This window comes from Acidisarcina sp. (assembly GCA_035539175.1).
In the GTDB taxonomy this organism is placed as follows: Bacteria; Acidobacteriota; Terriglobia; order Terriglobales; family Acidobacteriaceae; genus JANXZS01.
In genome coordinates this window covers 1-57,385 of the sequence record DATLIY010000013.1, presented here as the reverse complement: position 1 = coordinate 57,385, position 57,385 = coordinate 1, and the positions used below count along the sequence as shown (strand labels likewise).

The 57,385-nt window shown below is 57.5% G+C and carries 57 protein-coding genes (1 of these 57 cut by a window edge); 23 read left to right on the top strand and 34 right to left on the bottom strand.

Annotated features, from left to right (window positions below):
* Positions 1 to 604 carry the 5' portion of a CoA transferase subunit B gene (locus tag VM554_15785; GenBank protein ID HVJ09839.1) on the bottom strand. 101 nt of this gene lie to the left of the window's left edge, so 604 of the gene's 705 nt are visible here — the first part of the coding sequence; the start codon lies at positions 602 to 604; its stop codon lies off the left edge, out of view.
* 64 nt (positions 605 to 668) lie between these two features.
* On the opposite strand from VM554_15785, the gene VM554_15780 reads away from it, so the two are divergent.
* Complete coding sequence (locus VM554_15780; GenBank protein ID HVJ09838.1) at positions 669 to 965, top strand: hypothetical protein; 297 nt, start codon at positions 669 to 671, stop codon at positions 963 to 965.
* Positions 966 to 975: 10 nt separating this feature from the next.
* Positions 976 to 1,290, top strand: a complete 315-nt coding sequence (locus VM554_15775; GenBank protein HVJ09837.1) for a hypothetical protein — start codon at positions 976 to 978, stop codon at positions 1,288 to 1,290.
* Between the two features lie 56 nt (positions 1,291 to 1,346).
* Here VM554_15775 and VM554_15770 read toward each other — a convergent pair whose 3' ends face one another.
* Positions 1,347 to 2,042, bottom strand: coding sequence for a CoA transferase subunit A (locus VM554_15770; GenBank protein HVJ09836.1), 696 nt, complete (start codon positions 2,040 to 2,042; stop codon positions 1,347 to 1,349).
* Between the two features lie 205 nt (positions 2,043 to 2,247).
* On the opposite strand from VM554_15770, the gene mscL reads away from it, so the two are divergent.
* A complete protein-coding gene (gene mscL, locus VM554_15765; protein HVJ09835.1) occupies positions 2,248 to 2,643 on the top strand; it encodes a large conductance mechanosensitive channel protein MscL in 396 nt (131 codons plus the stop codon).
* A gap of 68 nt (positions 2,644 to 2,711) precedes the next feature.
* On the opposite strand, the gene VM554_15760 is transcribed toward mscL, so the two are convergent.
* Positions 2,712 to 4,064, bottom strand: coding sequence for an MFS transporter (locus tag VM554_15760; protein ID HVJ09834.1), 1,353 nt, complete (start codon positions 4,062 to 4,064; stop codon positions 2,712 to 2,714).
* Positions 4,065 to 4,162: 98 nt separating this feature from the next.
* On the opposite strand from VM554_15760, the gene VM554_15755 reads away from it, so the two are divergent.
* Positions 4,163 to 6,319: a M28 family metallopeptidase gene (locus VM554_15755; protein HVJ09833.1), complete on the top strand. Its 2,157-nt coding sequence runs from the start codon at positions 4,163 to 4,165 to the stop codon at positions 6,317 to 6,319.
* A 224-nt stretch (positions 6,320 to 6,543) separates the two neighbouring features.
* Here the strand turns inward: VM554_15755 and VM554_15750 are convergent, their stop codons facing one another.
* From VM554_15750 to VM554_15710, 9 genes are all read right to left on the bottom strand, one after another.
* Positions 6,544 to 8,088 (bottom strand): amino acid permease, encoded by a 1,545-nt coding sequence (locus tag VM554_15750; GenBank protein HVJ09832.1) that lies wholly within the window; start codon positions 8,086 to 8,088, stop codon positions 6,544 to 6,546.
* Between the two features lie 17 nt (positions 8,089 to 8,105).
* The gene (locus VM554_15745) at positions 8,106 to 9,686 is read right to left on the bottom strand and encodes an amino acid permease (protein HVJ09831.1); all 1,581 of its coding nucleotides are present in this window, start codon (positions 9,684 to 9,686) and stop codon (positions 8,106 to 8,108) included.
* Between the two features lie 12 nt (positions 9,687 to 9,698).
* Positions 9,699 to 10,343 carry a thiamine phosphate synthase gene (gene thiE, locus VM554_15740; GenBank protein ID HVJ09830.1) on the bottom strand — a complete coding sequence of 215 codons (645 nt, stop codon included), beginning with the start codon at positions 10,341 to 10,343 and terminating at the stop codon, positions 9,699 to 9,701.
* Positions 10,344 to 10,398: 55 nt separating this feature from the next.
* A complete protein-coding gene (locus VM554_15735) occupies positions 10,399 to 11,808 on the bottom strand; it encodes a chloride channel protein (GenBank protein ID HVJ09829.1) in 1,410 nt (469 codons plus the stop codon).
* A 124-nt stretch (positions 11,809 to 11,932) separates the two neighbouring features.
* Entirely contained in the window at positions 11,933 to 13,309 is a 1,377-nt protein-coding gene (gene accC, locus VM554_15730) for an acetyl-CoA carboxylase biotin carboxylase subunit (GenBank protein HVJ09828.1), read from the bottom strand.
* Positions 13,310 to 13,311: 2 nt separating this feature from the next.
* Positions 13,312 to 13,833: an acetyl-CoA carboxylase biotin carboxyl carrier protein gene (gene accB, locus VM554_15725; protein ID HVJ09827.1), complete on the bottom strand. Its 522-nt coding sequence runs from the start codon at positions 13,831 to 13,833 to the stop codon at positions 13,312 to 13,314.
* 62 nt (positions 13,834 to 13,895) lie between these two features.
* Positions 13,896 to 14,984, bottom strand: coding sequence for an aminopeptidase P family protein (locus VM554_15720; protein ID HVJ09826.1), 1,089 nt, complete (start codon positions 14,982 to 14,984; stop codon positions 13,896 to 13,898).
* Positions 14,985 to 15,064: 80 nt separating this feature from the next.
* On the bottom strand, positions 15,065 to 15,337 hold the full coding sequence (locus VM554_15715) for a helix-turn-helix domain-containing protein (protein HVJ09825.1): 273 nt from the start codon (positions 15,335 to 15,337) through the stop codon (positions 15,065 to 15,067).
* Between the two features lie 287 nt (positions 15,338 to 15,624).
* A complete protein-coding gene (locus VM554_15710) occupies positions 15,625 to 16,656 on the bottom strand; it encodes an ATP-dependent 6-phosphofructokinase (GenBank protein HVJ09824.1) in 1,032 nt (343 codons plus the stop codon).
* 307 nt (positions 16,657 to 16,963) lie between these two features.
* Between VM554_15710 and VM554_15705 the strand changes: the two genes are divergently transcribed.
* The gene (locus VM554_15705; protein HVJ09823.1) at positions 16,964 to 18,439 is read left to right on the top strand and encodes a glycoside hydrolase family 32 protein; all 1,476 of its coding nucleotides are present in this window, start codon (positions 16,964 to 16,966) and stop codon (positions 18,437 to 18,439) included.
* An 80-nt stretch (positions 18,440 to 18,519) separates the two neighbouring features.
* On the opposite strand, the gene VM554_15700 is transcribed toward VM554_15705, so the two are convergent.
* Entirely contained in the window at positions 18,520 to 20,310 is a 1,791-nt protein-coding gene (locus VM554_15700; GenBank protein HVJ09822.1) for a long-chain fatty acid--CoA ligase, read from the bottom strand.
* Positions 20,303 to 20,938 carry a TetR/AcrR family transcriptional regulator gene (locus VM554_15695; GenBank protein HVJ09821.1) on the bottom strand — a complete coding sequence of 212 codons (636 nt, stop codon included), beginning with the start codon at positions 20,936 to 20,938 and terminating at the stop codon, positions 20,303 to 20,305. The genes VM554_15700 and VM554_15695 overlap by 8 nt, the downstream gene beginning before the upstream one ends.
* A gap of 297 nt (positions 20,939 to 21,235) precedes the next feature.
* On the opposite strand from VM554_15695, the gene VM554_15690 reads away from it, so the two are divergent.
* The 8 genes from VM554_15690 (at position 21,236) to VM554_15655 (ending at position 29,002) form a co-directional block, all read left to right on the top strand.
* Positions 21,236 to 21,679 carry a hypothetical protein gene (locus tag VM554_15690; GenBank protein ID HVJ09820.1) on the top strand — a complete coding sequence of 148 codons (444 nt, stop codon included), beginning with the start codon at positions 21,236 to 21,238 and terminating at the stop codon, positions 21,677 to 21,679.
* Positions 21,679 to 22,740, top strand: coding sequence for an N-acetyl-gamma-glutamyl-phosphate reductase (gene argC / locus VM554_15685; protein HVJ09819.1), 1,062 nt, complete (start codon positions 21,679 to 21,681; stop codon positions 22,738 to 22,740). Before VM554_15690 ends, argC begins: the two co-directional genes overlap by 1 nt.
* Positions 22,737 to 23,519, top strand: a complete 783-nt coding sequence (gene argB, locus VM554_15680; protein ID HVJ09818.1) for an acetylglutamate kinase — start codon at positions 22,737 to 22,739, stop codon at positions 23,517 to 23,519. The genes argC and argB overlap by 4 nt, the downstream gene beginning before the upstream one ends.
* 8 nt (positions 23,520 to 23,527) lie before the next feature.
* A complete protein-coding gene (locus VM554_15675) occupies positions 23,528 to 24,790 on the top strand; it encodes an aspartate aminotransferase family protein (GenBank protein ID HVJ09817.1) in 1,263 nt (420 codons plus the stop codon).
* Positions 24,791 to 24,792: 2 nt separating this feature from the next.
* Complete coding sequence (gene argF / locus VM554_15670; GenBank protein HVJ09816.1) at positions 24,793 to 25,791, top strand: ornithine carbamoyltransferase; 999 nt, start codon at positions 24,793 to 24,795, stop codon at positions 25,789 to 25,791.
* A gap of 79 nt (positions 25,792 to 25,870) precedes the next feature.
* On the top strand, positions 25,871 to 27,085 hold the full coding sequence (locus VM554_15665) for an argininosuccinate synthase (protein HVJ09815.1): 1,215 nt from the start codon (positions 25,871 to 25,873) through the stop codon (positions 27,083 to 27,085).
* Positions 27,086 to 27,087: 2 nt separating this feature from the next.
* Positions 27,088 to 28,494 (top strand): argininosuccinate lyase, encoded by a 1,407-nt coding sequence (gene argH, locus VM554_15660; GenBank protein HVJ09814.1) that lies wholly within the window; start codon positions 27,088 to 27,090, stop codon positions 28,492 to 28,494.
* Entirely contained in the window at positions 28,481 to 29,002 is a 522-nt protein-coding gene (locus VM554_15655; protein HVJ09813.1) for an N-acetyltransferase, read from the top strand. Before argH ends, VM554_15655 begins: the two co-directional genes overlap by 14 nt.
* Here the strand turns inward: VM554_15655 and hypF are convergent.
* Genes hypF through VM554_15625 form a run of 6 tightly spaced genes read right to left on the bottom strand, consistent with a single transcriptional unit; the run spans position 28,999 to position 34,830 of the window.
* Positions 28,999 to 31,332 (bottom strand): carbamoyltransferase HypF, encoded by a 2,334-nt coding sequence (gene hypF / locus VM554_15650; protein ID HVJ09812.1) that lies wholly within the window; start codon positions 31,330 to 31,332, stop codon positions 28,999 to 29,001. The genes VM554_15655 and hypF overlap by 4 nt on opposite strands.
* A 1-nt stretch (position 31,333) precedes the next feature.
* Positions 31,334 to 32,020, bottom strand: coding sequence for a hydrogenase nickel incorporation protein HypB (gene hypB / locus VM554_15645; protein ID HVJ09811.1), 687 nt, complete (start codon positions 32,018 to 32,020; stop codon positions 31,334 to 31,336).
* Complete coding sequence (locus VM554_15640; protein ID HVJ09810.1) at positions 32,001 to 32,363, bottom strand: hydrogenase maturation nickel metallochaperone HypA; 363 nt, start codon at positions 32,361 to 32,363, stop codon at positions 32,001 to 32,003. Before VM554_15640 ends, hypB begins: the two co-directional genes overlap by 20 nt.
* 6 nt (positions 32,364 to 32,369) lie before the next feature.
* Positions 32,370 to 33,419, bottom strand: coding sequence for a hydrogenase expression/formation protein HypE (gene hypE, locus VM554_15635; GenBank protein ID HVJ09809.1), 1,050 nt, complete (start codon positions 33,417 to 33,419; stop codon positions 32,370 to 32,372).
* A complete protein-coding gene (hypD, locus tag VM554_15630; protein HVJ09808.1) occupies positions 33,419 to 34,537 on the bottom strand; it encodes a hydrogenase formation protein HypD in 1,119 nt (372 codons plus the stop codon). Before hypD ends, hypE begins: the two co-directional genes overlap by 1 nt.
* Positions 34,534 to 34,830, bottom strand: coding sequence for a HypC/HybG/HupF family hydrogenase formation chaperone (locus VM554_15625; protein ID HVJ09807.1), 297 nt, complete (start codon positions 34,828 to 34,830; stop codon positions 34,534 to 34,536). The genes hypD and VM554_15625 overlap by 4 nt, the downstream gene beginning before the upstream one ends.
* Before the next feature lie 323 nt (positions 34,831 to 35,153).
* Here VM554_15625 and VM554_15620 point away from each other — a divergent pair, with 323 nt between their 5' ends.
* The 7 genes from VM554_15620 to VM554_15590 all read left to right on the top strand — a co-directional run bounded on the left by VM554_15620 (position 35,154) and on the right by VM554_15590 (position 41,493).
* Complete coding sequence (locus tag VM554_15620; GenBank protein HVJ09806.1) at positions 35,154 to 35,897, top strand: hypothetical protein; 744 nt, start codon at positions 35,154 to 35,156, stop codon at positions 35,895 to 35,897.
* A gap of 322 nt (positions 35,898 to 36,219) precedes the next feature.
* Positions 36,220 to 36,714: an NAD(P)H-dependent oxidoreductase subunit E gene (locus VM554_15615; GenBank protein ID HVJ09805.1), complete on the top strand. Its 495-nt coding sequence runs from the start codon at positions 36,220 to 36,222 to the stop codon at positions 36,712 to 36,714.
* Positions 36,714 to 38,357 (top strand): NuoF family protein, encoded by a 1,644-nt coding sequence (locus VM554_15610; GenBank protein ID HVJ09804.1) that lies wholly within the window; start codon positions 36,714 to 36,716, stop codon positions 38,355 to 38,357. The genes VM554_15615 and VM554_15610 overlap by 1 nt, the downstream gene beginning before the upstream one ends.
* On the top strand, positions 38,354 to 39,067 hold the full coding sequence (hoxU, locus tag VM554_15605) for a bidirectional hydrogenase complex protein HoxU (GenBank protein HVJ09803.1): 714 nt from the start codon (positions 38,354 to 38,356) through the stop codon (positions 39,065 to 39,067). The genes VM554_15610 and hoxU overlap by 4 nt, the downstream gene beginning before the upstream one ends.
* Positions 39,064 to 39,597 (top strand): hypothetical protein, encoded by a 534-nt coding sequence (locus tag VM554_15600; GenBank protein HVJ09802.1) that lies wholly within the window; start codon positions 39,064 to 39,066, stop codon positions 39,595 to 39,597. The genes hoxU and VM554_15600 overlap by 4 nt, the downstream gene beginning before the upstream one ends.
* Positions 39,598 to 39,608: 11 nt before the next feature.
* On the top strand, positions 39,609 to 41,030 hold the full coding sequence (locus VM554_15595) for a Ni/Fe hydrogenase subunit alpha (protein ID HVJ09801.1): 1,422 nt from the start codon (positions 39,609 to 39,611) through the stop codon (positions 41,028 to 41,030).
* A gap of 1 nt (position 41,031) precedes the next feature.
* On the top strand, positions 41,032 to 41,493 hold the full coding sequence (locus VM554_15590; protein HVJ09800.1) for a hydrogenase maturation protease: 462 nt from the start codon (positions 41,032 to 41,034) through the stop codon (positions 41,491 to 41,493).
* A 168-nt stretch (positions 41,494 to 41,661) separates the two neighbouring features.
* On the opposite strand, the gene VM554_15585 is transcribed toward VM554_15590, so the two are convergent.
* The 3 genes from VM554_15585 to VM554_15575 form a co-directional block, all read right to left on the bottom strand.
* Entirely contained in the window at positions 41,662 to 42,678 is a 1,017-nt protein-coding gene (locus VM554_15585; protein HVJ09799.1) for a dihydroorotate dehydrogenase-like protein, read from the bottom strand.
* A complete protein-coding gene (gene nifJ, locus VM554_15580) occupies positions 42,678 to 46,307 on the bottom strand; it encodes a pyruvate:ferredoxin (flavodoxin) oxidoreductase (protein ID HVJ09798.1) in 3,630 nt (1,209 codons plus the stop codon). Before nifJ ends, VM554_15585 begins: the two co-directional genes overlap by 1 nt.
* A 316-nt stretch (positions 46,308 to 46,623) precedes the next feature.
* Positions 46,624 to 46,932: a hypothetical protein gene (locus VM554_15575; protein HVJ09797.1), complete on the bottom strand. Its 309-nt coding sequence runs from the start codon at positions 46,930 to 46,932 to the stop codon at positions 46,624 to 46,626.
* A gap of 273 nt (positions 46,933 to 47,205) precedes the next feature.
* On the opposite strand from VM554_15575, the gene VM554_15570 reads away from it, so the two are divergent.
* From VM554_15570 to VM554_15560, 3 genes are all read left to right on the top strand, one after another.
* A complete protein-coding gene (locus tag VM554_15570; protein HVJ09796.1) occupies positions 47,206 to 47,472 on the top strand; it encodes a FeoA family protein in 267 nt (88 codons plus the stop codon).
* Positions 47,472 to 49,355, top strand: a complete 1,884-nt coding sequence (gene feoB, locus VM554_15565; GenBank protein HVJ09795.1) for a ferrous iron transport protein B — start codon at positions 47,472 to 47,474, stop codon at positions 49,353 to 49,355. The genes VM554_15570 and feoB overlap by 1 nt, the downstream gene beginning before the upstream one ends.
* A 254-nt stretch (positions 49,356 to 49,609) precedes the next feature.
* A complete protein-coding gene (locus VM554_15560; GenBank protein ID HVJ09794.1) occupies positions 49,610 to 51,232 on the top strand; it encodes an ATP-binding cassette domain-containing protein in 1,623 nt (540 codons plus the stop codon).
* A gap of 453 nt (positions 51,233 to 51,685) precedes the next feature.
* Here VM554_15560 and VM554_15555 read toward each other — a convergent pair whose 3' ends face one another.
* The 11 genes from VM554_15555 to VM554_15505 form a co-directional block, all read right to left on the bottom strand.
* A complete protein-coding gene (locus VM554_15555; protein ID HVJ09793.1) occupies positions 51,686 to 52,018 on the bottom strand; it encodes a hypothetical protein in 333 nt (110 codons plus the stop codon).
* 57 nt (positions 52,019 to 52,075) lie between these two features.
* The gene (locus VM554_15550) at positions 52,076 to 52,315 is read right to left on the bottom strand and encodes a hypothetical protein (protein ID HVJ09792.1); all 240 of its coding nucleotides are present in this window, start codon (positions 52,313 to 52,315) and stop codon (positions 52,076 to 52,078) included.
* A 5-nt stretch (positions 52,316 to 52,320) separates the two neighbouring features.
* Entirely contained in the window at positions 52,321 to 52,551 is a 231-nt protein-coding gene (locus tag VM554_15545; protein ID HVJ09791.1) for a hypothetical protein, read from the bottom strand.
* A gap of 4 nt (positions 52,552 to 52,555) precedes the next feature.
* Positions 52,556 to 53,341, bottom strand: coding sequence for a hypothetical protein (locus VM554_15540; GenBank protein ID HVJ09790.1), 786 nt, complete (start codon positions 53,339 to 53,341; stop codon positions 52,556 to 52,558).
* Positions 53,342 to 53,343: 2 nt separating this feature from the next.
* Entirely contained in the window at positions 53,344 to 53,544 is a 201-nt protein-coding gene (locus tag VM554_15535; GenBank protein HVJ09789.1) for a hypothetical protein, read from the bottom strand.
* 123 nt (positions 53,545 to 53,667) lie between these two features.
* On the bottom strand, positions 53,668 to 55,479 hold the full coding sequence (locus VM554_15530) for an SGNH/GDSL hydrolase family protein (protein HVJ09788.1): 1,812 nt from the start codon (positions 55,477 to 55,479) through the stop codon (positions 53,668 to 53,670).
* A 27-nt stretch (positions 55,480 to 55,506) separates the two neighbouring features.
* Positions 55,507 to 55,851: a hypothetical protein gene (locus tag VM554_15525; protein HVJ09787.1), complete on the bottom strand. Its 345-nt coding sequence runs from the start codon at positions 55,849 to 55,851 to the stop codon at positions 55,507 to 55,509.
* Positions 55,852 to 56,088: 237 nt separating this feature from the next.
* A complete protein-coding gene (locus VM554_15520) occupies positions 56,089 to 56,358 on the bottom strand; it encodes a hypothetical protein (protein HVJ09786.1) in 270 nt (89 codons plus the stop codon).
* A 6-nt stretch (positions 56,359 to 56,364) separates the two neighbouring features.
* Positions 56,365 to 56,823, bottom strand: a complete 459-nt coding sequence (locus tag VM554_15515) for a hypothetical protein (protein HVJ09785.1) — start codon at positions 56,821 to 56,823, stop codon at positions 56,365 to 56,367.
* Entirely contained in the window at positions 56,823 to 57,167 is a 345-nt protein-coding gene (locus VM554_15510) for a hypothetical protein (GenBank protein ID HVJ09784.1), read from the bottom strand. The genes VM554_15515 and VM554_15510 overlap by 1 nt, the downstream gene beginning before the upstream one ends.
* A 4-nt stretch (positions 57,168 to 57,171) precedes the next feature.
* A partial coding sequence (locus VM554_15505) for a hypothetical protein (GenBank protein ID HVJ09783.1) occupies positions 57,172 to 57,385 on the bottom strand: 214 nt, incomplete at its 5' end.

Below are 57,385 nucleotides of genomic sequence, written 5' to 3'. Positions count from 1 at the left end.
CCAGGCCCTCTGGAGTCACCCGAATCCACGCCATCTCTGTGGCAATGGTATCGACGACCTTCAGCCCGGTGAGTGGCAGGCTGCACTTCTTCAGGATCTTGGGCTGCCCGTCTTTTGTCGTGTGCTCCATGGCGACAATCACCCGGCGGGCGCCTGCCACCAGATCCATGGCGCCGCCCATTCCCTTCACCATCTTGCCGGGGATCATCCAGTTCGCCAGATTGCCCTCCTCGTCTACCTCCATGGCTCCAAGGATGCTCAGGTCGATGTGGCCGCCGCGGATCATCGCGAAGGAATCTGCGCTGGAGAAGAATGAGGTACCCGCCAGTTCGGAGACGGTCTCCTTACCTGCATTGATCAGGTCAGGATCTTCTTCGCCTTCGAGCGGATACGGTCCCACACCCAGCATTCCGTTCTCCGATTGCAGAACCACTTCTATACCGGGCGGAACGTGGCAGGCGATCCTCGTTGGCATGCCGATACCGAGATTTACGTAGTAGCCATCCTGCAATTCGCGGGCGACTCTTTTGACGATGCGCTCGCGCTTCTCCGATTCCTGCTGTTTCTCTGCCTGGCGGTCTGCCGGGTTCGGTAAAGTAGTCATATGGTTGCTTCCGTTGGTTTCGTCACGGTTGCCGTCCTTCAGTGAATGGATTCCCGGTTCTACCATGCAATTCGCCGTCTTCCATCTGCGTTCGCGGTCATTGCTTCGTGGCACACTGCTGGTCCTGGTGAGCCTGCTGGCCGCATTCCTGCTCTCAGACTTTCCCCACAACCGCGCAACGCTCCTGCTTCTTCTGCCCGCCCTGATAGCCCTCTATGGCACGTGGGACACCACCCGCTGCCTGCGCCATCGATGGAGTCTCTACCACGGTGCGGTCCTGCTGCTGCTCTACGCGGACATGATGGCTCTCGCCATGATCCTGTTCTTCCTCTTCTACCCCTATGCAGGCTGGCTGCTTTAAGCTGGATGCCATGACCTTGAAGAAAAGCCGCGTTGCGCTGGGATTGGCCGTGCTCGTTGGCCTCGGCTCTGCTTCCCTGCTCCTCAACCTGCAGCATCAGCCCTGCGAACAACGTGCTCCCCTTACCGTAATGGCTACGCTGGGCGCCTTCGTAATCGCTTTCTGCTTACGGCAGTTTTCCGGTTCCCTCTCCAGTGGTTCGAGAAACATTCTTCTCGCGGCGTTGCTTCTCGCCGCTGCGTGTGTCTTCGCCGATGCCCGTTTCGTGCTCCAATACCGGGAAGTCTGCAATGCTCCTCTGCCCACGACGAACACTGTACCCTAGCGCTGGTGCCGTGACCCAGCATTGAGCATGCATGGAAGCTCAACGGGCCGCTGCGTCTAAGACTTTCGCACCACTCGGCGCTCGATGCGCTTCTCATATCCCGCTCCCTGCAGAATGCGGTGCACGTAAACTCCCGGCGTAATCACGTAATCCGGATCGATGGCTCCTGGCACCACAAGTTCCTCCACCTCGGCAATCGTCACCCGGGCCGCAGCCGCCATCATTGGATTGAAATTTCTCGCGGTCTTGCGGTAGACGAGATTGCCGGCCGTATCGCCCCGCCATGCTTTGACGAGAGCAAAGTCAGCAGTGAGGCCGCGCTCCAGCAGGTACATCCTGCCATCGAACTCACGCGTCTCCTTGCCCTCCGCCACCAGCGTCCCCACGCCGGCTGGAGTGTAAAAGCCGGGAATTCCCGCTCCCCCTGCACGAATGCGCTCTGCCAAAGTACCCTGCGGCATCAGGGTCAGCTTCAGTTCGCCGCGGATCACCTTCTCCTCCAGCAACTTGTTCTCGCCTACATAGCTGCCGGTGTGAGAGGCGATCATGCCCGCCTCCAGCATGCGCCCCATGCCAAAGCCATCGACGCCCATGTTGTTGCTGATGGTGTGGAGGCCGCCGATCCCTCTCCGCACCAGGGCATCGATCAGGTTCTCTGGAATGCCGCAGAGGCCGAAGCCGCCAATCATCAGCGTTGCACCCGCAGGGATGTCCGCCACCGCTTCCTCTGCTGTGCGGACTACCTTCCTCATCTTTCCCCTCCTGCCGCTCAAGGATTGACCCTGTTTTAGGCAGGATCAAGGCACGGCAGATCATAGTACTGCAAGCAACCCGGCATGGGCCAACCGAAGTTGATTTGAAAAACTGCCATCGTAAAGGTGCACGGTAGGTTACGATAGTTGGACTTTTAGATCGTTCGATCTAACTGTACATACCTTCGCTTGAGGAGCAGCCAAAGTGTTCAAAGGATTTCGCGACTTCCTTATGCGCGGCAACGTGATTGACCTGGCGGTTGCAGTCATTATCGGTGCCGCATTTACCGCGATCATTAACTCCTTCGTCGCGGATCTCATCAATCCATTGATTGCTGCAACTGTGGGCAAACCAGACTTCTCTTCTCTGGTCTTTAACCTCAACGGTGGCATCATCAAGTACGGCAATTTTCTGAATGCAGTTATTGCGTTTGTGCTGATGGCTGGAGTGGTTTACTTCATCATCATCCTGCCGTTCAATTCTCTGATGGCGAGACTGCGCCCGGCAGCCGCTGCAACCACCAAGACCTGCCCCGAATGCCAGAGCGACATTCCCATCACCGCGCGGCGCTGCAAGTTCTGTGGCGAGCCCGTGGCCTAGTTCCTACACACGAAGAAAGCAGAATTGGCTCTCCGATAGATGGAGAGCCAATTCTGTTTTGCGAGAGACTAATCGAGCTCTCTGAGCGGCGCCGAGGTCATGTAGTAGAGGATGTAGACGAGCATCGCCAGCCCGGACATCGCCGCAAGCACGTGTGTCGTTGGCAGATACTTCGAGAATGCACCGGCAATAAGTGCGCCGACAGGTGGCAGGCCAAGGTAACTGGTGGAGTAGATGCTCATCACTCTTCCACGCATTTCGCTCGAACTCAACTGCTGCATAGAGACGTTCACCGTCGATACCGTCAGGATGAGGCCGTATCCTTCGCACATTTGCAGAAACGCCGAAAGCACAAAGGAGTGCGAGTAGCAGAAGCCGATCACCGATGCCATCACGAATAATCCCGACGCCACGATTACCGCTCCCCGGTGGCGCAGTTTGCCGAAATACGCGATGGTCACCGCGGCAAAGAACGCACCCAGCCCGGAGCAGGCCATCAGAATGCCGAGTCCACGCGCGCTTGTATGCAGAATGTTGCGGGCGAAGAACGGAATGAACGTGAGGAACGGAACCACGAAGAAACTGACTGTTCCCACCAACCCGATAATCGCCCACATCTGCGCATTGGCGCGAACATACGCGAACCCTTCCTTCAGGCTCTGCCACATGGTCAAACCATCCCCCGGCTTCGTCTCCGGATAATGAATTCGAAACAGAGATGCCAGCACCGCGAGGAAGCTGACTCCGTTGAGAAAGAAGTTCCCCGCCACTCCAAAAAACGCCATAGCATAGCCGCCCAGCGTTGGCCCCACCACTCGCGACATATTGAATTGCGCGGAGTTCAAGGCCACGGCGTTTGGCAGATCGCTGGAACGTACCAATTGCGGAACCATGGCCTGGTAGCTGGGCGCGTTCAAGGACATCACCATGCCATTCAAAAACGCGATGACGATCAGGGAACGGATGGTGATGATCTTGAAGTACGCCAGCGCGGCCAGTAGAAACGCCAGAATCATCATGATCGTTTGCGTGCCTACCAGCAGATAGCGCTTATTCACGCGGTCCGCAATCACCCCTCCGAACAAGGTGAAAATGAGAAACGGAAACGAGGCGGCGAAACCCACCATGCCCAGCCAGAAACTGGATTCCGTGAGTTCAAGGATCAGCCAGCCCAGGGCCACGTTTTGCATCCACGTTCCGATGTTGGAGAGAAAGTTGCCGCTCCAGAAGATTCGGAAATCCGGATTACGCAGCGCACGGACAATGGGGGGCCAGCCGCCGAGGTCGTCTTCGCTCTGCAGGCGGGAAGACTCCGGCTTAAAAGGAACCTCCGGCTCGACGAACACCTCGGCAGGCGGGTTCTGGTCGACGGAAGGTTCCGTACTCCCCGGTCGCGGCGACTCTTCTAGGTTTTCCGCCAATGGCCTCTCGCTCCGCAACTCAGCTTGCACTGCTGATAGTTAGTGTAAGCTGAGAAATCAAGGCTCCCCTGTTGATCTCCTGAATGAGGACTGTGCCCTTGTCGATTCGTCCAATTCTGCCTGCTCTTTCCTGGATGCTATTTTGCCCTGCGGTTCTGCTCGGCCAGAACTCTGCTCCCCTCGCATCTTCCCCAACTCATGTGTTCGGCTATCGAAACTTCAGCGCACAGGCGAAGATCGATCAGGACTTTCTGAAGGTTCCGGACGCAAAGCTTGCCGGAGAACACCTTAAGACGCTGACGAGTACACCTCACATTGCTTCCTCCAAAGAGGACTACGCCACAGCGGAGTACGTTGCGTCCAAGTTCAAGGCTGCGGGGCTGGAAACAAGCATCGTCCCTTATCGCGTGTGGATGAACATGCCCGGCGAAATCCGCGTGGAAGCAACGGACAGCGATGGCAAGCTGCTCATGCAGGGGCCCATTCGCGAGCATGTGACGGCTGACCCCTTCCAGGATGATTCGCGCGTCTTAACCGCATTCAATGGCTCGTCCGCCTCCGGAGATATCACAGCGGAAGCCGTGTATGCCAACTATGGCCGTCCGGAGGACTTCAAGCGGCTGGAAGCGATGCACGTGGACGTCAAGGGCAAGATCGTCCTTGTTCGTTATGGAAACAATTTCCGTGGCGTCAAAGTATTTCTGGCGCAGCAGTATGGAGCCGCAGGCGTCATCCTCTATTCGGACCCCGCCGATGATGGCTATTTCCGCGGCGACAAGTATCCCAATGGCCCGTACCGACCCGATACCGCGGTGCAGCGCGGCTCCGTGCAATTCATGTTTGAGTATCCCGGCGACCCCACAACTCCCGGCATCGCCTCGGTCGTCGATCTGCCCGACACGAAACGCATCGCACCGGAGAGTTCCACAAGCCTGCCCAGGATTCCTGCAACACCCCTCTCCTACCACGACGCGGCTCCGATCCTTGAGCATCTCGGTGGACAGGCCGTTCCGCATGAGTGGCAAGGCGCTCTTCCCTTCGCGTACCACGTTGGCCCCGGCAAGGTGAAGGTTCACATGCTGGTGAAGCAGAACTATGCCTTCCGAACCATCTGGAACGTGATAGGGAGAATCAATGGCACCGACTTCCCCGATGAATGGGTCGTCGCAGGCAACCATCGCGATGCCTGGGTCTACGGTGCGGTCGATCCCAACAGCGGCACAGCAGCCATGCTGGAATCGGTCCATGGAGTGGGTGAACTGCTCAGGCAGGGTTGGAAGCCGAAGAGGACGATCCTCTTTGCCAGCTGGGATGCGGAGGAAGAGGGGCTCGTCGGCTCCACAGAATGGGCCGAAGAGCATGAGAAGGATCTGGAGCACGCGGTAGCCTACTTCAATACCGATGTGGGCGTTTCCGGGCCGGAGTTCTCCTCCTCCGCCGTTCCTTCCTTGAAGCAGTTTGTACGCGAGGTGACGAGAGAAGTGCCCAGCCCCAAGGGGGGCAGCGTATACGACGTGTGGAAGCAGACCGAGCAGGCCAACGAGATCAAACATGGGCAGGATATCGGTATGCGCTCCGCGGCGAACAGCTCCCATAGCGACGCGCCGGTGGGAGATCTTGGCAGCGGATCGGACTTCACGCCTTTCTTCCAACATGTGGGAGTTCCCTCCATCGACATCGGTTCGGAAGGCCCCTACGGCGTCTACCACTCCGTATTCGATAACTATGCATGGTTTGTAAAGAACGCGGATCCAACCTTTGTCTACGAACAGGAGATGGCTCGCGTATTCGGCCTTGAGATCCTCCACATGGCCGATTCCGACGTTCTCCCCTATGACTATGTGACCTATGCCAGCGAGATTGATTCCTACCTGGATGCCGCAAAGCGACGCGCCAGCGATAGCGGCCTGAAGGCCTTGGACTTTGCCCCGGCAACCACGGCTGCGCGGCGCTTTGCCACGGCGGCAGCAGCGGTAAAGGAGAGGCAGTTGTCCGGCACTGGTGATCTGACGGCGCTGAACGCGGCACTGCGGGCAACCGAGGGTGCTCTGCTGGCGCCGGAGGGGCTTCCCCACCGCCCGTGGTTCCGCCACACGATCTATGCGCCGGGAGAGTTCACGGGCTATTCCGCTGTGGTGATTCCCGGCGTCAACGAGGCCATCGATGCACAGGATGCAGAGCGTGCACAGACGCAGATCGCCACTTTAAGTGCTGCGCTGAACCGCGCCGCGGCTACCTTGGAAGCTGCGAAGTAAAATCTCGGCTATCATGGCCGCAGCACCACTGCGAGCTCTTCCGCTGTAAGAGGTGGAAATGATCTGGCTGATCGCTTACGCTCTTTCCCTCTTGGTGTTGCTTGCATTGTTGTTCCGGCACGCGTCGCGCAGGTGCATCCACAAAGCCTGTTTCAGTTGCTCGCAGTATGGGGAATGCTCACGGAACAGCAACCACGAGCCCGCTGGAGTGATGGACACTCGATCTAGCTATCCGCCCGTCCCGTTGTCATCGCCGAGGGGAGCTTCTGCACCTTACTGTGTCGCACGCTATACCCGAAGTAAATCAGCAGCCCGATCAAGAGCCAGATGATCAGAACGGCCCAGGTTAGCAACGGCAGCTTGACCATCAGGTAAAACGCGCTGAGCATCCCGCAAATGGGCACCAGTGGCACAAACGGCGTCTTGAATGGCCGCTTGAGATCAGGCTGGCGAACCCGCAGGATCCATACCCCGGCACACACAATGGTAAAGGCCAGCAGAGTACCAATGTTGACCAACTGGCTGAGCTTGTCGATCGGCAGGACTGCGGGCAGAAAAGCCACAATGGTCCCGACGATAATATTCGAAATCCACGGTGTGCGGAACTTCGGATGGATTGCACTCGCCCACTGCGGCAGCAGCCCATCGCGCGACATCGAGAAAAAGACGCGCGACTGCCCCAGCAGCATGACGAGCATCACGGTGCCCAGGCCAAAGACGGCTCCGATCTTCACCAGCAGACTGCCCCACTTCACACCGGTGACGTCGATTCCGAGCGCAACCGGATCGGCAACGTTCAGCTGCCGGAAGTTCACCAGGCCAGTCAACACCAGAGAAACCATGATGTATAGGATCGTGCAGACAACCAGCGATCCCAGGATGCCGATGGGCATATCCCGCTGCGGATTCTTCGCCTCCTGCGCGGCGGTGGAGACAGCGTCGAAGCCGATGTATGCGAAAAATACCGATGCGGCTCCGGCGGCTATGCCACCCAGTCCAAAGTGTTTTGGCCCTTCCGCTGGCGGAATGAAGGGATGCCAGTTCGCCTGGACCAGTTCGTGATGGTGCAGGAGGTAGGCAATTCCCAGGTAAAGAAAGATGGCTACGATTCCCAGCTTCACAATCACGATGGTAGAGTTCAGATTTGCTGATTCCTTGATACCGATCACCAGAATCGCTGTGATCGTCAGGATCGCCAGAAAGGCGACCAGGTTGAACAATCCCGTCGCATGCGGCAACGCAGCGGTATTGATCCCGGCGGGAAGCGTATTAAGTGGAGTCCACCTGTCGTTAAACTTCACCATCACATTGCCGTAGGTGGTGGTGAATTGCGGCGGCAGGTGAATATTGAGCTGCTCCAGCAGGCTCACCAGATAGCCAGACCAGCCGGATGCCACCGTGGCCGCTCCAAATGCGTATTCCAGCACCAGGTCCCAGCCGATGATCCATGCGACGAACTCGCCCAGCGTCGCGTAGCCATAGGTGTAGGCTGAACCGGCTATTGGAATAATCGAAGCAAACTCCGCATAGCAAAGGCCGGCGAATGCGCAGACGAAGCCGGCCAGCACAAAACTAAGCGCAACTGCCGGTCCGGCGTACTTCGCGGCAGCCTGTCCGGTAAGGACAAAGATACCCGCTCCGATAATTGCCCCAATGCCGAGTGTGATCAGGTTTAACGAGCTGAGAGATCGCCTGAGGGTGTGCTCCCCTTCTTCATTCGCTTCCTGAGTCAGGAGCGAGAGGGGTTTGGTAGCAAACAAATTAGGCATGGGCGAGATCTCTCCTCTTATAGTGCTGTTTCGTGCGGCAGTCCAGAACGCCGGCCCTTACGGGACCAAAAAATGAAGACCGGGATACCGAGTACAACGAGAATCAGCCCCGGCCAAGTGTATTGAGGTTTATAACGCAATAATACGACACAGATCCACACGGCCATACCCAGGTATGCCGCAGGCAGCACCGGATACCCGATGGCGCGATAGGGACGCGGCGCCAGCGGCTTGCGGATTCGCAGCATAAACAGGCTGCCAATGGTAAGGATGTAAAACAACAGCGCAGCGAAGATCGTGTAATCGAGCAACTGGCCATAGGAGCCGGAGAGGCACAGCAGGCTGGTCCACACGGCCTGCGCGATCAGGGATGCCACCGGCGTTTTGTACCGGGGATGCAGTCTGCCCGCGGCCTGGAAAAAGAGTCCGTCGCGGCTCATCGCGTAGTAGACGCGGGCGCCTGCCATCGTCATTCCATTGGCGCAACCGAAGGTCGAAATCAAAATCGCAGCGGCCATCAAGTACGCCCCGCTGGAGTGAAAGATCTGCTCCAGCACAGCGGTGCCCACGCGGTCCTGCGATGCGTACTGGATGCCCCGCGCAAAATTCGAGGCCCCCGCCGGATCCCCGTGCAGCGGCAGCACACAGAGATACACGAAGTTCGCCAGGATATAAATCAGCAGAACGATCCCGGTGCCCAGCCCAAGCGAGAGTGGCAGATTGCGCCTGGGGTTCAAGACTTCGCCCGCGGTAAAGGTCACGTTGTTCCACGCATCCGCAGAGAAGAGCGAACCCACCTGCACCACGGCAAGAATGGTGAAAAAGCCCACCATGGCGGTGGGACCGCCGATGCCCACCTGCACCGGATGCAAAGTGGCCAGCGATGCATTGTGCCAGAAGGCATGCCAGCCCACGCCGAAGTTCGCCGCAATCGCCGCCGGGTTGCGGCCCAGCAGAAAACCGAAGACGAGCAGACCCAGCAGTGCCGCGGTCTTCGTCGTGGTGAAGATGTTCTGCACCAGCGCGCCTGTCCTGACGCCGAAGATATTGACCCCGGCAAGCAGCAGCACGATCACAATGGCCGCAAGATTCGCCGTATTCAGACCGAGGTCCATGTTGCCTAACACCATCGGTCCGACGTGCCAGGCCGGAACGTGACCGATATGCCAGATCCAGTTTGTGGCGGAGACGGAGGGAAAGAAGATTCCCAGAAACTTTCCAAAGGCGACAGCCACGGCGGCGATGGTGCCGGTCTGAATGACCAGAAAGAGCGTCCATCCGTAGAGGAAGCCCCACATCGGCCCCAAAGCTTCACGCAGGTAAACATACTGTCCGCCGGCCCGGGGCATCATCGCAGCAAGTTCCCCATAGCTGAGCGCGCCGATGATCGTCATGACAGCCGTCACGATCCAGGCCGCAATGAACAGCGCAGGGGAATCGACGCCTCGTGCTATGTCCGCCGGGACAATGAAGATGCCCGAACCGATCATCGAACCCACGACAATCGCGGTGGCGCTGAACAGGCCGAGGCCCTGAACAAAATGTGGAGTGCCGGGAGCATCTGCACCGGCGGGTAGTGGTGGGCTGCTGGTCGTCACGTGCTCTCTGTTCTACCGGAAACGCGCAAGAAAGTCTCTAGCGACTTTCGCGGGAGACTCCCCTGACGGGCTTTGGAAGAGGCTGGAGATCACCGCAATGGAATCCGCCCCGGCCTCTTTGACCTGGCTGCAATTCTCGAGAGTGATTCCGCCGATCGCGACCAGCGGCCTTGAGGTGAGCGAACGCGCCAGGCGAATCCCTTCCAGACCGACAACCGGATCGGGGTTTTGTTTGGAGGCAGTTGGGAAGATCGGGCCAATGGCGATATAGTCCACTGGCGCCTCTGCGGCCATTCGCAGTTGCTCGGCATTATGCGTGGAAACGCCAACCACCCTTCCCTTGCCGACAATGCCCCGGGCAGCGTCTGGAGAAAGATCCTGCTGGCCGACATGGACGCCGTCAAATCCGCCAAGCACAGCCAGATCCGGTCGATCGTTCAGGATGAGTACACAGCGCCCCGCGGGCAGCAGGTGGCGAAGCATAGCCACGTCTTCGAGCACCTCGCGATCGCTGCCGGTCTTGTTCCTGTACTGCAGCAGGCTGACGCCCGCATCCAGCAGTTCGCCGGCCAGCCGGGTGACAAAACCGCTGCGATCCTCAAGCGGCAACAAACTGGCATCGAGGATGGGGTAAAGAGGAGAAATCGTGTATGCCATAGAAGACAATGCCAGGGCAGAATACCGAAACACAATGCCGGAGTCTTACGCAATTCTACGGTAATGCTTCTCCCTCGTCCGTATCGACGTTTCGCGGATGCTCGTGAGGGAGCTGAACCCCGTCCTGCAGCAGAAGTGCTTCGTAGATCGCGACTCCACGCCAGCGACGTGCAAGCGTGTAGGCGATCATGTTGGAGATCATCAAGGGCAGAATCAGTTCGTAAGCACCCGTCATCTCAAAGATGATCAGGACAGACGTCATGGGGGCGCGGACAATCCCCGCAAATACAGCTCCCATTCCCACCAGGGCGAATGCGCCAAGAGCTCCGGCGGGATGATGAAAGGCCGCGACGTCCAGATAGCCCACGGCTCCGCCCAGCATTCCGCCAATGAATAATGCCGGGGCAAAGATACCTCCGGCTCCGCCGCTGGAGTAGGAAAAAATCGTCGCCGCGACCTTCAGCACGCACAGAACCAGCAGAACCTTCACGGTCAGTGTCCCGTTCAGAGCGAAAGAAAGGGTTTCATATCCGCCCCCGGCAATCCCACCCTGCCGGAGCCAGAAAAACGCCAGCACAGCGAGCGCGCCGGTCGCTGCTCCACCCAGCGCTGGATGAGCCCATTTCGGCACGGTGTTCAGGCGCTTGAAAGCCGCTCGAAGCCCCAGCAGCGAATCCGTAAAAATCACCGAAATCAGAGCGGCGGCAAATCCCAGGACGACGTAAAAGAGCAAGGATTTGGCCGGAACCAACGGGTCCACGTGCCGGAGCGCAAAGACCGGATGCTTGCCAAGGACGGCGCGTTCGACCGCAGCAGCGATGGCCGCAGCGACGATCACCCCGGAGAGCATCGTCTGGTCAAGGTCTCCGATGATCTCTTCCAGCGTGAAGGTGACGGCAGCGATCGGCGCATTAAAGGCAGCCGCTATGCCAGCCGCCACACCGACGGCAGTCATCCTCCGCTGGTTCTTGATCGACAAGGAGAATACGCGCGCCAGCAGGCTGGAGATGCCTGCGCAGATCTGGACCGTAGGTCCTTCTCTGCCGAGAGAGCCGCCACTACCGATCTGCAGGATTCCCAGAAAGAACTTACCCACCGCGTCGCGCAGCGGAACACGGCCACCGTGCAGGGCGTAGGCTGCCTTCACCTGGGGTATACCGCTTCCGGCAGCACCGGGAACCAGATAGTAGAGCGCCAGTCCGGAAACCAGGCCTCCAAGTGCAGGCGTGATGATTCCCCAGAAGATCCAGCGATGCCCCGCAGCAGCGAGAGCGCGCCCCATCATCAGATGATCGGCCTTTTCGATTCCGACGTGGAAGCCAACCGCAGCCAGGCCGCAAAGAACGCCGCTCAGTATCGTGAGGAAAAGGAGTTGTGCCCGTTCCGTTGGAACTAGCCTGGCAAGCAGACCATACAACTTTTCGCGCAGAGCGAGTGCAAGCTGGCCAGGTTGAAACTTCTCCATGATCTATCCAATAGGGCCGGATGGGCGTCTCTGCCCGTGTTCCGGAACAGAGCGCCTGTGCTGGCCGAGGCTGTTTTGTCTCAAGGGCAGAACTCCCTGCAGCCTCGCTGGAGCCACTCCAGGACTATTTCCCGGCAGCGGCCTGGTTGCGCTCCTTCTCACGTTCGAAAAAGCGCTCCATGAACTTCGTGTCGAAGCGGCCTGCTTTGAAGTCCTCATCTTGAAGAATACGACGATGCAGCGGAATGGATGTGTGAATTCCCTCCACGACGAACATCTCGAGAGCGCGCGACATGCGGGCCATGGCCTCTGGCCGATCCTTGCCATAGGTAATGAGCTTGGCAATCAGCGAGTCGTAGTAGGGAGGCACAACGCCTTCCGCGTACTGCGCCGTATCCACACGGACCCCATTCCCCCCGGGAACGTTGTATGCCGTGATCTTGCCTGCTGAGGGAGTGAACTTCTCAGGGTGCTCTGCATTGATGCGGCACTCGATGGAGTGCCCGCGCATGACAATGGGATCAGGAATAATGCTGCTCAGCTTTTCGCCCGCGGCAATGCGCAACTGGGCCTTCACCAGGTCAATTCCCGTGATGAATTCCGTGACCGGATGCTCCACCTGGATGCGGGTGTTCATTTCGATGAAGTGGAGACTCCCCTCTTCATCCATCAGGAACTCGACCGTTCCGGCGTTCTGATAGCCAATGTTGGAGAGGCTGCGACGCAGCGTCTTTCCGATCTCTTCGCGCAGCTTGGGAGTAACCTGCAGCGACGGCGCTTCTTCGATCAGCTTCTGGTGACGGCGCTGGATCGAGCACTCGCGTTCCCCAAGCGACAACACATTGCCGTGCTCATCGGCCAGCACCTGGAACTCAATGTGGCGCGGCTGCTCGATGAACTTCTCCATGTAGAGGTCGCCGTTTCCGAAGGCATTCGCAGCTTCGGTATGGGCAGCCTGAAACAGCCCCGGCAGCTCTTCCTTGGAGCGAACGATGCGCATACCACGGCCACCGCCGCCTGCTGCGGCTTTCAGGATGACGGGATACCCCACCGTCCGCGCCCACTCCATCGCCTCGCCCTCGGACTGGATAATGCCGTCCGAACCGGGCAGGATTGGAACCTTGGCGCGCTTCATCGCCTGCCGCGCCTTGTCCTTCTCTCCCATCAGGCGGGTCACTTCCGGGGGCGGGCCGATGAACTTGATGTTCGACGCACGGCAGACTTCGGCGAAGTTTGCGTTTTCGCTCAGCAAGCCATAGCCAGGATGGATGGCGTCCACGTCGGCGATCTCCGCCGCGCTGATCACTGCGGGGACATTCAGATAGCTGTCCGACGCGCGCGCCGGGCCGATGCAGATTGCCTCATCCGCAAAGCGAACGTGCAGGGAGTTCCGGTCCGCCTCACTGTAGACGGCGACCGTGCGAATGCCCAGCTCTTTGCAGGCACAGATGACACGAAGCGCGATTTCGCCACGATTGGCGACGAGAACTTTCCGAAACATAGTTACCGTAGCCGCAATGCGAAGAGAGGTTGGCCATACTCGACCGGTTGTCCATTGGCCACAAGTCGTTTTACGATCTCGCCTGCCGCATCAGACTCAATTTCATTCATCAACTTCATAGCTTCCACAATGCAGAGAACCTGACCGTTCTCCACCTGATCTCCAGCTTTGACAAAAGCCTGCGCACCCGGAGAGGGGGATTCGTAGAAGGTGCCGACAATCGGCGACTTCACGATGTGAAGGCCCGCATTCTCGTCTACCGGAGCCGCGGCCGCCACTTCCGCCTGAGGTGCAGCAATTGCCGACGACTGCGCTGCAGCAACTACAGGCTGCACGATGGGGGCGGCTCCCTGCGCCGCATTCAGCAGCCGCGATAGCCCCGCCAGATCCGCCGCGGAGGTAGTCTCCTGGGCAAACTTGATACGCACCTTCAGATCGCCGCGATCCAGATCGAATTCGCCGATCTGATTGTCTTTCAGGAACTCGATGAGCTCCTTGAGTTCTTTCATATCTTCAGGATTCATTATGGAATCTCGTCCTTGCATCCCCTGCTGGTGTGCTGCTGCCATCGATTTCGAGGAGCAGTTCAAAGTTCAATCAACGCCTTGGTCGCAGGAGTTATTACCCGGCCAGCCCGGTCCGTCACGACCACCATATCCTCGATGCGAATGCCAAACTCTCCGGCGATATAAATGCCGGGTTCAATCGTAATCACCATTCCAGGCTTCAAGACCTGGGTTTGAGCAGCCGCCACACGCGGTGCCTCGTGAACTTCCATACCCACTCCATGCCCGGTCGAATGGGTGAAATACTGCGCCAGCCCCGCCTTGCGAAGCACGCTGCGGGCGGCTTCATCCACCTCGCCACAGGTCACGCCTGGGCGCACGGCCTGCACTGCGGCCTGTTGTGCTTCCAGCACAGAATCATACGCGAAGCGCTCGCGGTTCCCTGCTTTTCCCACGAAAACGGTACGCGTCATATCCGAGCAATAACCTTTGAGGATAACACCGAAGTCGAGCACCATGAAGCCGTTGCGGGGCAGCTTTGCCGACGTGGCGTGACCGTGCGGCAACGCGGAGCGCGGCCCGGAAGCGACGATGGTATCGAAAGACATTCCCTCGGCCCCGCTGCGGCGCGCCGCATACTCCAGCTCAGCGGCAATCACGGTTTCCGGCGTGCCTCTCGCAATCTTTGGCAGAAGCTCCTCAAAGAGCCTGCAACCGAGCGCGGCTGCTTCCTCCATGCGCTGCAACTCGCCACTGTCCTTCACCATGCGCAGATCTGCTACCAGCGGTGACGGGGAGGGTTGGAAAAAGCTCCGGCGCTGCCTGGCCGGGATGGCGCTGCGCATCGTCTCCAATGCGGCGACGGTTGTATTCGAAGGGTCAAAAGCGGCATGGGCAACACCGCTGGCAGCGAGAAAGGCGCAGGCCTCGCGCAGTGCGGAGTGCTCCGCGATGACGACTCGGGCTCCAAAGGTCTCCTGCTTCGCCTGAACCGTATAGCGGCCATCGGTAAACAACGCCGCACGGCCGGGAGAGATCGCCAGCGCCGCGTTCGACCCCGTAAAGCCACAGAGATAACGCACGTCCGGAAGATGGGAAACGAGCAGGGATTCCAGTCCTGCCGCAGCCATGCGACGGCGCAGGGTTCGCAGACGTTTTGTGTCATTCATCTTAAGTCCAGGTATATCAGGATCGGGAGGGAAAAGGGCAAAACTATGAGTCCGATTGTGACCGCGTCAGCGAAGCGGCTCTAGCGCCCCGCGGCCCGCACTGGTTTCTTTTGCCGCGGGCGGGCGGTCTCCTTCAGGTCGTGCGGAGCCAGCGATGCGGAAGATTGCTGATCCATCCAGTCATCGAGGCGGGACTTCTTGAAGCGCCAGCGATTCCCCAGTTTGAAGGCGGGAATGAATCCTTCCGAGGCGTACTTGTAAAGCGTATCGGAGCTGATGCCGAGGTAGTCCGATGCCTGGCGAATGTCCATGACCTCACGTACTTCTGCGATCTTCACGGCTGACGGTCTCATTCGGACTCTCCTAAGCAAGTCGTTTTTGGCAGGCGCAAAAATGCACACCAGCGCCCTTGTATATACCTTGTTTTACCCGTCGCTTTCAAGAAGTTCCTGTATGTTTCACGAAATATTCGGTTTTCCCAGGCTCTCTTCCGCCACTGTTCGGCCTTGTTGCACTCTATGGAAAAGGAACGTTTGGCAATAAGAGTAAAATTCGGTCGCCGCAGAAACGACCAGAGAAAGAACAAGGCCAGCGAAGAGCTGACCTTGTTCTTTATTATGATTAACTTAAGCCGCAATACTTAAACTGTCGGTTCAAGCCCCGAAAGAATCTCCAGGAAGTTATCGTCCACTGTACGGTTGCGGGAAACCGCTTCCGCGATGCTGATGCTCTTGATCTCTGTGCCCTTCAGGACGACCATGCGGCCAAACTCGCCCTTGTGGACGAGATCGATGGCGGCAAGGCCATACCGGGTGCCCAGCATACGGTCCGCAGCGGTAGGTGTTCCTCCGCGCTGGGTATGCCCGAGGACGACGGAGCGGGTCTCATAGCCGGTCTTTTCCTCAATCCGCTTAGCCAGCGTCTCGCCGATGCCAGTGAGAATAGCGTGCCCGAACGAATCCACCTTCGTGCCCTTGATGACCTGTCCCTCCGGCAGCTTGGCGCCTTCTGCCACGACGACGATGCCGTAGTGCTTCCCGTGGTCGTAGTTGTACTTGAGCAGGGCGCAGACGTGGTCCAGATCGATAGGCTTTTCCGGCACCAGGACGACATGCGCGTTGCCGGCAACGCCGGATGTCAGGGCAATCCAGCCTGCATCGCGACCCATGACCTCGCAGACGATGACGCGGTTGTGAGCATCGGCGGTGGTGTGCAGGCGATCAATGGCCTCTGTGGCAATCATCACCGCGGTATCGAAGCCAAAACAGGCATCCGTACCATTCAGATCGTTATCAATGGTCTTCGGCACGCCGACACCGGGGACCCCGGCTTCAACCAGAGCCTTGGTAACCGATTGGGTGTCGTCTCCGCCAAGGGCGATGAGGGCATCAATCTTGTTGGCCTTCAGCGTCTCCACGCACTTCTCGATACCACCCTCGATCTTGCGGACATTGGTGCGCGAGGAGTGGAGGATGGTTCCTCCGCGGGTGATAATGCCGTCGACCGTCTCCAGCGTCAGCGGAATCGATCTGTTTTCCAGAACTCCACGCCAACCCTCGAGGAAGCCGACGAACTCGTCGCCGTGGTGTTGAATGCCCTTTTTCACAGCGGCAGCGATCACCGCATTCAAGCCCGGGCAGTCTCCGCCGCCCGTTAACATGCCAATACGCATTGCAATTCTCCTCAAAAGAAAGTAGGCCTGGACTGAAATCGACCGTCCGGCTAAGACTGCGTCGCAGTCATTCGTGGTTGGTACGCACTCCGCCCGGGAAGACCGCGATTCTCTCGCGCGTCCTGAGAGCAGGCACAAGTAGTCACTGGATCCTCAATGGAATGATACTGACCTCCGGCACGGGTTTCAATGCGCGCACGACGGATTGGCTTCAAAAAATCTCGTGATTCCGCAAGGAATCCACATTCCTGTAGAGTCAGCACGTGGCTGCCCCCTACAATGGCTTTTCGGAAGGAGTCGGCTGAAAATGAACATGACACGGCGCAGCGTTCTGTATGGCCTGGCGGCACTTCCCCTGGCTCAAGGGCTTAACCTGAGCGCCGCCGAGGCAGGTGAGGCCTCTTCGCGGCTGGCGCTGGACCCCCAGAGGCCGCAATTTCACCTGCTGCCCGCGGCAAACTGGATGAACGATCCGAACGGGCCTGTATTCTGGCACGGCAAATACCACATCTTCTACCAATACAATCCCAATGGCGCGTTCTGGGGAGATATGCACTGGGGCCATGCCATCAGCGACGATATGGTCCATTGGCATCACCTCCCGGTGGCCCTGGCACCCACGCCCGGCGGACCCGATAAGGATGGCTGCTTTACGGGAAGCATCGTCGTGGACCAGGGAGTGCCCACCATGCTCTACACCGGCGTCAATCCCGAGGTGCAGTGCCTGGCGATCTCCCATGATCCCCTGTTGAGCCAATGGGAGAAGGCTGCCAGACCGGTGATTGCGGCTCCGCCCGCGGGGTTGAACGTGACCGGCTTCCGGGATCCCTGCCTTTGGCGCGAAGGCAACATCTGGTACATGGGAATCGGTTCAGGAATCAAGAAACGCGGTGGCGTGGTCCTGCTATATCGCTCCCGGGATCTGCGCACGTGGGAGTACCTCCACCCGCTCGCAACGGGGACATGGAACGGCAAGGATACTTCGGACCCGGTGGATTCAGGCGAGCAATGGGAGTGCCCGGACTTCTTCCCGCTGGGCGGGAAACACGTACTGCTCTACTCCACTGAACGCAAGGTCTACTGGCAGAGCGGCGAACTGGACCGCAAGGAGATGGTCTTCCACAGCGAGAAGCAGGGATTGCTGGACGACGGGGCCTACTATGCACCCAAGAGCATGCTGGACAGAGCGGGCAATCGCATCCTCTGGGGATGGATTCCAGAGACGCGGCCCCTGGAGGAATACAAGCGTGCAGGCTGGGCCGGGGTCATGTCGCTTCCCCGCGTGCTGACGTTGAACGCCGATGGAGAACTGGAGATGCGGGTCGATGCGCGAGTACAGGCTCTGCGATGGCGGGAAAGCAAGGCACGCGCAGCGGCAGGGACGGTGAATGATCTGGTGATCGGCAACTACTCCGGTGAAGTGCATTGCGTAACCCGGCAGGTGACCAGCCCGGTACGACTGTCGTTGATCTCGGAGGCGCAGGTGTCGGGCGCCTTCTTCAGCGTGAGCTACCACCCCGGGGGCGGGGAGGCGCCACTTAGAATCGACGGCAAGCCAATTGCCGGGAAGATCGGGAGCGGCAAATTAGAGCTTCGGCTCTATCTCGATGGCTCTGTCCTGGAACTCTTTATCAACGACCGGATCGCCTGTACACGGCGAATCTATATGCGGGGAGAAAAAGCCACCGACGTTCTGGTGAAGTTCGAGGGCGGCTCCGACCAACTGCAGGATCTTTCGGTCTGGCAAATGAAGCCCATCAGCCACAACCGTCTGACGACATAGCCAGAAGCCCCAGGAAAAGAGTCCGCACCTGGCTGCAGCATCCCTCGCAGGCGGTGCGGTTCCCTCCTTCGCCGGCCCAGCTACCCCCGCGACACCGCTTCATCCTCATAAAACGCGGCGATCTCTTCTGCATAGCGCTCGGTGATCACGCGGCGCTTCAGTTTGAGGCTGGGGGTCAACTCTCCGCTGTCAATCGACCACTCATCCGGGACAATCCGAAAGCGTTTGATCGTCTCAAAGTTCGCCAGCGAGCCGTTCACATGGTCCACAATCGCCTGGTATTGTTCCACCACCTTCGGGTTTGACACCAGTTGCCGTCGTGTCTGCACTTCGATCCCCTGGGCTTTGGCCCACTCCTCCAGCGCGGCAAAGTTCGGCGACAGCAGCGCACTGGCGAATTTGTGGCGATCTCCCACCAGAGCCGCCTGGGACACGAGCAGCTTCGCTTTCAGCTTATTTTCAATGGGCTGGGGAGCAATCAGCTTGCCTCCGGAGGTCTTCAGCAGCTCTTTCTTGCGATCCGTTACGAAGAGAAACCCATCCTCGTCAAAGTGCGCAATATCCCCAGTACGGAACCAATGACCTTCGTCGAAGGCTTCCGCCGTGACGATCAGCTTCTGCCAATATCCCACGAAGACCGAAGGACCGCGTACCAGCAATTCTCCGTCTTCGGCAATGCGGCACTCGATGTTTGGCACCGTCTTCCCCACGGAACCAATGCGATAGGCTGTGGGTGCGTTCAACGCGATCAGCGGAGAGGTCTCCGTCAGGCCGTACCCTTCAAATATGCGAATGCCCACATCGGCGAACCACTTTGCCGTATCCAGACCGAGCGGCGCGCCGCCGGAGACGTAATATTTCACCTGCCCGCCAAAGGCATCCCTCACTCTACTGAAGACGAGCTTGTTGGCAAGCTTCCAGACGGGGGATTTCGGCGTCTCCCCTTTTAGCACGGAATCGCGATGCCGCTTGCCTGTAGAGAGCGCCCAGGCGAAGAGCCGCGCCTTGGCGGGAGAGAGCGAGGCACGCCGCTCAGCCTCCTGCCGGATCTTCTCGTAAACCCGCGGCACGGCCACGAACACGGTGGGCTTAATCGTGGTCATTGCGGTGGGCAGCTTGTCGAAATTGGAGCAATAGGCGACGGTGGCTCCGTGGCAGCCGAGTGCATAGTCGAGGTGCCGCGCTGTAATGTGCGACAACGGCAGAAACGAAATCCACGAATCGAGTTCGTCGAAGCCAAACTGGTCGGTCGAGTGAGTCAGATTGGAGGCAATGTTGCCATGCGTCAACATCACACCCTTGGGCTCACCCGTTGTACCGGAGGTGTAGATGATCGTCGCCAGATCCGCAGGCTGCACTTCATAGGCGCGCCGGTCGAATACCGGGTCGCGCTCCTTGCCACGGGCATCCGCATCCTTCAGCAGCGAGGAAAGCAGCACTGCATCCGGAGTGCCTTCATCATCCATCAGAACGATGTGCTCCACCTGCGTTTGGTGAAGTATGGACTCCACCTTGTCGTACTGCTTGCGCGAGGAGACAACAGCAATACGCGCGCCGGAATCCGCCAGCAGCACAGCTATCTGTTCAGCGGTCAGCGTCGGATAAATGGGCACGTCCACCGCGCCAAGCGTAAGCGCAGCAAAGTCGGCGACGGCCCACTCCCAGCGATTCTCCGCCAGCAGCGCAATGCGGTCTCCTTTATTGATGCCCCACGACAGGAAGATTTCCGCCAGAGCGCGAACCCGCTGGTAAAGCTGGGTGGAAGAGATTGGCTGCCACTGATCCTTCGCGTCTTGCCATAGGATGGCGCGCTCGCGATGACTCGAAGTGATATTGAAAAAGACGTCGTTGAGGGTTCTTAAATCAAGCATGGCTGGGGGTCGTACGAATGCCGTCTAACAGGATGTCGAGGACCTGGGTCGAGGTCTGTTCGGGGTCGATAGGTTTGCCAGTAAAGAGCCAGGAGCTGATCATCTCATCCAGCGCTCCAAACAGGCACAGGGCAGCAACACGATCCGATATCTCAGGGCGGATCAAGCCCTCGCGCTGACCGGCGCGGACAATCTCGCGGACAAGGTTGATGTAGTCCACAAAGGAGTGATGAGAAAACTGCTCCAGAAACTTTGCGCTCTGGCGAACCTGCGTCTGTACGATGATCGCAAGATTGCGGCTCGCGACCAGCGTTTCCACGTGCAAGCGCGCGATGGTCTTTAACTGCTCAACGGGATCATGGGTGGTGGCAAGCGCCGTCTGAACCCGTAGAGAAAACCTCTCAAACGCCGAGTCGATCGCGGCCCGCAGAATGTGATTCTTGTTGTCGAAATAGAGATAGACGGTGCCATCGGCTACGCCGGCGCTGGCGGCAATGTCAGCAATGCGTGCGTGCTGTAAGCCCTTCTCGGCGACGACCTCGATCGCTGCTTCCAGAATTCGATCGTATTTCTCCCCGCCGCGGGAGAGCTGTGCCGCATCTTCAGTATTTTTCAACGTAGACTTCATTCGCCTGCTTCAGAAATTACCCGCACTACTGTAAGCGACCTCAACGACATTGCCAAGTAGACAGTGTACGTCATTCAGCCGACAGGGATTGCACCATTCGATTGCATTGTTCGATTGGATGGATCGATTGCTTCGGCTATTCAGGCCGGATTGTCGAGGGCAGGTAGGAGGCCGGGCATGGACAGGAAATTCACAGAAAAAGCTGCCTGAAGGTTGACAATCCGCCTCTGCATATTTATACATAGAGATGTATTTTTATACATCCAAGCGGCCACACCGCCATCTTCGCATCCCAAAATGAAGCAGCAACGTCACAACGCAATTCGCGAAGTAGTTCGTTCGGCATCGATTACGAGCCAGGACGAGTTGCGTCGCAAGCTGCAGCGCCATGGATTCGATGTGACCCAGGCAACGCTGTCACGCGACATTCATGAGATGCATTTATACAAGGGTCCTAATGGCTATGCGCTGCCCAATGGGCATATCGGCGATGAGGAGGACGACCTTACCTCCATCGACCGCGTTCTTGGCAGCTTTGGGCTGAGAGTCAAGCAAGCATTGAACCAACTTGTATTGAGCACCACAAACGGAAGTGCACAGCCAGTGGCGCTGGCCATCGACAAGGAATCCTGGCCCGAGGTGATCGGCACCATTGCCGGAGACGATACCGTCCTGGTGATTTGCCCAGACCAGAAATGCGCCACGCACCTGAGGAATCGGCTGGAAGTGATGATGGGCTAATGAAGGACGGAACGATACAAACAGCGATAGTGGGAGTCAGTGGCTACGCCGGAATGGAGCTGGCACGGATTCTGCTGCATCATCCACGGCTTGCGGAGGCGCCTCCGGTTCTCACGGGCCGCGTTGAAGATGGCCGCGAGTCTGTGCCGTTCGCGGCGCTGTATCCCCAGCTTATGGATCATCACGGCTCGCCGGAGTTGAAGATGGAGCCCTTCAGCTGGGACTTGCTGGAAGAACGCAAGGTGGACGTACTCTTTCTTGCAACTCCGCATGAGCAATCCCGCAGCTGGGTGCCGGAGGCGATCGATCGCAGCCTTCGCGTGGTCGATCTGAGTGGCGCATGGCGGTTGGACGAGTCCGAGAATCGCGCTGTTTACAACCTCACTGACGAAGATCCGGAGAGAGCCGCCGAGCTGCAAATAGAGAGCGTCTACGGTATGCCGGAGCTGCACCGCGCGAAGCTTGCCAAAGCGCGGCTGGTCGCCAATCCCGGCTGCTACGCAACGTCGATCATCCTCGCGCTCAAGCCGCTGATCTCCGCCGGATGGGTGAACACGGAGAGTGGCATCGTCTGTGACTCGAAGTCGGGAGTCTCGGGCGCGGGCAAGGCTCCCACTGCGAAGACGCACTTTATGCACGCGGCGGACAATCTGTCTGCGTATGGCATCTTCACCCACCGGCACGTGGGCGAGTTGCTCGAGCAGCTGGAGCTGGACCAGGATGAGATCACCTTCGCGCCGCACCTGTTGCCGATTCCCCGGGGGATTCTCTCGACGATTTATGTGACCTTCTGGGAGCCGAAGACAGCGGCGGAGGTGAATCGCCGCTATCATAAATTCTTCGCACACAGTCCACTGGTCCGCGTCTTTGGCACGCAGGTGCCGCAGCTTCAATACTCGGTGCGCACCAACTATTGCGATATCGGCTTTCAACTATCGTCTGATGGACGACGCTGCGTTATCGTTTCGTGCCTGGACAATCTGTTGAAGGGGGCCGCGGGACAAGCGGTTCAAAACATGAACTTGATGTATGGCTGGAATGAGGCGGAGGGGCTCGTATGAAGTATGTGGTCAAGCTCGGAGGAGCTGCCCTTGAAAATCCCACGCTGCTTCACCAGTGTGCGCAGGCGATTGCGGATTTAGTCCGCGATGGCAACCAGGTCGCGCTAGTCCACGGTGGCGGCGTGCAGTTGACCAGAACATTGAAACAACTGGGCAAGCAAAGCGAATTCATCAGCGGACTGCGCGTTACGGATGCCGAGACGCGCGACACCGCGCTGATGGTGCTGGGCGGTGCCGTGAATAAGGCACTGGTGGCAGCGCTGGGCGCGCATGGTCAATCCGCGATGGGGCTATCCGGCGGAGATGGGCTGATCTTCCGCGCCCGCAAGAAGCGGACCGCTCCCGACCTCGGCTTCGTGGGAGAGATTGTTGCCTCCGATCCGCGTTGGCTGCACGCCATCTGGAAGATGGATGCCGTCCCGGTGCTTTCCAGCCTGGCACTCGGCTTCGACGGCGAATACTACAACATCAACGCGGATGAGATGGCCGCCGCGTGCGCCATCTCCTGCCAGGCAGATGCCCTGGTCTTTCTCACCGATGTGCCCGGTGTTCGTGGCGCAGACGGCGAGATCATGCGCTGGCTCACGGTGGATCAGATCGCAGTGCTGGCAAAGGACTCGGTGATCAGTGGTGGAATGCTGCCGAAGTTGAGCGCGTGCCGGGAAGCGCTCGTCCACGGCGTGAAGCGCGTAAAAATCTTACCTGCGGAGGCGGCAGCGCTTTTGCCCAACCTGTGCAGCTCGCGGATTACACACGGCACAGAAGTGATGGTGGCCTGAAGGTGACGATGAAGATAAATCTGGATTCGATTCGGGCAGCAGAGTCAAAGTTGCTGCTGTCCACCTATGAACGCAATCCCATCCTCCTGGTCGGTGGTGAAGGTGTTCATGTGACAGATGAGGCGGGCGAGAAGTATCTCGACCTGCTGAGCGGCATTGGCGTGAATGCGCTGGGGTATAGTCATCCGGCTATTGTGAATACGATTGCTGAGCAAAGCCGCAAGCTCATTCACACCTCCAATCTCTACTTCCATCAGGGACAGGCGGAGCTGGCGCTGCGGTTGACGGAGATTACGGGACTTGATCGCGTCTTCTTTGCCAACAGTGGAACCGAGGCCTGGGAAGCAGCCATGAAGGTAGCGCGGGCGTACGCAGGCTTGCGCCGCAGCGAAGGCCATTCCATCGGCACCAAATTTCTGGCACTCGAAAACAGCTTTCACGGCCGTACGTTCGGTGCTGTTTCCACCACGCACAAGGCGAAGTATCGCGAGCCCTTCGCGCCCGTTGTGCCGGGCGTGGAGTTTGTTCGCTTCAACGACATCGACGATCTAAAGGCCAAGTTTTCGAACGATGTCTGTGCGGTGATGATCGAAGCGGTTCAGGGAGAGGGCGGGATTCGTCCCATCTCGCCGGAGTTCTTCGCAGCGGCGCGTGAGCTTACCCGGGAAGCCGGTTCCCTGCTCATCGCAGACGAGATTCAATCCGGATTGGGCAGAACCGGTAAGTGGTGCGCCTATCAGCAATACGATATTCTGCCGGATATCACCACACTCGCCAAGCCACTTGCGGGGGGAATTCCGATGGGCGCTATGGTCTGCTCGGAAGAGGCTGCGCGTGCGATCCACTCCGGTATGCACGGCACAACCTTTGGCGGAGGTCCGCTGGCCTGCGCCGTTGCCATCACCGTCATCGACACCATGCGGGAGGAGAACCTTCTGCTGCACATCAACGATGTGGGCGGTTATTTCAAGCAGAAGCTGGCCGATCTCGCAAAGCGGCACGCAGCCATCACGGACGTGCGTGGCATGGGCTTGATACTGGCCGCTGAACTGGATTCCGCAGACCTGGCCAAGCTCGTGGTGGCAAAGATGCTGGAGCGACATATCCTGATCAATCGCACCAGCGAGACGGTGCTGCGCTTCCTGCCTCCATACATTCTGAGCAAGAGCGATGTCGATACAGCGATCGCTGCCCTCGACAAAATTTTCACCGAGCAGGAAGCCACGGCGACGGGAGCCGCTCACACGAATACCTACGAGAAAAGGAACTGACAATGGCAACGAAAGCCGATTTTTATAAAGACATTGCGTTGGGCGATTCTGCGGATCCTGTTCTATCCCTCAAGGGGCGCGATCTTTGCTCTACCGCCGATCTCTCCGCCGTCGAGTTGCGCGCGATTCTGGATCTTGCCCATCAACTCAAGGCGCATCCGGAAAAATATCGCTGGGCGCTGGACGCCAAGCAGATGGTGATGTTCTTCGAAAAGGCTTCGCTGCGCACGCGCCTTACCTTTGAGACCGCAATCAACACTCTCGGTGGTTCGGCAATTTTTGTCGACCAGACACAATCGCCTTTGGGCGAGCGTGAATCCCTGGCCGACATGGCACGCAACCTCGAACGCTGGGCGAGCTTGATCGTGCTGCGCACCTATGCGCACGAGACCATCACGGAGATGGCTCTCTACTCCAAGGTTCCGGTGATCAATGCACTCAGCGATCTTGAGCATCCCTGTCAGGCACTGGCTGACTTTATGACGCTTGAGGAGCGCTTCAGCACGGCGAGGGGCCTCAAGTTCACCTACGTAGGCGATGGGAACAACGTCTGCCATTCGCTGATGCTTACGGCCGCTCTGCTTGGCGCGCACTGCACCATCGCGACGCCGCGGAAATACGGTCCAAAGGGGGAGATCGTCGCACAGGCAGCGGAGATCGCCAATGCGACCGGCGGCACACTGACCTTCACCGAAGATCCCGTCTCTGCGGTAACCGGCGCCGACGCCGTTTACACGGACGTGTGCACCAGCATGGGCTTTGAGCATGAAGAGACCAAGCGCGCTCCAATCTTTAAGCCCTACCAGGTGAATGAGGCACTCATGGCGCACGCCAAACCTGAAGCCGTGTTTATGCACTGCTTGCCAGCGCGACGCAATGCCGAGGTTACCGACGCCGTGCTCGATGGCCCTCAATCAATCGTATTTGATCAGGCCGAAAATCGTATGCACGCACAGAAAGCTCTGCTGTTGATGCTGGCTGGTGGGAAACAAAGTTCTTAAGCCGACTGGCGCATGACCTGATAGCACCGAACACTTTATAACCGCCCTTGTGGCTGCACCTTTTTTGAAGGAGCTTCATATGTCAAAGAAAGTTGTCCTGGCTTATTCGGGAGGACTGGATACGTCCATCATCATCCCCTGGATCAATGAGAATTACGGCATGGATGTCATTGCCATGGTTGCCGACGTGGGACAAGGTGAGGATCTCGACGCCGTTGTCGCCAAGGCTTACGCGACTGGCGCGAAGAAAGTTGTTGTGCGTGATCTTCGCGATGAGTTCGTACGCGACTTCGTCTTCCCTACCGTAAAAGCCGGCGCGATTTACGAACACAAATATCTGTTGGGAACTTCCATCGCCCGCCCGGTTATCGCCAAGCACCAGGTTGAGGTCGCCCTCGAAGAAGGCGCCGAAGCTGTAGCGCATGGTTGCACAGGCAAGGGCAACGACCAGGTGCGTTTTGAGCATGCCTACCAGGCTCTCGCGCCAGAATTGAAGGTCATTGCTCCGTGGCGCGAATGGACGCTGAAGTCGCGGGAAGACTGCCTCGACTATGCCGAGGCCCATGGAATTTCTGTGGCCCAGAGCCGCGAAAAGATTCATAGCCGTGATCGCAACCTGTGGCACATCAGCCACGAAGGCGGCGAATTGGAAGATGCAGGAAACGCGCCGCTCGCGACCACCTGGACCCTGACCAAGAGCCCACAGGAGGCTCCTGACAAAAGCGAGACTGTCGAAATCGGTTTTGTAAAAGGCTGCCCAACCTCCGTCAATGGCAAGAGCCTGGCGCCAGCCAAACTGGTGGAAGTACTGAACGAAGTTGCTGCGCGCAACGCCGTCGGCCGCATTGACCTGGTGGAGAATCGTTTCGTCGGGATGAAGTCCCGTGGCTGTTATGAGACTCCTGGCGGAACGCTGATTGTAACCGCTCACCAGGAGCTCGAAGCACTTACCCTGGATCGGGAAGTGGCTCACTATAAGGAGCATGTTGCGCTCCGTTACGCGGAGATCGTCTATAACGGCCTGTGGTTTACGCCTCTACGCGAGGCTCTTGACGCCTTTGTGGATAAGACGCAGGAAAACGTAACTGGCTCGATTACACTTTCCCTCTACAAGGGCAATGTGGATGTCGTCCGCCGCGCGAGTGAGTACTCCCTGTATTCCAACGAACTCTCATCTTTCACCATGGGTGACACGTACGATCAGAAAGATGCCAAGGGCTTCATCCAGATCCTTGGCCTTCCTGCACGCACGCGTGCCCGTCTGCAGAGCTTGAAGAAAGAGGCTGTTAAGTGAAGATGTGGTCAGGCCGCTTTCACGAGCCGCTCGACCCGGCATTCGAGCAATGGCAACGATCTATCGTTTTTGACTGGCAGCTTCTTCCCCAGGAAGTTGCTGCCAGCAAAGCGCATGCCAAAACTCTGCACGCGGCTGGGATTCTCACCGCTCCTGAACTCGCGCAGATATGTGAGGCGCTTGACCAGGTACAGGAAGAATTCTGGACTCCCGAGAAGCATGGCGCTATTCGCGACCACGCAACGGCAGAGGATATTCACCACTTCGTGGAACTTCAGCTGGTTGCGCATATTGGCGATCTTGGGCTGAAACTGCATACCGGCAGAAGCCGCAATGAACAGATCGCGACAGACCTGCGGCTCTATGTTCGGGAATGCATCACCGTTGTTGCCGGCCAGCTTATTAAATGGTCGGCAGCACTGGCCAAAAAAGCTCATGCGGTCGGCGATGCCGTGATGCCCGCCTACACACACCTGCAACGCGCTGAACCAGTACTCGTAGCGCACTGGCTGCAGGCGTATGTCGAGATGCTGCTGAGGGATGTAACGCGGCTGTTCGATTGCAGAGCCCGGCTGAATCTCTGCCCTCTCGGATCGGGAGCGGTAGCGGGAGCGACGCTTCGGCTGGATCGAACTATTTCCGCCGACGAGCTTGGTTTCTCTGGGCCCACGCTCAACAGCATGGACGCGACCAGCGACCGGGATTTCGTGCTGGAGTATCTCCAGGCGCTGACGATCGTCGGTCTGCATGTTAGCCGCTTTGCAGAGGAGATCACTCTCTATGCAACTGCGGAGTTTGGATTCATCGATCTGCCTGAGGCTTTCTCGACCGGATCGAGTGCGATGCCGCAAAAGAAGAACCCTGATTTGACGGAGCTGGCGCGCGCAAAAGTAGGACGCATCAGTGGCGCCGCACAAACGGTAACGCTTCTGCTGAAGGGGCTTCCGCTCGCCTACAACAAAGACATGCAGGAAACGCAGGAGCCGGTTTTTGCGGCCTCCACCGCGGCTATCAGCCTGGTAAGCCTGCTGACGCGGTTCACGCTCGCGCTGGAGTTCAAGACCGAGAAGATGCGGGCAGCATGCGCAACCGGCTACCTGAATGCCATGGCGGCTGCAACCTATCTTGTACACAAGGGTGTGCCGTTCCGTACAGCGCACGAAAAGATCGGCCACGCGGTGCGATATAGTCTCGAAAAAGGGTGTGAACTCGGCGATCTCTCGCTCGACGAGCTAAAACAATTCGGCGAAGAATTTGAGGAAGACTTCTTCGCGTGCATCACACTGCAGGCAACCGTGGATTGCCACGATGTGACCGGCGGAACCGCGACGGAACGAGTGCACGAAGCCCTCTCCCGTCTGGAACCACGGCTCATCGAGCTAACAGGATTCATCGATGGTCATTCGTAAAGCGCGTCTTCAGGACGCCTCCAACGTCTACGAACTCGTCAACAGCCTCGCCCACGATGGCACGCTGTTGCGTCGTCCATTCGCGGAGGTCTGTGAGAATATCCGGGACTTCACCGTCGCAGAGGCGGAGGACGGTGCCTTCCTCGGCTGTGGAGCGTTGCACCTCTACGGGCCTCACCTGGCAGAAGTTCGATCCATCATTGTGCGGCCAGACGCGGGCGGACAAGGTGCAGGTAGCAAGATACTGGAAGCGCTGATGCATGAAGCAGAAGAAAACGGAGTGAACTCCATCTGCCTCTTCACGCGGATTCCTGAATTCTTTTTCCACCACGGTTTTCGCGTGGTAGAAGATCGCACCGCCCTCCCGGACAAGATCTACAAAGACTGCCAGACTTGCCCGCGGCTTTACAAGTGCGATGAGGTTGCGATGGTGCGAGGCCAGGTTCCCAAGGTTTCAATACTCGGACCGAAAATTGGCGCGGATCAACTGGTAAAGCTGCTGGTCTAGTCTATATTTGTCACAACGTCTGGTACAGATTGACTCACAGCCTTAAGGCGTGTTGCCGCCACCGCCGCCTGGCCATAACTCAGGCCGCCGTCTCCGGGACTAACGTGGCTCTGCGCAAAGACCTCGAAGCCCTGACCTTGAAGCCTCTCGCGGAGAAGGCGATGCAGTAGGGCGTTGTGAAAAACGCCCCCGCTAAGGCATACCTGCAAAATGCCCGTCGCAGCGCAAGCGGCGACCGCTAGGTCGCAATAAGCCTGCGCCACTCCGGAATGGAAGCGCATACTCATAATGCCTGGGGCTACTCCAGCCCGCAGATCGCGAAGGAGCGAATGCCACATGGCAGCCGGGTCAAGCTGCCAGGGGCACGTCGTACTCTCGCCCGGACCCAGGACGAGATGGTAGGCATCTGCAGGAATATCCGCTGCATCTACCGCCAGACCTTCCAACTCAATTGCAGCTTGTGCTTCGTAGTCCACGACGCGACGGCCTGAGATGAGCACAGCAGCAGCATCGAAAAGGCGTCCGCAACTTGAGGTTAACGGGCTGTTCACCTTGCGCTCGATCATTCTCGCAAGCAGCCGCGCCTCCTTCTCCGTCGCTCCTAGCATGGATCGCAGCTCCGGCCCCATGACTTCTTCCCCAAACGCAGCGAGGAGATGGCCAAAGGCCATGCGCCACGGCTCACGAATCGCCGCCGCAGAGCCGGGCATAGGAACATATCGCAGATGCGCAAATCGATCGAATCCCTCGAAAGAGGCGATCAGGACTTCCCCTCCCCACACGTGACCATCCGTTCCATAGCCCGTCCCATCGAGCGCGATGCCAATCACGGGAGCCATCAGATTATGCTCTGCCATGCAACTGGCAATGTGTGCGTGATGATGCTGCACACCGATCTGCGGCAAGGGCTGCTGCAGCGCCCATTGTGTCGACAGATAGCCCGGATGCAGATCATGTGCAATCGCTACTGGCTCAATTTCAAAGGTTCGCTTCAGGTGCTCCAGCGCCTCACGAAAGAATTCCAAGCCGGTAAGATTTTCAAGATCGCCCAAATGCTGGCTCTGATAGGCGTTATGGCCAGCGGCAAGGCAAAAGACGTTTTTAAGATGACCGCCAACTGCAAGCAAAGGGGGCGACTCGACCGGCAAAGAAACGGGCAGCGGAACGAATCCGCGTGCTCGCCGGATGATCTGTTGCTGGCCGTCGACAACCGCCATTACAGAGTCATCGCATCGCTGCAGAATTTCCCGATCATGAAAGAGGAATGCATCCGCAATCTCGTCAAGGCGGTCAAGCGCTTCGTCGTTGTCAATCGCAATCGGTTCCTCGCTCAGATTCGCGCTGGTCATGACGAGCGCCTGCAGTTTTTGATTCACAAAGAGCAGATGATGGAGCGGCGCATAGGGAAGGAATACGCCCAGCCATGGAATTCCTGGCGCCACAGACGCCGCGATCGGCGAGACGACCTTTTTTTGCAAGAGAACAATTGGCCGCTGCACGCTGATCAGGAGCTGTTCCTGCAACGAATCGTACTTACAGAATTTGGCGACCGAGGCAATGTCGGGAACCATGACTGCCAGCGGTTTTCCGTAGCGATGTTTTCGCTGGCGCAATCGCTCGACAGCCGCAGTGTTCGTGGCATCCACCGCAAGATGGAATCCTCCGATGCCTTTGATTGCGACGATCTGGCCAGCAGCCAGGCGTGAAATCGTCTCCTCGATCGCATCCTTCGTCTCGATGCGCTGCCCCATCGCGTTGACCATCCATAGTTGAGGACCGCAATCCCAGCAGGCATTAGGTTGTGCATGGAAGCGCCTGTTCAATGGATCGTCGTACTCCGCTTGGCAGGCGGGACACATGGGGAACTTTGCCATGGAGGTTTGGGGGCGGTCGTAAGGGATTCGACGCGTTATGGTAAAACGCGGTCCGCAATTTGTGCAGTTAATGAAGGGGTAGCGGTAACGCCGATCTCTAACATTCAGCAATTCCCGTAGACAGTCATCACAGGTCGCAGCATCGGCTGGAATCTGTGTCACCACATGGCCGCGGACCTCACTCGGGCGTATGTTAAAGTGCTGGTCTCCTTCGCAGGGCACATCCTGAACTTCAACGTGAGCAATATGCGCCAGACGAGGTGCTTCAAGCGGGAGACGCCGTAGAAATGCATCGATATGAGCGGCGGGGCCTTCAATCTCGATGGTCACTCCGGCAGTGTCATTCGAAATATTTCCTGTAACCCGCTCTTCCGTCGCAAGCCTGTAGATGTAGGGCCGAAACCCTACGCCCTGCACGACTCCGGAGACCCGGACACTGCGACGGACATGTGCCACGCTAGGCCCCTGTGACGGCGAGTTCCGGAGATGCCTTGGCGGCAGCGATACGCGCACGCAACCACTCGAGCCACTGGTCGAGTCCTCCGGGTGCAACGGCGGAGGCACGCACCACCTCCATTCCGGGATGAACACGCCGTGCATTCTCCTCGGCAAGTTCCGCATTAAAAGGTACGTATGGCAGCAGATCCACTTTCGTCAGGACAAACAAATCGGACTTGAAGAAGATAGAAGGGTACTTTAACGGCTTGTCTTCGCCTTCTGTAACAGAGAGAAGCACAATTTTAGATGCCTCCCCCAGATCGTAGCTGGACGGACAAACCAGATTGCCCACATTCTCGATCAACAGGAGATCGATATCCGCTAGAGACCAGTCTGCCAGATGCCTCTCGATCATGCTTCCATCGAGGTGGCATGTTCCGCCCGTCGTAATCTGCTTCACCGGAAAGCCAAACCGTGCAAGCCGGCGAGCATCGTTATCTGTCTGGATATCGCCTGTAAGCACTGCCACTCGCGTCGTCGGATCGAGATGCGCAAGCGTCTGCTCCAGCAGGGCCGTCTTCCCTGAGCCGGGCGAGCTAATGAGATTCAGGCAGAGCACCCCATTCTCACGAAAGCGCTGGCGTAGTGACTCGGCAATTCGCTGGTTCTCACTCAAAACCTTTGATTTAAGGGACAGGCGCTCCATTTGTTTCTACCTCCAGATATTCCAGATCCAATTCGTCTCCGCCATCTGCGGCAGTGTTTTCGCTCGCGCAGCCGGGACAAACGGCGTTGTAATCCTCTACCAGAAACGAGTCACCGCAGTCGTTACAAACCCGGCGTGCAGGAACGACATTTGTATCCAGCTTCAACGCATCCCACTCCGTGCCGTGCACAACCGCGCTGAAGCAAAAGGTGAGCGCTTCCGCGTCGATCGCTGCCATGGAGCCGATGCGAACGCCCACTCGCACAGGTATGGTACCGGGACGCATCGCAATCTCTTTGCGGACGGCATCCAAAATAGATTCGGCTATCGAAAGCTCATGCATAGTGCCTCAACAGATTCGAGGAAGCTGATCACCCGCCAGCATATCCACCACACGCATCGCGCCCAGTGCGGTCCGCATCGTCACCAGGCCAGCGTGCGCCTCCGTGACCACACCAATCTCCGAGGATTGCTCTGCGATATCGACCGCGCGCATGGCTGCAAGTGCAGCTTCGGATTGCGATGCGGGCACAATCGCGATGAGTTTCCCCTCGTTCGCAACATAGAGCGGATCAAGGCCGAAGATCTCGCATGCTCCGCGGACGGTATCGAGTACCGGAATCGCACTCTCACGGATCTCCATGCCTACCTTGGCGCTGGCGGAGATTTCATTAAGCGCACTGGACAACCCACCGCGTGTCAGATCCCGCATGCAGCGCGTGTGAGGAGCCGCTTTGAGAATGGCCTGGGCCAACGTGTGCAAGGGCGCTGCATCGCTCTTCAACTCCCCGTCGATCTCCAGCCCCTCACGCTGCGACAGGATCGTGATCCCATGTTCGCCGATTGGACCGCTCAGGAGAATGTGGTCGCCGGGCTCCACCAGCGAGGCGGAGAGTGTGATGTCCGCAGGAATAACTCCAATGCCTGAGGTATTGATGAATACCTGATCGCCGCTTCCCTTTTCCACGACCTTGGTGTCGCCGGTGACAATTAAGACGCCTGCGCGCTTCGCTGCTGCGCTCATCGCATTCACAATTTCGCGGAGCGTTTCCAGTGGAAGGCCCTCTTCCAGGATGAAAGAGGCGCTTAGATATCTGGGTTCTGCTCCACCCACAGCCAGATCGTTTACTGTGCCATAGATGGCCAGTTCCCCGATGTTTCCGCCGGGAAAAAACAGAGGCTTTACAACAAAGGAATCCGTGCTGAAGGCGATGCGACCGCTTACCATCTCCAGCGACGCCTGATCGTCGAGCCGATTCAGGGCATCGTTGCCGAACGCGGGAAGAAAGATATCGCGCATCAGATCGGCAGAGAGCCTGCCGCCGCTGCCATGGCCGAGCACCACGTGGGTGTTCGTGGGTATCGGCAAGGCACAGTCGAGTGTGGGAAAGCCAGTCATCAGTTTCCCCCAATCGAAACCAGCGATGCCGACTCATGACGGCGATAGTGGTAGTAGGCAGCACACGCGCCTTCTGCGGAGACCATCGGTGCCCCAAGCGGCGCCTCTGGCTTACAGCGCCCGGCAAAGGCCGGACAATCGGTGGGACGCTTCAAACCCTGCAAGATCTCTGCGCTGATGCATTCGGTAGGTTCATCCACTGAGATGCCGTGAAGATCAAACCTCGCCTCTGCGTCGAAGGCCCGGTATCCCTCGCGCATTCTCAACCCACTCTTCGGCACCGGGCCCAGGCCACGCCACTTCTGGTCGCACACCTCAAATACGTCCGCAACAATCTGCTGCGCGCGCAAATTGCCAGGAGCGGTGACCGACCTGGTGTATTGGATCTCCACCTCCGCGCGGCCTTCTTCCAACTGCGCCGTCAACATGACGATCGCTTCCAGCAGGTCTACCGGCTCAAATCCTCCAACCACAATCGGAATGTGAAATTCGCTCGCCAGCGATTTGTAATCCTCCGTTCCCACGATGGCGCAGACGTGCCCTGGAGCAATCAGCCCCTGCACACGGTTCTTTGGGGACGACATCAGCGTCCGCACTGCGGGAGGAACCAGAACATGCGAAGCCAGCAAGGAAAAGTTCTTCAGCCCCATGCGTTGCGCCTGCCATACTGCGGCTGCATTCGGCGGAGCCGTGGTCTCAAATCCAATGCCAAAGAAGACGACCTCCCGCGTAGGGTTCTCGCGTGCGATCTTCAGGCTTTCCAGCGGAGAATATGCCATCCGGACATCCCCGCCGCGCGCCTTTACGTGGAGCAGATCCGTGGCCGATCCCGGCACCCGCAGCATGTCGCCGTAGGAAACCAGAATGACCTCAGGCCGCTCCGCCAGGGCCACCGCCTTGTCGATCGTCTCCAGCGGAGTGACGCACACCGGGCAACCCGGCCCGTGAACCATCTGCATATTCCTGGGCAACAATTCGTCGATGCCATAACGCATCAGCGTATGCGTCTGGCCGCCGCACACCTCCATCAGTACCCAGTCTCGCGTGGCAATCCGCTGCAGGTTTGCCAGCAGGGCGCGTGCCACTTTCTCGTCGCGGTACTCGTCGATATACTTCATGGCTTCACCTCCACGGCGCGAGATTCTTCTGAAGCGGAGGATTCACGCATCGCAGATAGTTCTTCGTCAACCATGCCTGTTTTCTGCAAATATTCGTAGGTTTTGTGAGCCTCTTCCTCATCGATTCTGCTGATGGCGAAGCCGACGTGGACGAGCACATAGTCGCCTACTTCGGCCTCCGGCAGAAAATCCATGCAGGCCTCGCGGGTAATTCCGCCAAATTTCACTTTTCCTGTGAGAATGCCGTCTACTTCGCGCTTTTCGACGAGCTTACCGGGAATCGCAAGACACATGGGAAACCTCTCTCCCTATCGTTGCCGGATCCCCAGTGCGGGGCCGGAGATCCATCGTTCAACAGCCCCGGATTGCCCCGAATCGCCCTCGAACGGATTAGCAGACCTGGGTCTAGACCAGCGGATGTTGCTGTCATTTTAGCCCTGGACTACTGGCCCTCTTGTGATCAAGATCACTCTCGGAGTCTGGCTTCCAGAGCAATACTGGACTCAGCGCTGCATAAGAATTAAAAATAAGTGTCACAAAAGCGTGACATCATGGACTTCATCAGGATGTTCGCGCTGCTTTGCTCGCGAGCTTGGCAAGCCTTTAGGAGCCAAAAATGAACTGGCAACTCGAACTGGCATTGGTCTCCTGTGCGCTCCTCGGCCTGCGGCACGGCTTTGATTACGATCATCTTGCGGCCATCTCCGACATTACAGCGGTGCAACACTCCTGGAAGCGCGGCATGCGCCTGGGGGTAACGTACGCGCTGGGCCATGCGTTGACTGTGGCTATGCTGGGCGCAGCGGTCATTATGCTGCACATTCCGCTCCCTGAGAAACTGGACTCCTGGACGGAGAAGTTAATCGGGATCACGCTGATCGTGCTGGGGATCGGCGTAGTTGCCAGTCTTGCAAAGCATGACCATACGCACTCGCGGGTGCAAAGCCGCCTGGCTGTTTTGATCTCGGGAATCAATTGGCTCTGGTGGAGAGCCAAGCTGCTCTTCCAACCGCAAACCCCTCGGCCTGACCCGTTTTCATGGAATTACAACGGTGGCTCGGCCTTCGGAATCGGGGTTCTGCATGGACTTGGCGCAGAGACTCCAAGCCAGTTGATGCTCTTTCTGCTGACCGCATCGCTGGGCGGTACCTCCCGGGGATTCATGGGCCTGGCTGCCTTTACCCTGGGCCTGATCGCGATGAATACCTTGATGACGGCTTCCCTGGGCGGACTATTCGGCGCGAGTTCCCATCGTCCGAAGCTGTGTCGCGGAGTGGCCTGGGCTGGAGCAATTTACAGCGTTGCACTTGGCGCAATTTTTCTGGCTGGCTCTTCGGCCAGGCTCCCCGCACTGGGATGAAAAATTCTCTTCAAGAAACGTTGCGAAAACATTGAGTTCTCTGCAACGCATGCAAGCTCGTTTGACCGCATGAATGTTATGTTCCGGTTGATTGCGGCGCAGTGATCGATGCCCTGTCTCCCCGTGACGGCTGTCACTGCTACTTCTCCACCTCCAGCACTATAAAGACCGCAGATCTTGCAAGACATGATTTTGGGGCTGAAATCCTCAGTTTCGGTCGTCTCATGCATGGCTGAAGGAGTATTGGGAAGCCAGGAGAAAGACAGCCGAAAAGGGTGACAAACCAACCCGCGCATGTTGCAGGAAACCAGCAGGAGGAAACGTGCCAGCTTATCAAATGCCGCCTCTGCCATCCGAAGACAAACGATGGAAGATCGTGAATGGAACTATGCGCCGCCACGGCTATGCGCGTTCGGCACTGATCGAGACACTTCACACAGTTCAGTCTTCCTTTGGATTTCTGGACGATGATTCCATCCGATTCGTTGCGAAGTCGCTTCGCGTACCGTTGAGCCAGGCATATGGAGTGGTCACGTTCTATCACCACTTCAGCCTGAAGCCACCCGCGGAACATACCTGCACGGTTTGCACCGGAACCGCCTGCTACATCAAGGGTGCCGACAAGCTGATTGCCGCAAGCGAAAAATTCCTGAACATCAAGCAGGGAGAAACCACCAAGGACGGCAAGATTGCCCTGATGACGGCGCGTTGTGTCGGCGCCTGCGGCCGCGCACCGGTGGTACTCATCGATGGAGAACTGGTGGCTCATCTCGATGGCGCCGGCATGGTGGAGCAGTTTGAAAGGTGGCAAGCCTGATGGACCTCCAAGAACTGGAACAGATTGCCGACGGCGTAAATCAAGAGCGGCAAAAATTCGATTACGAAGTCAACGTGTGTATGGGCACGGGCTGCCTGTCTCAGCACAGCGACAAGATCAAAGAAGAGATTTCGAAAGCTGCGGCAGCATCCGGCAAGAAAGTTTTTGTACGCAGAACAGGCTGCATGGGGTTGTGCGCGGCTGGTCCCCTGGTTCTGATCGAACCAACGGAGGTTCTCTACAAGGGCGTGACGGTCGAGGATGCCGGGCGCGTTGTCGACAGCGTGGGCCAGGCGGCGATCCCGGAGTTGCATTGTGACCTCAGGGCGCACTTCGACGATCAGGTTCACGTGGTGCTGGAGAACTCCGGCCGCATTGACCCGGAAAAGATCGACGACTACATCGGCCGTGAAGGATATCAGGGTCTGCTGAAGGCGCTCACCGAGATGACGCCGGCTTCTGTCATCGACCAGATCTCCAAGAGCGGATTGAAGGGACGTGGCGGTGGTGGTTATCCCACGGGCCTGAAGTGGGGCACGGTTGCCAAGGCAGTCGGCGAACCCAAGTACGTCATCTGCAATGGCGATGAAGGTGACCCTGGCGCGTTTATGGATCGCAGTGTTCTGGAGAGCGATCCGCAGCGTGTGATCGAAGGCATGACGATCGCTGCATACGCGGTAGGTGCAAGCCGCGGCTTCTTTTATGTACGCGCTGAGTATCCGCTCGCCGTCAGCCGCCTCACCTCTGCTCTTCGCGATGCGCGCCGTCGCGGCCTGCTCGGCAACAACATCTGCGGCACTGACTTCGATTTTGATATTGAGATCAGGCTCGGTGCGGGAGCCTTTGTCTGCGGGGAGGAGACGGCTTTGATCGCCTCCATCGAGGGCAAACGCGGAACTCCAAAACCCCGTCCTCCCTATCCCGCGGTTTCCGGTTTGTTCGGCAAGCCGACCCTCATCAATAACGTCGAGACCTTTGCCAACATCCCTCCGATCATTCGCAATGGCGGCGAGTGGTTTGCACAGATGGGTACGGAAAAGAGCAAGGGGACCAAGGTCTTCGCACTCACTGGAAAGATCACCAACACCGGGCTGGTGGAAGTGCCGATGGGAATGACGCTGCGTCAGATCATCTATGGAATCGGTGGCGGCGTTCCCGATGGACATAAGTTCAAAGCCGTGCAGACCGGAGGACCATCCGGCGGCTGCATTCCCGAAGAACATCTCGACCTCGCCGTTAGCTACGAATCGCTGATCAGCGTGGGGTCCATGATGGGCTCCGGCGGCATGATCGTCATGGACGACACCTCGTGCATGGTGAACGTAGCCCGCTTCTTCGTAGAGTTCTGCATGACGGAATCCTGCGGAAAGTGCATTCCCTGCCGCGCCGGAACTGCTCAGATGTATGGGCTGCTGACCAAGATCTGCAACGGCGAAGGCACGTACGATGACCTGGACCTGCTGGTGGATCTCTGCGGAGTCATCAAGGACACGAGTCTATGCGGTCTGGGTATGACTGCTCCCAACCCTGTGCTCAGCACTCTTCGTTACTTCAAGAATGAGTACATCGATCATATCGAGCACAAGCGCTGTACCGCCGGCGTATGCAACATGTCCGCCGCGGCTGAGGAGGTGAGAGCATGAGTGCTGCCGTTGACGTAAAAACACTGGTTATCGATGGGCAGGACGTGAGTGCCCGTGCCGGCCAGACCATTCTGGAAGTGGCGCGAGAGAACAACATTCCCATCCCCACGCTATGCCACCTGGATGGCCTGAGCGACGTTGGCGCCTGCCGCCTCTGCCTGGTCGAAATCAAGGGAGTCAACAAGCTTCTTCCTGCCTGTGTGGCCACCGTAGATGAGGGGATGGAGATCACCACCAACTCCGAAAAGCTGAAGAAATACCGCCGCACGATTCTGGAGATGCTATTCGCGGAGCGCAACCACATCTGCTCTGTTTGCGTTGCCAATGGGCATTGCGAATTGCAGGCAGTGGCCCAGTCGCAGGGTGTGACGCATGTGCGGCTGCCGTATCGCAATCCCGTTCTGCCGATCGATGCTTCGCACGAGCGGTTTGTCGCCGATCACAATCGCTGCATCCTGTGCTCCCGCTGTGTACGCGCATGCGCGGAGATTGAAGGCGCTCATGTGTGGGATGTCATGGGCCGCGGAATCGACTCCATCGTTATCACGGATCTCCACGAGCCATGGGGTTCTTCTACCTGCACCCGCTGCGGCAAGTGCGTCCAGGTATGTCCGACCGGAGCGCTCTTCGACAAGAGCAAGGTGGGAACCGATCATCCGAAATATCCTGACTTCCTGATAAACCTGAACGTGATGAGAGAAGGACGATGAGCAAAATCAAACTAGCAACGGTCTGGCTGGATGGCTGCTCTGGATGCCACATGTCCTTTCTGGATATGGACGAGCGCCTTATCGAGTTGAGCAGCAAATTCGACCTCGTATTTAGTCCGATCGTGGACTTCAAGGTCTTTCCGGACGAAGTGGATATCGCTCTGGTAGAAGGCGCAATCAGCAGCGTGGAAGATGAGCACAAGATCCGCCACATCCGCAAGCACACCAAAATGCTGATCGCCATGGGGGATTGTGCGGTCGCGGGGAATGTTCCTTCGATGAGGAATCAGTTCGGGGTTGAGAACATTACCGACCGAGCCTTTTTCGAGACTGCCAGCCTGCAACAGCAGGTTCCCTGCCAACTCGTTCCCAAGCTGCTCGCGAAGGTGCGCCCAGTGCATGAGTTTGTGCCTGTCGACGTCTTTCTGCCGGGATGCCCACCCTCCGCGGATACCTTCTACACAGTTTTGAGTGAATTGCTGGCCGGCAAGACGCCGGACATTGCCAGCCTAACCCGCTTTGGTGCGTAGGAGAGATCACGATGTCGCAAACGATTACGATTGATCCCGTAACACGCCTCGAAGGTCACGGCAAGATCACGCTGAAGACCGACGACAACGGCGCTGTGCAGGAGGCCTTCTTTACTGTCACCCAGGTGCGCGGTTTTGAGAAGTTCTGCGAGGGACGTCCATTCTACGAGATGCCGAGCCTGATGGCGCGCATCTGCGGTATCTGCCCTGTCAGCCATCTGGTCGCCTCTGCAAAGGCCTGCGAAGCCATTATGTCGGTGGAGATTCCGCATACCGCAGCACAACTGCGCCGCATGCTGAACCTGGCCCAGATGGTACAGTCGCATGCGCTGAGCTTCTTTTACCTCTCCTCGCCCGATCTGCTGCTGGGCATGGATGCCGATCCCGCCGTACGCCACCTGTTCGGCGTAGTGCAGGCAAAGCCGGAACTGGGCCGCGGAGGCGTTCGTCTGCGCCGCTTTGGGCAGCACATCATTGAGCTGCTCGGAAACAAGCGCATCCATCCTGGGTGGGTGATTCCTGGCGGCGTAACCGAGCCGCTCGCCAGCGCCAAGCGCGATGAGATCCTGGCGATGATTCCGGAGGCTTACGCCAACATCAAGTATGCTCTGCACTGGTATAAGCAGATCTACCCGAACTTCAAGAGCGAGATCGACTCATTCGCGAACTTCCCTTCCCTCTTTCTGGGTCTGGTCAACGAAGACGACAGCATCGAGTTCACCGATGGCGCGCTGCGGCTGATCGACGCCGAGGGAAATATTCTGAAGGACGGGATAGAAGCCGCGCACTTCGAAGAGAATTTCGGCGAGGCAGTCGAGCCTTTCTCCTACATGAAGTTTCCATACTACAAACCTCTCGGCTACCCGCAGGGAAGTTATCGTGTCGGCCCCCTGGCCCGGCTGAACATCGCCAGCCACATGGGAACGCCGCTTGCGGACCAGGAGCTAGTCGAGTTCAAGCAACTGGCGAAGGGGCCGGTGCTTGGTTCCTTCCACTACCACTACGCTCGCCTCATCGATATCCTCTACGGCATCGAAATGATTGAGCGTATCCTTAGCGATCCGCTCATCCTGGACAAGCATGTGCGAGCAACCGCCGGGGTCAATCGCCTGGAAGGCTTCGGAGTCGCGGAAGCTCCACGCGGCACCTTGATGCATCACTACAAGGTAGACGATAAGGGGCAGATGCTCTATGCCAATCTCATTATCGCGACAGGCCAGAATAACAACGCGATGAATCGGGGAGTTCTTCAAACCGCGCAGAAGTACATCAGCGGCAAGAAGCTGGAACAAGGCATGCTGAACCGGGTAGAAGCAGTGATCCGCACCTTCGATCCCTGCCTGAGTTGCTCGACCCACGCCTTTGGCCAGATGCCGCTCTCGATTGAACTGGTCGCGCCAGATGGTTCGCGGCTCGATGAGATCCATCGCTAGAGTGGCTCGCCAACTGGTTCTCGCCTGCGGCAATCCGCTGCGGGGCGATGATGGAGTGGGCTGGAAGATTGCCGCAGCGGTGGAAAACGATGCTTCCCTGCCGGGCGTCGAAGTGGTAATCGCGCAGCAGTTGGCGCCTGAACTTGCAGAGACGATCAGCGGAGCAGATACGGTCATTTTTGTAGACTGCTCCGCGATTTCTTTGCCGGGAGAGGTATCGACGTTCCCGGTCGAACCCACGCCCGGCACCAACGGAAGCCTGACCCATCACGTGAGCCCATCGGCACTGCTGGCCCTGTCGGAGGAACTCTTCGGTTCGCTCCCGCGCCGTGCCATCGCAGTTACCGTTGGCGGCAAATCATTTGAGCTCGCAGAGGAGTTGACCGACGAAGTAAGCTCCGCCCTCCCACGAGCCGTACAAGCAATTCGACAGGCACTGCGGGACGACTCCGCCGAGGTCTGAAGCCTCCTCCAAAAATCTAACCTGCTCGATCCGACGCGATCTTCTTCAGTAGTCTCGCAGCCCTGCGCCAAACCACTAAAAGTAGATAAATAGCGGAAATGAAAATGCCACCACAATCCGTGCAGGCATTGTGGTGGCACAGGGACTCTTGGAGTTGCACCGGCGCGTCTACTGCAGCGTCGTCGGCTTCTCCATCGTGTAAGAACTCAGAGTCTTGATGTAATTGCCGCGCTCGAAAGGCGAGGTATCCGGTACTGAACGCCGGCTCAGACTGCCACGCATCTGCCGAATCGATTCATACTCATGTTCGGTCATCCAGCGAACAATCTGCTCGCGCAGGCTGGTAAGGTGGTCGATGCCCTGAACGTGCAGTGCGGAGGCCATCATGGCAACCTGGGCACCCGCCATCATTGTCTTCAAAACATCTTCCGCGGTATGGACGCCGCCCGTAATGGCAAGGTCGGCCTTGACGTGGCTGAAGAGGATCGCGACCCAGTGGAGCCTCAACAGCAGTTCTTCCGAAGTGCTGAAGTGCAGGCTGGGAACGACGTCCAGGTTCTCAATGTCAAAGTCGGGTTGATAGAAGCGGTTAAAGAGAATGAGCCCGTCTGCTCCTACCGCATCCAACTGCGTTGCGAGGTTGGAAATGCTGGTGTAAAAGGGCGAGAGCTTAACGCTCACCGGAATACCGACGCTCGCCTTCACCTGGCGAACCAGTTCCACCACTCCCTTTTCCACGTCCATGCTGGAGATCAGCGGATCGGTGGCAAGAGAGTATGTGTTCAGTTCGAGCGCATCCGCACCTGCCTGCTCAATATCCTTCGCAAAGCGAATCCATCCTCCTGGCGTCACGCCGTTGAGGCTGGCGAGGACAGGGATAGAAACGGCTGCTTTTGCCTTGCGCAGATGCTCCAGGTAAGTCTCATGGCCCTGGCGGTAATCATCGAATTTGGGCAGATAATCCAACGACTCGGCGAAGGACTCCGTTCCGCGAGTCAGATCCTTGTCGAGTGCCCGGCTCTCGAGAATCAACTGCTCTTCGAATAGAGAGGAGAGGACGACTGCGGAGGCTCCGCAGTCTTCCATCCTCCGAATGGTTGCAATGGACTGAGAAAGCGGGGTGGAAGAGACCACCAACGGATTCTTCAGCTTCAGCCCTAGATACTCTGTTGACAGGTCAATCATTACTCTTCACCTTCCTTCGCGACGGCAGCGACTTCGCTGGGTTTTTCAGGCGGCGCGATTCCCGGAGTGGCACTGCGGCCCGCCATGGAAGCGCGGCCGGAGTAAACACGCCACTGACGCTCGACATCATCCTGTGCTTCGCGGAGCAACATCTTCGCGGCCTCCGGATTACTGCGAGCCAGCATGGTATAGCGAGCCTCGTGGTAGCTGTATTCCTTCAACGCAATCGCAGGCGCCTTGGAGTCAAGGAGAAACGGATTCTTCCCTTCCTCGCGGAGCATCGGGTTATAGCGCATCAGTGGCCAGTATCCCGAGGCGACCGCGGCCTTCTGCTGGTCCAGACCATGCGACAGGTCATAGCCGTGTGCAATGCAGTGGCTGTACGCGATGATCAATGCTGGCCCGTCATAGGCTTCCGCTTCCTGGAAGGCCTTGACCGTGTGCATGTCCTGAGCGCCGATGGCAACCCGCGCCACATACACCGAACCATAGCTGACCGCTTCCATCGCGATGTCCTTCTTGCTCGTCCGTTTACCGGCCGCGGCGAACTTCGCAACAGCTCCCCGTGGGGTCGACTTCGACATCTGGCCACCGGTATTGGAGTAGGTTTCCGTGTCGAGCACCAGGATCTTGATGTTCTTCCCGGAGCCCAGCACCTGATCTACGCCGCCAAAGCCGATATCGTAAGCCCAGCCATCGCCGCCGACGATCCACACGCTCTTGCGAACCAGAGAATCCACAATCGGAAGCAAGGTCCGCGCCGCGATGGAATCCGCAGTCTTCAGCTTCTTGCGGATCTCCTCTACGCGAGCCCGCTGTGCAGTAATGTCCGCCTCGGTCCGCTGTTCCGCTTCCAGTGTCTCGTGGATCAGTTTGTCACCGAGGATCGAGGAGAGGCTGCTCAAGAGCCCTTCCGCATACGTCTTCTGCTGGTCCAGGGCGCTCCGCATGCCGAAGCCAAACTCGGCATTGTCCTCAAACAAAGAGTTGGACCATGTCGGGCCGCGTCCCTGCGGATTGACCGTGTAAGGCGTGGTCGGCAGGTTGCCACCGTAGATCGACGAGCAGCCAGTTGCGTTGGCGATGTACAGGCGGTCGCCAAAAAGCTGCGTCAGCAGTTTGATATATGGTGTCTCACCGCAACCTGCGCAGGCGCCGGAGAACTCAAACAGCGGCTGCAGAAGCTGGATGTCCTTCACCTGCGTGTGCGAGAGCTTGCTGCGATCGACTTCCGGCAGGGACAGGAAGAAGTTCCAGTTCTCGCGCTCTGCCTCGCGCAATGGCGCCTGCATCTCCATATTGATCGCCTTGTGCTTGGCTTCGCTCTTGCTCTTTACCGGGCAGACCTCCACGCACAACTTGCAGCCGGTGCAATCTTCCGCCGCCACCTGCAGGCTGTAGAGATCCTGCTCCATACCGCGCCACTTCGCCTTGACCGATTTGAAGGTAGGCGGAGCTCCTGCAGCCAGCGGAGCGTCAAATACCTTGGCGCGGATGACTGCATGCGGGCATACCATGACACACTTGCCGCACTGGATGCACAGATCCTTGTCCCAGACCGGGATAATCTGCGCGATATTCCGCTTCTCCCATTGCGCTGTAGCAGTGGGGAACGTTCCGCCCGCCGGCAGCGCACTTACCGGCAACTCGTCGCCGTGCCCGTCGGCGATCCTGCCGAGAACGTCCCGCACAAATGCAGGCGCCTTCGCGGGAATCGTCGGCAGAATTTCGAAGGTCGCTGTCACGGTGGCTGGCACCTTTACCTCATGCAGGTGTGCGAGGGCTGCGTCCACAGCGGCAAAGTTCTGCTGCACTACGGCATCACCACGTTTGCCATAGGTCTTCTGGATGTACTTCTTGATCTGCTCAATTGCCTCTTCTCGCGGAAGTATGCCGCTGATAGCGAAGAAGCATGTCTGCATGATGGTGTTGATGCGATTGCCCATTCCGGCGCCGCGCGCAACCTGATACCCATCGATCACGTAGAACTTCAACTGCTTGTCGATGATCTCCTTCTGCGTCTTGCGTGGAATATGCTGCCAGACCTCCTCCGCACTGTAAGGCGCGTTCAGGAGGAAGACCGCGCCCTGGGCCGCGGCTGAGACGATGTCCATCCTCTCCAGGAAGGAGAACTGGTGGCAGGCCACGAAGTTCGCCTTGGTAATGAGGTATGTGGAGCGAATCGGATCCGGGCCGAAACGTAGATGCGAAGTCGTCAGAGCTCCGGACTTCTTGGAGTCGTAGACAAAGTACCCTTGAGCATAGTTCGGCGTGTTGGCGCCGATGATCTTGATTGAGTTCTTGTTCGCACCCACCGTACCATCTGAGCCGAGGCCATAGAACAGAGCGCGTACGGTGCGCGGGTTCTCGGTGGAGAACTCGGGATCGTAGGCAAGGCTGGTGTGCGTCACGTCGTCGTGAATGCCGATGGTGAAGTGATTCTTCGGCTGCGGCTTGCTCAGCTCGTCGAAGATGCCCTTGACCATGGCGGGAGTGAATTCCTTCGATGACAGGCCATAGCGGCCTCCGATAATGCGCGGCATCTCCGCAAACTTCGTCTTGCCTTCGGTGAAGGCCTCGCTGAAGACGGTAACCACATCCTGATAGAGCGGTTCACCTACAGAACCTGGTTCCTTGGTGCGATCGAGAACCGCGATCTTGCGAACCGTCGCCGGCAATTCGTTCAGAAATGCTTCGGAGGAGAAGGGGCGGAACAGCCGCACTTTCAGGACGCCAATCTTCTCGCCCTGGGCGATCAGGTTCTCAATTGCCTCTTCCGCCGCGCCCACGCCCGAGCCCATCAGGATGATGACGCGTTCGGCATCCGGTGCGCCAACATAGTCAAACAGCTTGTAGCTGCGGCCCGTCTGTTTTGCAAAGCGGTTCATCACGTCCTGCACAATCGTCGGGCAGGCCAGGTAGTACGGATTGGCGGCTTCGCGGGCCTGGAAGAACACATCGGGGTTCTGCGCGGTACCACGGAGGATCGGGCGATCGGAGCTCAAAGCGCGCTCGCGATGCGCAACCACATACTTGTTATCGAGCAGCGCACGGATATCGTCATCCGAGATGGGAATGATCTTGTTAACTTCGTGCGAGGTCCGGAAACCATCGAAGAAGTGAACGAAAGGCACACGGGATTCCAGCGTGGCGATATGGGAGACAAGAGCGAGATCGGCTGCTTCCTGTACGGAATTGGAGCAGAGCATTGCGAATCCCGTCTGGCGGCAGGCCATCACGTCGGAGTGATCTCCGAAGATGGACAGCGCGTGCGTCGCAACCGTGCGGGCCGTTACATGCATCACCGCTGCGGTCAATTCGCCAGCGATTTTGTACATGTTCGGGATCATCAGCAGCAGGCCCTGCGATGCGGTAAACGTCGTGGCGAAGGCTCCAGCCTGAAGCGCACCATGCAAGGAACCGGCGGCGCCACCTTCACTCTGCAGTTCTTCGACAATAGGCAGGGCACCCCAGATGTTCTTCTTGCCCTCGGATTTCCATTGATCGCACCACTCTGCCATCGGGGACGATGGTGTAATCGGATAGATCGCGACAACCTCGGCGAGCCGGTACGCTACCGACGCGGCTGCTTCGTTGGCGTCGAGAATGACCGTATTTGTGTCCTTCATGCTTCTCCCTTCATCCCAGTCAATGGCACAAGCGGTCTTCCGACCTCACAATGGCTCCGCGAGCTCCTGTATTGGGATACCTAAGACAGTCTCCTCCTGAGGCTCCTGCGGCGCTGTGACGAACAACACATCAGGTCCAGCAAAACGGAATCAGGGTTGTCGTCGCCCTACTCCGACTCTTGGAAAACAGGGCTGGCACACCACGAAAACGCATAGATGCCAATTATTTGTGTCGACAGATTATGTCGATCCTATTTTTAGTGGGTTCCATTTCAAGGAACACTCAGGAGGTCGTTAAAGCGGCATGCGGACATCCTCACAGAAGATTGCGGGATGCTGCCAGCAGAAATTCCTGCAGCAGGCTCCCCCATTCCTCTGCAAGCGACACGGCGGGAGTGGCTCTGCCAGCCCTGTGATACCAATAGGCCGCATTTGCCTCATCCCCCTGTTTGCGATGAAGATATGCGTGCGCCCTCATCCCCTGATCGGTTTCCAGGGAATCGACCTGTGCATGCGCCTGCTCCCAATCTCCTCTTGCGTCCCACCACAACGCGCGAAGAGGCGCCGCGAACGCCATAGGCGGAGTGTTTTGCGACAGGGATTGCTGGAAGTCTTCCGGTGTCATTTGGGCTGATTTTAGGCGACCCATGTGACCGTTATCACATAAACCAGTGACATATTTCTGATACAAGAAAAGCAACACCAAAGCATAGATGAAGTAACAAGCAGACGAGTGGGAAGCCAAGGAAAGTGGTGCCAAGGAAAACAAGGCAACGCCTTCCCGTCTTTCCGCCCGATAATGAGATGGGATTAGGGTTGTAATTCAGACCCAAATGGTCGTATACTCAAAGTCGGACCAAACAAGTCGCACTTGGACCGACCGACGCAAGGCGGGCAAATGCAGAAGCGCAAGTTGAACGTACTGAGTGAATTGAAGGTTGGGCAAACTGCGATCGTCAGCAAACTGAATCTGCCGCCCACCGTGCAATACCACCTCATGCATATGGGTATCATGCCGGAAGCCAGTGTGCTTGCGCTGCGCCGCGCTCCTGCCGGAGATCCTACAGTTTATGCCGTAGATGGGATTGAGATAGCCTTGCGGCGGGAAACAGCGCAGTCTATTGTGATGCGTCCACCTGCGAATCTGGTAGAAGAGGCTGGTTAATGAGCTGCTGCACCCCGCCGACCATTGATCTCCCCATCGCACCCAAGGTTGCGGGTGAGATCCACACGGTCGCCCTTATAGGCCCTCCGAACTCCGGTAAGACGACTCTTTTCAATCGCTTGACCGGAATGCGGCAGAAGGTCGCCAATTATCCCGGGGTCACCGTCGAGCAAAAGATCGGCCACCTTAGCGGTATAGGCCGGCGCGACCTTACCCTGATCGATCTACCCGGCATCTACACGTTCGATTCCTATTCTGAAGATGCTCGCGTTGCGGTGGATGTTCTGAAGGGCAATATGCCGGGCACTCCGATGCCCGACGCTGTCCTGCTCGTTCTTGATTCCCTGCACCTGACACGCCAACTCATGCTGGCCGCTCCCATCCTGGCGCTGGGTTTGCCGACGCTCATTCTGCTGAACATGACGGACCTGATGGAGCAACGCGGCGGCACTGTCGATCCGCTAAAGCTGGCCAAGGAACTGGGCGCTCCGGTAGCGCAGATCAGCGCAAATAAGGGCACCGGGTTGCAGGCCATTAACGTGTTCCTGAATCAGCACTCCACGGTCGCTCCCTTCCAGCTTCCGGTGATCGGGAATGCGGCCAGCACGCACCAGTGGGCTGTCCAGATCAGTTCCAAGACGGGATATAAAGCTCCGCTTTCCGCAGAGACCAGCCTGAAGATTGACCGGATTCTGCTGCATCGCATCTGGGGTCCACTGTTGTTTGTGGTAGTGGTGATCGGCGTATTCCAGTCGATCTTTACCATGGGGCAGCCGCTGAGCAATGCCTTCGGCAACCTGCTTTCGGCCCTGGGATCGCAGATTCGTCCCCTTATTCCCAGTGAGTGGCTGCAATCACTCGTGATCGATGGCGCGTGGACCGGCGTTCAGTCGGTTCTCGTCTTTCTGCCGCAGATCCTGCTGCTGTTTCTCTTTATTGGCATTCTGGAAGATTCAGGATACCTGGCGCGTGCTGCGCTGATTTCCGATCGCACGATGCGCAGTATTGGCCTCAACGGCAAGGCGTTTATTCCCCTGCTTTCTGCGTATGGATGCGCGGTACCGGCGATCATGGCAACGCGCACCATCGAGAACAAGCGTGACCGTATTGCTACGATTCTCGTCGCGCCGTTTATGACGTGCTCGGCCCGTCTGCCGGTCTACATGCTGATTATCGCGGCCTTCATTCCGAATCGCCCTGTGCTGGGAAGCTTCTTCGGGCTGCGGGCCTGCGTCATGCTCTCGTTGTACCTGCTCGGGTTTCTTGCAGCGCTGCTGACGGCGCGGCTGCTCAAGTCTTCGATCCTGAAGAGCTCGGTAACGCCGTTCATCCTGGAATTACCGCAATACCGCTGGCCGACCCTGCGTTCCCTGGGTTTGCGGCTCTATGATCGTGCTCGCGTCTTTCTGCATCAGGCGGGCACAATCATTGTGAGCGTCACGATTGTGCTCTGGATTCTCGGTCACCTGCCCATGCACGGCGGCAAATTCCCGCTGCTGGCGGATAGCGCAATCGGAAAGCTCGGCCAGTGGATTGAGCCGGCCATCCGTCCGCTCGGCTTCAACTGGAAGATCGGCATTGGCCTGCTGACCTCGGTGCTTGCGCGGGAGACAATCGTGGGCACGCTGGGCACGCTCTATGGCACCGATCCGGCAACGCAGTCGCTGGGCCTGCAGGCGGCTTTGCGCCAGGACATTCACCTGGGCGGCGCTATTGCGCTGATCGTGTTCTTTGCCTTTGCCATGCAGTGCACCTCCACCATGGCCGTGGTGCGGCGCGAGACGAATAGCTGGAAGTGGCCGGTACTGCAGTTCTCCTATATGTTCGTACTGGCTTATACCGGCGCATTCATTGCGAATCAGGTCATTTCGCGCTTCTTTTAACAAAGGGCATTTCCGATTTTTTAACCTTTCGGTTCGATCTCGAACGGCGCTGGTATTTCCTGCTCCGTCGAATCTGTGAGAACCTAGTAGAAAGGGCGGCTTACACCGCAATCCATCTGGATTGGACGCCGCCCGAGGTTTCCTCCGTTTCCATCGCACGGGACAAACTCAAAGACAAGCTGGGAAGCAAAAGCGACTCCCGCTGAACCGCGCTCCAACGAAGAAACGCAACATTCAACAAGAGATAAGGGAAGATGATTTCAGTCAGCAACGTGAGTATGCGCTATGGGTCGAAGGTTCTCTTCGAAGACGTATCGATCAACTTCATCGCAGGCCGCCGTTACGGCTTGACCGGTCCAAATGGCGCGGGCAAATCGACCTTCATGAAGATCCTGACCGGCGAAATCGATGCTCAGAAGGGCTCGGTCGTCCGTCCGCGGAAGTTCGGCGTGCTCCGTCAGGATCAGTTCGCCTTCGACGCGTATCGTGTGATCGACACCGTCATTATGGGCAACAAGGGCCTATGGTCGGCATTGGAGGAACGCGAAAAGATCTACTCCAAGAGTGAGTTGACGGATGAAGATGGAATGCGCCTCGGCGAACTGGAAGGCATCGTAGGCGAAGAGGATGGTTACACGGCCGAGAGCGATGCGGCGATTCTGCTGCAAGGCCTCGACATTCCCGATGAGATCCACGAGCGCAAGATGGGCGAGCTGCAAGGTGGGCAAAAGGTCCGTGTGCTGCTGGCCCAGGCCCTCTTCGGCAAACCACAGGCGCTGCTGCTCGATGAGCCTACGAATTATCTGGATCTTGACTCCATTCACTGGCTGCAGGATTTTCTCCTCCATTTCGAAGGATCGCTGATCACCATCTCTCACGATCGCCACTTCCTGAACAGCGTGTGCACGCACATCGCCGATATCGATTATGAGACGATCATCACCTACACCGGCGGCTATGACGAGATGGTGCTGGCCAAGACCGGAATCCGCTCACGCCTGGAGGCGGAGAACGCCCAGCGCGAAAAGAAGATTGCCCAACTGAATGAGTTCATTGCGCGCTTTGCCGCCGGCACCCGCTCCAGCCAGGTTACGAGCCGTAAGAAGGAAGTCGAGCGCCTGCAGACAAACGACCTGGCACGCTCGAACATTCAACGCCCGTACATCCGCTTTGACATGCTGCGGCCATCCGGCAAACATGTGCTCGAAATCGAGGACCTCTCCAAGAGCTATGGAGACCTGAAGGTGATCCAGGGCTTTAACTCGGCGGTGATGCGGGGAGAAAAGGTCTGCCTGATGGGGCGCAATGGACTCGGCAAGACAACCATGCTGAAATCCCTGCTGGCGGGCAATCGCGATCTTGAGGAGCCCGGCTTCACGACAGATGGAGGTTCGGTGAAGTGGGGCCACGAGGCGCAGATCGGATACTTTCCGCAGGACGTATCCAACATTATTGAAAAGGGGATGACGGTCTCCGATTGGCTGCACCAGTTTGATCCGAAGGCCACCAAAGAGGATATCCGGGGACTGCTGGGCCAGATGCTCTTCAGCGGCGAAGAGGGGCTGAAGCCAACCGACGCGCTCTCGGGCGGTGAAGCGGCGCGACTCCTTTTCTGCAAGCTGATGCTGGCAAAGCCGAACATCCTGATCTTCGACGAACCCACGAATCACCTGGATCTGGAGTCGATCAATGCGTTGAATATCGCGATCCAGCGTTACGAAGGCACCGTGCTACTGGTCACTCACGATCACGACCTTATCGACGAAGTTGCGACTCGCATCTGGCATTTTGACAACGGAACCATCGAGGACTTCAAGGGGCCGTACGAAGAGTACGCCAGTAACCGTAGTAGAATCAGTAACTTACTGATTCCTTAGGGTCGTAAAAATCGTAAAAGTAATAGAAATCGCTCATTTTTGTACACCCGTTGTACACGGCGGCCTAAAATGAGCGGTCTGTTGATCGAGTACAAAAATGGCTCCTTTAAAATCAGCAACTTACTGATTCTAAAGGAGCGTAAAAAGCGTAGAAGTAGCAGAAACTCACCAAAAATGTACATGGAGCGTACACGGGATCTCGATCACCGGTAAAAATCCTGCCTCCCGATAGTGCAAGTTTTTGGGTGTGTGACAGAGCCCGATTCAGGCACACTCCTGCGACGGCACGCATACCGGCTTCGCCGTCCCCGCGTGCTTCCCGCCAGAGGCAGAGGGCCAGTGTGTGCTCATCATCCGGGGTGGTAGGTATTGTCTGCATTGTCAGACCTCCCAAAAACTGAGGCCGCCCCCATGACGGAGGCGGCCTCATATATATAGATACGTGCTACTGGATTACTTTTTTGCTGTGAGGCTGGCTGCGAAGGCAGCGATAGAAGGGTAGGTCGCCACCAGAGCCTCGATGCTCTGGATGACCGCGATATCCAGCCCGGCATCCTGCAGTTTGGTTTTTACCGCTGCATCACCGCTATGCAGCACCGCAGCCAACTCTCCCATAGCGGCATAGGCCAGCTTCTCTGCGGAGACGGCAAGCGGACCGTAGACCGGGATCGCAGCGGTGACCGACTCGACCACAGCAGCAGTCGCCATGACCTTGGGCAGGTCGTTTTTGACGGCTGTAAAAAACGAGGCAAAAAAATGTCCGACACTCTTGAATGTTATGGCCATAGGTGTACGTCCCTCCTTTGGGACGGCGTTCTTGGGTTAGGTTTTGCGTGGATGTATCTACTTCGAAGGAGGAGGAATCGGGGACTGGCGGATGTAGTTTCTGATGGACAGCCCTACAGTCGTCACGATGACAAAAGACAGGTGCTTCAGACCATTTGTCGAGTAGTACATGCCGGTGGTTACCGCATCGAGCACCGCGCCGATGGCAGCGGACTCGATCACCACCCAGAGGCCACCATAATAGGGATGCGTGGTGAGCCACACTTTGGCGGATTGAATCGTGTCTGTAATGTTCATATATGCTAATCCTCGTATATATCGTTATTCGACAAAATGGTCCCTCCACATGCGGAGGAGCCAGCGGATAGGGAAGCGATCCACTCTACGTGCTTGGCGGTGAGCTTTGCATATTTCTTCCCCCGCAGGGTGAGTAGCTCTATCCCCCGTGGACCGTCGATGTAGTAGCAGAGTTTTTGACCTGTCACGGAATAGATAGGCCGCCTGACCACCCGCTGGACTCCGAACCCGATCATGGCGCTAGGCTCCTCTCTTGTGGTGTGACCGCTTGCCGGTGTAGGTCTTTCCCTCTAGGGAGCAGGTGCCATCCGTGATGATGACCGGATTGACATTGAACGCGCCACCTGACCGCACATCGACGACGCCAAAGCCATTTACCCACATATTGCTTCGGCCTCGACCATACCGGGGAGCGGTGTGGCTCAGGCAGGGGAGGGAGATAGCTGTCCAGCGCTCTGACTCATGCGCGGGACTGGTCCGGGTGTAGCTCTGTAGTGTGTGATGGTGCCCATAGACGACGGACCTAGCCCAGACATCCACACACTTTTTAGCGTGGTTTACTCCGCCACCTATGGTGTCCCCGTGGATGACGTATAGCTTGCCAATCTGTGTGTGTCCCCCCTGCTGGATGACCTCATACTTTCGCTCTGCGAGTCCTAGCAGGTCAGGGAGGTCGAGCAATCCATCCAGCTCCGGGTTAGTCTCTTTGTACTGCTCGGTCAGCCAGGCCTCATGGTTGCCCATCAGGAAGCGCTTGTCTGTACCCGGTTTAAGTGCCGCATCCACAGGATCGAGGATGTATTTTTTGAACCCATCCAAGTTAGACCTCAGGGCTCCCTGAGGCCGGTAGAGTGGCTGAGACGCGGTGTGATGACTGATGCAGGCTAGATCTAGCTGGTCGCCCCCGAAGATGAAGCCATCGATATCATTCTTCCGTGTGTAGTCCAGCACACACCGCCACGAGAGGTCGTCATGCTCGGGGTAGTGTATATCAAAGGCCAGTACATACCTCTTAGATGTCCCCATATCTATCGATGCCCCAGAGAGAGCAGGTGCCATGCGATACCGCTTAGTACGGAGATAGATACGGCTACCCCATACAGCTTGTTTTTTAGCCCCTCGATCCTCTCCACCCTGCCTATGAGTCCGATATGTCCATTCCCCTCCAGAGATTTTCGTAGCGCTGCTGAGTCTGCTGTCAGGGTGGCGAGAGCCGCTGTATGCAGCATCAGAGTCTCGCGTATCCATTCATAGTCGTTCTGGCTAGGAAAAGTGGGAGGGGTAGTCTCATGCATGGCGGTCTGGTCCTTATCGGGGGGATGGGTAGAGCAGAGAGAGGGAGTGAGGAGGAGCTACTTGACGCGGAGGCCGGTGTCTGTGCTGGCTCCACAGGTACTACCATCTACAGTCAGTGCACCGACTGGCAGAGTACCCGCAGTAGTGCAGCGATACACAGCTATAGCGCCACCACCAGCGGATATAGTCCCGCTCACCTGTAGGTCGTCATTGATCCTCATAGGCTGAGGATTTATCCCCGAGCGGGGGATCGCTAGCACCGTGGTGACAGCATTAGACGCATCATTCACCATCCAGAGGTTAAACGTGCCAGCCGTGTCCGGGTAAAACTGCCACAGCTTATTGTCTGTTCCCGCAAGCGAGTTATAGAACACCTGCGTAGGTCCATAGGTAGGGTTAGCCCCCATGAATACCCCAGAGCCGGGGTAGTTTGTGGAGACGGGACCAGTAAATGATCCTGTCGGAGTCGAGCTGCTGCTACCCCACACCCGCACTGGATCGATCAAGGTCTTAGCTAATATGTCGTTGTAGATGGGGTTTTTGCAGTTACCCGGATGGATATGGACTGGCGGTGTAGACGTACCCGCAAAAGGCTGATCCATCATGCAGGTCTGCACCGCGAAGTCATTGTCTGGCATCAGGCCATACAGGTCGATGAATACCGCCTGATAGTCTCTCGCGGCCTGAGCATACCCGTTTCGCAGTTGCTCGTAATAGGTAGCTCCACGACCATTGGGATTGTCGTTGACCGCAGACGGCATCTCCAGCACTACGGTCATCTGATCCACATTCTTCGATGCCCGGATCGTTGCCAGACCGCTACGGATGTTGGCAATGGTCTGAGCAGGAGTGAGTCCCCAGAATGGGTCATTGATACCCCACCGGACTACATAGACGTCAGGGGATGTCGCTAGGTCCGAGGCTAAAAAGGTGGATACCCAATCAGCAGTATCTTTACCCGACTGACCGGAATTGGAAGTTGTTATATTAACCAAACCCGCAGACGAAGCCGACGCAGCGAACAATTTATCCACAAGGTAGGCGTTATTGGTGATGTTGACTCCCTGCGTCGTAGAGTCACCGCTAAATAGTACCTTGGTCGCTGCTCCTCCCTGTATGTTAGCCATCCAGTGGCTCATGTATTCCTGCCCGAATACCAGACGAGGAGTCGCATAGGCATAGCTGTTAGCTTGCGCCGTAGTAGCGGTCACGGTCGCATTCGACGAGTTGAGCGATGTCTGATTGACCGTCTTCAGCAATCTTCCCGGACCGGTAAAGGGTACACCGTAGACATTGCTCAGACTTGGAACCCAGAATTGTCCTGGAGGCAACGTGAACGATGCACTACTTCCGAGATAGCTACCCACCTGCGCAGCGATAGCAGCATTCACCCTGCTGGATACGTCCTTGGTCCCCGTAGCATCGGCAGAGCCCAGCGTGATATCCGGGACTATCATAGGTACGCTGGTAGTCGGATCGTAACTGTCGAGACTACAGGTAGTCCCGGTGCACCATGATCCATCGACTACTACCCGGCTATAGATAGATGTCCGCTGGCTGTCCGCATCGAACACCGTGATCCTGTATTCAGCATTGAGACTAGCTGTGCGAGGGTCCGCCACCTGTAGAGTCGCTGCACCATTGCTGATGGTGGAGCATGCAGAAAGAGGCAGGACAATACCACCACCCTGCACACCAATAGACAGTGGCTGATCGCTGGCATCGGTAGCAGTAGCGCAGAGCTTACCAGCTCGCACTAGGTGACTTCCACCGGCATAGAGCTTGCTCGCGCTGATGGTGACAAAGCTGCTCTGAGCATAGGAGAGCGAGGCCGCGCAGAGCAGCAGGGCAAGGATATATTTTCTCATTTTGGGGGATTCCTCTTTGGTGGCTTTTTAGATCTTGACGGGTTTTTTAGTGGTCTTGTGCTGACTCGGGATAGAGTGCCTCATTGCGTTCTCCGCGCTGTCATTCACCCGACCCTGCATGATGGTCTGGAATTTGTCTGGAGCGGAATCTAGCAATGCTGTCTCATCGTGGGAGAACCTAGCAAACACTGTGCTAGTCGGCACACGTACATAGTTGCCCAGTAGCTCATCACGGATGAGAGTGGCTTTCCATGCAGCATAATCTGCATCGCTGATGGTCTTGGCCTTGTGCATCTCGGGATAGTGGATCGTCTTGTCCGTGCAGAGCTGCACATGGACCTCAGCCTCTCTCCGTGCGGGGTTGAGCGTCATGGCTACTCCACAGTCAGGACAGAGGACAGTACCGTCTTTTTGCATTAGTCCAGCCTGCTTTGCCATCTCCGGAGACAGAGACGCATGGCAGCAGGTGCAGGGGACGTTAGGATCTGCGCAGCTAGGGCACTGACAGACGTAGAGAGCCGGATACTCGTGGATGTGCATGACTGGATCTCGGTAGCAGTAGTGATCGAGCGATGCGAGGAGAGATGTCTTTTTATTGGGCATGGGGAGTTATACCTTTGCGACTACTGCGCCATTGCTGTAGGTGTATTTATCCAGCCCGTTGGCGATTAACATGTCATGTGTCGCCTGGTCGATACCGACCGGTTCCTGCATGGGATGGTCCGATCCAGAGAGTGGAGCACCGCTCGCATCTACCAGAGGGTTGCCGTTCGCGTCTTTGTACTCCACCCGGTTTATCAACGGAACAATCGTAATAGTGGGGTCACCGCAAACGTGCACGATGTTTCCTCCTGAATCGTACTCAAGAAAATAGATCATTTGTCCTCACATGTAGATGTAGGAAACATCTGGATAGGTGGCCGCATTAAATTGATCGTTGACCCAGAGATCATTCGACATCACCTCGAAGTTGCCGCTCACCACGTTGTCGACCTGGTGGGAGACTTTGTACAGTGGCGCAGTGCTCCACGTATTATTTACCGTGTTGTAGGTATGCTTCGTAGCGGGGAAATAGGCAGCCAGCCATACATTAGGTTCAAACCCCGATACGGTGTAGACCGTCGCATACTGATTCGATCCAAGCACCACGGTCCCGCTACCCGGCGCGAGTGTTGCACTGGCTACTCCTGTCAGCAGATTCCCCGAGGCATCGCATAGCCCTACCCCGTTTGCTGTTAGCTTCGCCAGAGGTGTACCTGTACCGAGACATAGCTGACCGTTATTGTCGATCTGCAGCAGTTGGGTAGTTACACCGCCAGATTCATCGTTTATCAGGATGGGCATTAGATCACCGTGTAGGTTACGTTGCTGATCGCGGTGGTTGTCCCGTTTGCCAGCGTGATTGTGGTAGACGTGGCGGAAACATAGATGCCAGCAGAGCATGAGCCGCATCCAGTTTTACCCGTGTAAGAGGCTGTCACCTGCGAGTACAGCGGTATGGTAGCGACTACCCCCGAGGTGCGGAGTAGGGCAGCCGACGGAACGCGGGACCGCGCCAGCTTAGAACCACTCAGCAGGGCAACTCCATTCAGGGTTATAGGTCCTGACGGAGTTGCCGATCCTACCTCGACATTAAGAGAGTTATCGGAAGCGAATCTCTGTGTGCCATCGTTGATTATGAATGACATTGGTTCACCAGATTACATAGTTGAGGGTCACGGACACTGTAGAATTGTTCGTCCATGTGGCCGCCGTCAGGGTTATGGTGTCGGGGGGCCATGTAGCCGTTGCAGATGGCAGATTAGAGAGGTTGTAGTTGACAACTAGCTGCTGACCTACCGCCAGCGTGGTAGATCCGCTGAGGTACTGCCCTACACCCGGACCGCAGATACCATTGCCAAATAGC

Bases quoted from the DNA above. Each gene is read 5' to 3' on its own strand.
- VM554_15780 (HVJ09838.1), top strand. From the start codon at position 669: ATGCAATTCGCCGTCTTCCATCTGCGTTCGCGGTCATTGCTTCGTGGC.
- VM554_15775 (HVJ09837.1), top strand. From the start codon at position 976: ATGACCTTGAAGAAAAGCCGCGTTGCGCTGGGATTGGCCGTGCTCGTT.
- VM554_15770 (HVJ09836.1), bottom strand. From the start codon at position 2,042: ATGAGGAAGGTAGTCCGCACAGCAGAGGAAGCGGTGGCGGACATCCCT.
- VM554_15750 (HVJ09832.1), bottom strand. From the start codon at position 8,088: ATGCCTAATTTGTTTGCTACCAAACCCCTCTCGCTCCTGACTCAGGAA.
- thiE (HVJ09830.1), bottom strand. From the start codon at position 10,343: ATGGCATACACGATTTCTCCTCTTTACCCCATCCTCGATGCCAGTTTG.
- VM554_15735 (HVJ09829.1), bottom strand. From the start codon at position 11,808: ATGGAGAAGTTTCAACCTGGCCAGCTTGCACTCGCTCTGCGCGAAAAG.
- accC (HVJ09828.1), bottom strand. From the start codon at position 13,309: ATGTTTCGGAAAGTTCTCGTCGCCAATCGTGGCGAAATCGCGCTTCGT.
- accB (HVJ09827.1), bottom strand. From the start codon at position 13,833: ATGAATCCTGAAGATATGAAAGAACTCAAGGAGCTCATCGAGTTCCTG.
- VM554_15720 (HVJ09826.1), bottom strand. From the start codon at position 14,984: ATGAATGACACAAAACGTCTGCGAACCCTGCGCCGTCGCATGGCTGCG.
- VM554_15715 (HVJ09825.1), bottom strand. From the start codon at position 15,337: ATGAGACCGTCAGCCGTGAAGATCGCAGAAGTACGTGAGGTCATGGAC.
- VM554_15710 (HVJ09824.1), bottom strand. From the start codon at position 16,656: ATGCGTATTGGCATGTTAACGGGCGGCGGAGACTGCCCGGGCTTGAAT.
- VM554_15705 (HVJ09823.1), top strand. From the start codon at position 16,964: ATGAACATGACACGGCGCAGCGTTCTGTATGGCCTGGCGGCACTTCCC.
- VM554_15700 (HVJ09822.1), bottom strand. From the start codon at position 20,310: ATGCTTGATTTAAGAACCCTCAACGACGTCTTTTTCAATATCACTTCG.
- VM554_15695 (HVJ09821.1), bottom strand. From the start codon at position 20,938: ATGAAGTCTACGTTGAAAAATACTGAAGATGCGGCACAGCTCTCCCGC.
- VM554_15690 (HVJ09820.1), top strand. From the start codon at position 21,236: ATGAAGCAGCAACGTCACAACGCAATTCGCGAAGTAGTTCGTTCGGCA.
- argC (HVJ09819.1), top strand. From the start codon at position 21,679: ATGAAGGACGGAACGATACAAACAGCGATAGTGGGAGTCAGTGGCTAC.
- argB (HVJ09818.1), top strand. From the start codon at position 22,737: ATGAAGTATGTGGTCAAGCTCGGAGGAGCTGCCCTTGAAAATCCCACG.
- VM554_15675 (HVJ09817.1), top strand. From the start codon at position 23,528: ATGAAGATAAATCTGGATTCGATTCGGGCAGCAGAGTCAAAGTTGCTG.
- argF (HVJ09816.1), top strand. From the start codon at position 24,793: ATGGCAACGAAAGCCGATTTTTATAAAGACATTGCGTTGGGCGATTCT.
- VM554_15665 (HVJ09815.1), top strand. From the start codon at position 25,871: ATGTCAAAGAAAGTTGTCCTGGCTTATTCGGGAGGACTGGATACGTCC.
- argH (HVJ09814.1), top strand. From the start codon at position 27,088: ATGTGGTCAGGCCGCTTTCACGAGCCGCTCGACCCGGCATTCGAGCAA.
- VM554_15655 (HVJ09813.1), top strand. From the start codon at position 28,481: ATGGTCATTCGTAAAGCGCGTCTTCAGGACGCCTCCAACGTCTACGAA.
- hypB (HVJ09811.1), bottom strand. From the start codon at position 32,020: ATGGAGCGCCTGTCCCTTAAATCAAAGGTTTTGAGTGAGAACCAGCGA.
- VM554_15640 (HVJ09810.1), bottom strand. From the start codon at position 32,363: ATGCATGAGCTTTCGATAGCCGAATCTATTTTGGATGCCGTCCGCAAA.
- hypE (HVJ09809.1), bottom strand. From the start codon at position 33,419: ATGACTGGCTTTCCCACACTCGACTGTGCCTTGCCGATACCCACGAAC.
- hypD (HVJ09808.1), bottom strand. From the start codon at position 34,537: ATGAAGTATATCGACGAGTACCGCGACGAGAAAGTGGCACGCGCCCTG.
- VM554_15625 (HVJ09807.1), bottom strand. From the start codon at position 34,830: ATGTGTCTTGCGATTCCCGGTAAGCTCGTCGAAAAGCGCGAAGTAGAC.
- VM554_15620 (HVJ09806.1), top strand. From the start codon at position 35,154: ATGAACTGGCAACTCGAACTGGCATTGGTCTCCTGTGCGCTCCTCGGC.
- VM554_15610 (HVJ09804.1), top strand. From the start codon at position 36,714: ATGGACCTCCAAGAACTGGAACAGATTGCCGACGGCGTAAATCAAGAG.
- hoxU (HVJ09803.1), top strand. From the start codon at position 38,354: ATGAGTGCTGCCGTTGACGTAAAAACACTGGTTATCGATGGGCAGGAC.
- VM554_15600 (HVJ09802.1), top strand. From the start codon at position 39,064: ATGAGCAAAATCAAACTAGCAACGGTCTGGCTGGATGGCTGCTCTGGA.
- VM554_15595 (HVJ09801.1), top strand. From the start codon at position 39,609: ATGTCGCAAACGATTACGATTGATCCCGTAACACGCCTCGAAGGTCAC.
- VM554_15585 (HVJ09799.1), bottom strand. From the start codon at position 42,678: ATGATTGACCTGTCAACAGAGTATCTAGGGCTGAAGCTGAAGAATCCG.
- nifJ (HVJ09798.1), bottom strand. From the start codon at position 46,307: ATGAAGGACACAAATACGGTCATTCTCGACGCCAACGAAGCAGCCGCG.
- VM554_15575 (HVJ09797.1), bottom strand. From the start codon at position 46,932: ATGACACCGGAAGACTTCCAGCAATCCCTGTCGCAAAACACTCCGCCT.
- VM554_15570 (HVJ09796.1), top strand. From the start codon at position 47,206: ATGCAGAAGCGCAAGTTGAACGTACTGAGTGAATTGAAGGTTGGGCAA.
- feoB (HVJ09795.1), top strand. From the start codon at position 47,472: ATGAGCTGCTGCACCCCGCCGACCATTGATCTCCCCATCGCACCCAAG.
- VM554_15560 (HVJ09794.1), top strand. From the start codon at position 49,610: ATGATTTCAGTCAGCAACGTGAGTATGCGCTATGGGTCGAAGGTTCTC.
- VM554_15555 (HVJ09793.1), bottom strand. From the start codon at position 52,018: ATGGCCATAACATTCAAGAGTGTCGGACATTTTTTTGCCTCGTTTTTT.
- VM554_15550 (HVJ09792.1), bottom strand. From the start codon at position 52,315: ATGAACATTACAGACACGATTCAATCCGCCAAAGTGTGGCTCACCACG.
- VM554_15545 (HVJ09791.1), bottom strand. From the start codon at position 52,551: ATGATCGGGTTCGGAGTCCAGCGGGTGGTCAGGCGGCCTATCTATTCC.
- VM554_15540 (HVJ09790.1), bottom strand. From the start codon at position 53,341: ATGGGGACATCTAAGAGGTATGTACTGGCCTTTGATATACACTACCCC.
- VM554_15535 (HVJ09789.1), bottom strand. From the start codon at position 53,544: ATGCTGCATACAGCGGCTCTCGCCACCCTGACAGCAGACTCAGCAGCG.
- VM554_15530 (HVJ09788.1), bottom strand. From the start codon at position 55,479: ATGAGAAAATATATCCTTGCCCTGCTGCTCTGCGCGGCCTCGCTCTCC.
- VM554_15525 (HVJ09787.1), bottom strand. From the start codon at position 55,851: ATGACGCTCAACCCCGCACGGAGAGAGGCTGAGGTCCATGTGCAGCTC.
- VM554_15520 (HVJ09786.1), bottom strand. From the start codon at position 56,358: ATGATCTATTTTCTTGAGTACGATTCAGGAGGAAACATCGTGCACGTT.
- VM554_15515 (HVJ09785.1), bottom strand. From the start codon at position 56,823: ATGCCCATCCTGATAAACGATGAATCTGGCGGTGTAACTACCCAACTG.
- VM554_15510 (HVJ09784.1), bottom strand. From the start codon at position 57,167: ATGTCATTCATAATCAACGATGGCACACAGAGATTCGCTTCCGATAAC.